The following is a 55001-nucleotide window of genomic DNA, read 5'->3' on the forward strand; positions in this document are numbered from 1 at the left end:
CCACCTTCGGGACCGGTCTCTTCGCCCCCATTACGCAGGGCGGCGAAGTGGTCGCCGAGAGCTTCCCGATGCTTGCCGAACACGCCATCGTCGACGGCGAGACCGAAGGCATCGCGATGCTTGAGACAGTCGGCATGGAGCCACAGCAATGGTTCACCGTGCTCGGCCTGCTCGTGCTGGGCGGCGTCGTCGGCAAGTCCGCGCAGTTCCCGCTGCACACGTGGCTGCCCGACGCCATGGAAGGTCCGACGCCGGTCTCGGCCCTGATTCACGCAGCGACGATGGTCGCAGCTGGTGTGTACCTCGTCGCGCGTATGTACGGCTTCTACGCGCTTTCGCCGACGGCACTGGCCGTCATCGCCCTTATCGGCGGCTTCACCGCGTTGTTCGCGGCGACGATGGGTCTGGTCAAACAGGAGATCAAGCAGGTACTCGCGTACTCCACCATTTCCCAGTACGGGTACATGATGCTCGCGCTGGGCTCGGGTGGCTACATCGCTGCCGTCTTCCACCTGACGACCCACGCCGTGTTCAAGGCGCTCCTGTTCCTCGGCGCGGGGTCGGTCATCATTGCCATGCACCACAACGAGAATATGTGGGACATGGGCGGCCTGAAAGACCGGATGCCGGTGACCTACTGGACGTTCCTTGCCGGCTCGCTCGCGCTCGCTGGTATCGTTCCCTTCGCCGGCTTCTGGTCCAAAGACGAGGTGCTGTACGAGGCGCTTATCCACGGCTTCGGCACTGAGGGTGGTCTCGGAACGGCCTACCTCGTCGCGTACGCGATGGGGCTGCTGGCCGTGTTCTTCACCGGCTTCTACACCTTCCGGATGGTGTACCTGACCTTCCACGGTGACGCCCGCTCGGACACCGCGCGTGACCCCGAGCCCGTCCGCTGGAATGTCAAGGGCCCGCTGACGGTGCTTGGGATTCTCGCGACGACGATCGGGTTTATCAACATGGCTCCGGTCGCGAAGCTCACCGGTGCCCACATCGACTTCCTCCACAAGTGGCTGACCGGGCCGGAGAACGGTGGCTGGCCTGCGGCGCTCAACACTGGACTGCACCACTACGAGGGTCTCCTGCACGATGTTTCACACGTTGTGAAGGGCTACCCGCTTGGAGAGACGCCGACACTGCTCGCTTCTGCAGGCGTCTCGCTCGGGCTGGCACTCGCCGGTGTGTTCGTCGCTCGGAGCCTCTATGCCGGTGCCGACCCGGTCGAGCATACGGACAAGCTTGGCGGTCTGAAGACGCTACTCATGCACAACTACTACCAGGACGAATATCAGGTGTGGCTCGCGACGGGTGTCACCTACCCGCTCGCCCGTGTGATGAACAAGTTTGACCAGGGTGTCGTCGACGGCGTCGTCAACGGCATCTCCAGCGTGAGCCTGTTCGGCGGCAGCCGCATCCGACGCATCCAGTCCGGCGTCGTCAGCAACTACGCGACGCTGCTGACGCTTGGACTCGTGCTCTTGCTTGCTGCCTTCGGCATCATGGGAGGGTGGTTCTAGATGTGGGTCGCTGCACTGCTGCTCGTGACCCTGCTGGGAACCGGCCTCGTGTTCCTCTCGCCTGACCGGTACGCCGGAAAGCTCGCCGCGGCCGTCAGTGCGGTGCCGGCGCTTGGCAGCATCTACATGTATTGGGTGTACCTCACGCAGTACGGCGGGACGGGCAACGCACTGCTGTCGCCCGCCGACATCGCGTTCGGCCAGCAGATCCCGTGGATCACGCTGGGTGAGCTGGAAGTGTCGTACTACGTCGGCCTCGACGGCATCAGCATGCCGCTGCTCGCGCTGACGACGGTGCTGACGACGCTCGCCATCGTGTCCGCGTGGACGCCCATCGACGAGCGCCAGTCCCAGTTCTACGGGCTGATGCTGTTCATGGAAGTGAGCCTCATCGGCGTGTTCTCCGCGCTCGATTTCTTCCTCTGGTTCGTCTTCTGGGAGGGCGTCCTCATCCCGATGTACCTGCTCATCGGTGTCTGGGGCGGCCCGCGCCGGAAGTACGCCGCGATCAAGTTCTTCGTCTACACGAACGTGGCGTCGCTGATCATGTTCGCGGGGCTGTTCGCGCTCGTGTTCAGCACCGACCTCACGTCGCTGTCCCTGCCCGCGATGGCCGAGGCGTTCCGCACCGCGAGCGGGCTGCCGACCATCGCCGGCGTGAACCTGATGACCATCTCGTTTATCCTGATGTTCTTCGGGTTCGCGGTGAAGGTGCCCGTCTTCCCGCTGCACACATGGCTGCCCGACGCACACGTCGAGGCCCCGACGCCGGTGTCGGTCATGCTGGCCGGTGTCCTGCTGAAGATGGGGACCTACGCGCTGCTGCGGTTCAACTTCACGATGCTCGCTGACACGGCGCGCCAGCTCGCCGTTCCGCTGGCTATCATCGGCGTTGTCAGCGTCATCTACGGCGCGATGCTCGCGCTGGCACAGCGTGACCTCAAACGCATCGTCGCCTACTCCTCGATTTCGTCGATGGGCTACGTCATCCTGGGCCTGGTCGCGTTCACGCCCTACGGCATGGGCGGGGCGACCTTCCAGATGATCGCCCACGGCCTCATCTCGGGGCTGATGTTCATGTGTGTCGGCGTTATCTACAACACGACGCACACGCGCATGGTCGGCGACATGTCCGGCCTCGCGGACCGCATGCCCTGGACGGTTGGCATCTTCGTCGCCGCCGCCTTCGGCTACATGGGCCTGCCGCTGATGGCCGGCTTCGCCGGGGAGTACTTCATCTTCCAGGGTTCGTTCAACGCGCCGACACTCGGCGGGGCTGCACCGGTGTTAACCTCGCTGGCGATGTTCGGCATCGTCATCGTGGCCGGCTACCTGCTGTGGGCCATGCAGCGCACGCTGTTCGGGGCCTTCAGTCTGGAGACGGACTACGAGGTCAGCCCGGCCGCGTTCCACGACGTCGCGCCGCTGGCCGTGTTGCTCCTGCTGGTCATCGCACTCGGTGTCGCACCGGACCTCTCCTTTGCCATGATACAGGACTCGATTTCACCGGTTCTCGAAATCGGAGGTGGTGCATAGATGGTCGCACTCCCTGACTGGATGGCGCTCGCCCCGGCACTTTCGCTGGGCCTCGCCTCTCTGGTGTTGCTGCTAGCGGACTCGATCGACCCGGACACGACGAACACGGGGCTTCTGGCCGGCATCTCGGTGCTCGGCTCCCTGCTTTCCTTCGGGTTCGCCGGCTGGTTTATCACCGCCGGCACCGGCATCGCCGATAGCACTGGCGTCGCACTGTTCAACAACCAGCTCGTCGTCGATCAGATGGCCCTGTTTTTCATGGCCATCGTCGGCAGCGTCACGACGCTGGTCGTGCTCGCGAGCTACGACTACGTCGCCGAACACAGCTACCAGGCCGAGTTCTTCGCGCTGGTCCTGCTGTCCGCGACCGGGATGAGCCTCCTGAGCGCGGCCAACAGCCTGGCGACGGCCTTCGTCGCACTCGAACTTGTCTCCCTGCCGTCCTACGCACTCGTCGCCTTCCTCAAGGAGAACAAGGGCAGCGTCGAGGCGGGATTGAAGTACTTCCTCATCGGCGCAGTGTCCTCGGCGGTGCTCGCCTACGGTATCTCGCTTGTGTACGCTGCGACGGGCGTCCTTCGATTCGACGGCGTCGCGACGGCCATTTCCAGTGGCACGGTCCAGACCATCGTCGACGGGTCGGTTCAGGCCCAGTCCGGTGAGCCTGCCGTCCCGATGGCTATCCTCGGCGTCGGTATCCTGATGATTATCGGCGGCGTCGCGTTCAAGACGGCTTCCGTGCCGTTCCACTTCTGGGCACCCGAGGCGTACGAGGGCGCGCCAGCGCCGATCTCGGCGTTCCTCTCCTCGGCGTCGAAGGCCGCCGGCTTCGTGCTGGCGTTCCGCGTCTTCGCCGTCGCCTTCCCGATCGGTGACCTGCTCGCCGCCGGCGGCGCGATCAACTGGGTGATGGCGTTCCAGATCCTCGCCATCGCGACGATGTTCATCGGGAACTTCGCCGCCGCGACCCAGGAGACGGTCAAGCGGATGCTGGCCTACTCCAGTGTCGGCCACGCCGGCTACGTCCTCATCGGACTCGCCGCCGTGTCCGGTTCCGGTGAGGGACTGAGTCTCAGCATGAGTGCGGGGATGTCCCACCTGCTCGTCTACGGCTTCATGAACACGGGAGCGTTCCTGTTCATCGCGCTAGCCGAGTACTGGGGCGTCGGCCGCCGCTTCGAGGACTACAACGGCCTCGGCAAGGAAGCGCCGGTCGCCTGCGCGGCGATGACGGTGTTCCTGTTCAGCCTCGCCGGCCTGCCGATCGGCGGCGGGTTCTTCTCGAAGTTCTACCTGTTCCAGGCGACGCTCAACGTCAGCGCGTGGTCGCTGGCCGCCGCGCTCATCATCAACAGCGCGCTCAGCCTGTTCTACTACTCTCGCGTCGTCAAGGCGATGTGGATCGAGGAACCGACCGGCAGCCGGACCATCGAGTCGTACCCGATGGGGCTGTACACCGCTGTGGTGGGCGCCGCCATCGTGACGGTGCTCCTGCTGCCCGGCTTCAACCGCGTCTCCGAGATCGCGTTCCAGGCAGCGCAGTTGCTGTAGTCTGACGCCTGGCTATTTTCTTTCTCACACGCTTGTTAGCGAGGCTTACGCCGACTCGTAGACGAACACGCCGCCACTCTCGCGCTTCTCGACGCGGTCGGTGACTTCGAGTACGTCCAGGTGGCCGACAGCCTCGCTCATCCCAGCGAAGTACTCCGTAGCGGGCAGGTCCCCGAACAGCGCCGTCATCACGTCACTGGGTGTCGTCGCCCCGCCGGAGACGATGTCGGCGACCTCCGCGGTGCGCTGGTCGTGTTCCGCGAGGATGTCGTCGATGCGTTCCTGCGGTGATGCAACGGGCTCGCGGTGGCCGGTGAGAAAACGGTCGTGGCCCTGCTCGCGGAGCCACCGGAGCGAGTCGTTGAACGCCGGCAGCACCTGCGGGCGCGTCCCGCTCTCGTCGGGCACCTGCAGGAACGGGTTGGGCGTGATGTCGCCCAGCACGTTGTCGCCGACGATCGCCTCACGGCGACCCTGAAAGTCGTACGAGAAGATGATTTCGCCGGCGGAGTGGCCCTGTACGGTGTCGACCGTGAGTTCTGTGTCGTCGACGGTAGCGATATCACCAGCCGCGAGCGCGCGGTCGGTATCGACGCTCTGGGCGTAGGGCAGGAACGCTTCCGGTAGCTGTGTGACCGTCTCGGCAGTCTCGCGTGAGACGCCACACCGCTCGAAGAAATCCGCGAAATAGGACTGTTCAGTGTGTAGCTGCGCCGCGAAATCGCGCATGATATCGGCTGCCGGCTCGCTGGCGAGGACACGCGCCCCCCGCTCGGCGAACCGGTTTGCCATGCCGAAATGGTCCGGATGCGGATGTGTGACCAGTACCTGCTCGATGTCATCCGGCGACAGCTCGCGTGCTTCAAGCGCCTCAGCCAGACGCGACCACGCTTCCTCGCTGTCGGGTCCCGGATCGACGATGGTTCGTCGCGCGATATATGCATTGACTGGCCCGACCTGAAACGGCGTGGGAATCGATACCCGTGTGAACATGTCTCCCCGTTGCAGGTGCCGGCGCAAAACAGTTCGTACCCGCGGGACACGTTTACCATCGTGGCCGCTCGCAGTCCCTCGATCAGCCGTGATTGGGCACTGTGTTCCGGGCACAAGAGATATATTCGTCCTTCGCGTAAGGTCATATATGAACAAGCACTTCGAAGACGCACGATACTACCTGAAGCGCGCCGGCAAGACCGCCACCAAGGGCGTCAAGGAAGAACTCGAACCGGTCGAGGAACGGTTCCGAGAACTTACTGGGAAGGAAGCCGAGCCCGAACCCAGCCGACTGGAGGCCGTCAAGGCTGACCTGAAAGAACTGCAGGGGAAAGCCGAAGGCGAAGCCGAGGAAGCGATCGCTGACGCCCGCAAAAAGATCGGCGAGTACCGCGGGAAGGAAGAGCCGGAAGCGTAGTCGGAAAGCAATTCTTAAGGGATACGCTCGAATAGAGTCGAGTGCATCGGGTTGGTGATCTAGTTCGGTTATGATACCTCCTTCACACGGAGGAAGTCGGCGGTTCGAATCCGCCCCAACCCACTTGCCTTCTTGATGGAGTGAAAGGACAGGACAGCAGTGGTACGCTTATAGGCTCCCTGTCCAAGCGCCCCCTCATTCGGCCAAGTCTCCGATTCGACTCACGCGAGCGTTTCCACTTGGACAACACTCAGGCAGGGGCAAAAAAGTTTGGATGAAACGAACTGAGAGACTGTTAGCGGATTTTTTAAAGGGCGAGAATCTGTCTCAGGCCCATTCGGGGCCACCCAGCGAGAGAGCAAAATCTGACGTGCAACCCAAAATCACCCCTTTTGCTAATTACTGTCTCACTATGGGAGTACAAATATCTGTCAGGGATGGGAAACCGAAGTTATGGCTGGGAATGCACCTACGGAATGGAATAAAGAAGACAGTCGAGTCTATCAGCACAACGAATGGGATGTGAAAGTGAAAATCATCCCCGCCGGGGATGAACCAGAGGAATCGAAGGTGCAGTTTATCGACCAAGGAACTCCGATGAAAATCAACAACCTGCAACCGACAGAAAAGGATGCAGATAATCTTGCGCACGACGTGATGGAAACATTCAATGAAAAATATCTTGAAACATTGCCCGAAGTGGAATCTACAAGCAAATCTATCTCCTTGGCAGTCAGAGAGACGATTGACGCATACGAGAATTAAATCTCATTGTTGAGGAGTGTTAATCTAAAAACACATATCCAATCGCACCGATAACCATTAATATTCCAGATATTTCTAACAATAGTCCAATTATATCCGAGTTACGTTCTTTCCAACTAAGTTTTCCTCCGGGCACAAACTGAGTATGTGTCTTCTGATTTTTCCAACGACCGACACCGTACAGGAACATACCAAATCCAGTTGCAGCCATTATCTCATTAGAAACGACTTGTAAATCTACAGTCAAGGATAGAATCACGATAATTCCGCCAAGATATGTTACAGCTTTAAACCACGTATCAAGATTCAGATTATCGAAATATCCCATTTTGTGGGCTTACTACCTGCCGACTAATCAATTTCCATCCTTTGCTTGGGCTAAGGCCCAAGCGGATAAACACACTCGCCCCTTTCCGAGGAAAGCCTTAGTCCTGAAAGCTCCACTTCGACGTGCCTAACACTGTCACCTGAGCCGGAGCTTCCCGTTCGGAATGAATCGCCATCCCGAATACGACGAATTTGTAGCCCTTCCTGTGGGGAGCGAGTTTCAATCTCGTGTCGCTCTATCCACCTGTACACTTCCACATATGACGTGTCAAACCGTTCAGTAATTTGGGGGATAAACACAGCACCGCCAAAACATCATAAATTTGATATTGGCTGTATCATATTTCTTACTGTATGAACCGATAATACCACCAGCTCATAAAAAGTAACACAAAAAAGTATATGCTTTGGGAAGCTCACTTTACCAAGTTACTCTACAAAGTACCTTATTGTCTGCTGTGGTGTCTACATACTGCTATCTATGTACAGTACAACGTATCTACCCCCAATACTGGTTGCTGCTGTTGCTGTTGCTGTGCCTTTTAGTGGGGCGGAGTGTGTTCAACCCCCATAGGATAGCTCCCTTTAACAAGCTCTCATAGCTCTCACGACAACCACCATACTCTCTGCCGACTGTAACCCCTACTCCCACAACCTACACGCTTCCACAATGAGCCGTCTGCTGTCGCTTGTGAGTGGCTTCGAGGGTAGGGGAAGGAAAGTATCCTGTTGTAATCAGCAATGCTCTCACGACAGCCTGAGAGCCTGCCAGCTTGTGCGCAGCTGTTGGCTTCCGCAATTAGTGGGGACGGTTGGCCTACAGTTTGCTCTCTTAGCTCCGTGAGTGGGGCAAGAATCCGCTAAGATATTTTCCGAGTGGTTTCCACCATATGTAAGCAAAAACTATTCTGGCGGCAATCTGAGCCGGTAATAACCAAATCAAAAAAGTGACGGCTGAATACCTGAGACTGTAGTTTTGCCACTATATCAGCTTTATTAAGTAAAACAAATCAGACTGCTTACCTTCTACCTTCGACAAGCTGGACAGGCTCGCCGGGTTCGGTGGGTTCATTCGACTGCCGTACACGGGTTTTCGCATTATCGGGGCCTACCACGACAATAGAGCCTGTCTGTTCGTCGCAGTGTGCGCGATAGTTTTCAGACTCATAGACTCGAATTTTAGGGTTTAGAAGCCCATTGGTAAAGTATTCGTGGGAATACGTTAGCTCTTCCCGTTATACTCAAATGAAATGTTAAGTGGCTTCATATTTCAATCCTCCTGCGACGTGAAATTACCGTTTGCGTCCCTGTCCCGCACAATCTCAAGCATTCCATCGTCTGACGGCTGTAGCTCTGCCCCGTCTGCCCACCGCTCCGACAGGTTGGATTCATTACCAATGAGTACCTGTAGGATATGCTCACCTACGGGGCCATTGCTGGCAAACGTCCCGTCACTGCTACGTTGTCGGGTAAATTCTCGCTTCCCAATGTCGGAAAGAATTTCATCGCGTAGTTTCTCGAATGTCTCAATCGGAATGTCAACTTGTATAGACTCTCGACGTGCCATTGTGATACCTCAATTAGTTAAAGTGTTTCTCGCGTAGCTCTTCCTGCTTTGCTGCTACGTCGTCGTCTGCGGTGTCTGTGGGGCGGCTGTGTTCACTCGTCTCTGCCACCGAAGTATCCCCGTCTTCAAGCCCAAGTCGCTCTCTGGTACGTTCTTGAGCCTCTGAGACACGGCTGTTGTTCTCTGATACCTCGTCAATATGAGCCTCAAGAGCCTCTGCGAGCAATGTAACAGGATTGTCGGTGTCAGACGCTTTGCGTGCCAATGCTACAATTTCCGCCAACTGTTCGGGATTGTCAACTGTGATTTTCTTCTTTGTCATAGTTATTACTATTACTGATATTCGCTAAGTAGTGCGCTTACACTTTCTCCGTTCGGTACAGAGTCAGTACCGAAATACTGTTCTTGAAATTCTACAAGAGCCTGATACGTTTCAGGCTTCAATGCAATGTGGTGGTACTCAGTCATTATGGGATACCTCCATATCCCTATCCGGTTCGGCAGGTAGCAACCTTCTACCCACCGAATCCGGGGGATACGGAATTGAGGTATGCGAGCGATGAACCGCTCGAATCCTGTCGTATCGGACGACGAATGCCGGTTACAACCCACCGGCAGGGGGCAAACACTATGTCGCAGAGCTTCGAGCGAGCTTGAGGAGCACGTCGAAGAGTTGCGCGAGTCCAACCCCCTGATTGACTCAGGCTCAGGGGTAGCCTGTGATTGATGGAATGAACAGTCGGACGATAGCAGACTGTTCTGCGAGCCGGGGAAATCCCCGACTCATAATGCTTGTAATTACGGTTATGGTTTAAATAGATTAAAAATAGCTTGAATAACTGTCGTTGAATATTTCCGCTAAATCAGTCCTAAACGCTCAAGCTCATCAATACCAGCAGGATTTACTTCATATTCGTAGTTATTATTGCTGTTTTTCTCGTCACTTCTATCAACAAGCCTTCTGCTATACAAATCGGACATAGCAGCATAGACAGTACCTTCTGGAAGGTCAACCGTCTTTAGAACTTCTTTGGTTGCAACCGGCCAATCGTCTGAAAGGCTGTTCAAACCAGCCAATACCTTTGAATGAGAGGTTCCACCTCTAATTCCTTGTAACTCTCTATCATCCGATTTGGAACTATCTGATTTCTCAGAACCGCTATTTGTGGTTTCTTTGGGTTCGCTATCGTGGATTTCGTCTATTTCCACATAGATTCTCTCAGCAGTCCCATCAATACTGTAGCTGCCAAGAATGTCTTGAGCGCGTTCTAAGGACTTTTCTCCGTTGAATTCGAATGTCGTTCGGTTACTATCTGACGACATAGCTTCTGCTTTGGGGGCATAGGGCATAAAGGTCGGGGTTGTATTGCTCTATAGCCAAATTAGGCTCTAACTGGCTCAAATCTCGACAATATGGGGGCAATCCGGGTGAAATTACAGAGATTTTCTGAGCAGACAAAACAAGCCGATGGAAGCCACTCCGTACGGTGGTGGACTTATATATGCTCGAAGGGTCATTGTCGGATAGCGGGTGACACATTCGTCTACTGGTTCTGGGGGAGGAACCTTACGAATCGGAGCGTATCGGAGAATCAGACGAGAATGTGAGTTGGAACAGTCTGCGAGCGAATAAATAATCAGGGAGGGGGTGCGTGTGTTCGCCCTGAAAAGGGTTTAGCTACAGATTATCAAGATACTGTGCCCTGTTCTGTCGCTTCTCTTCGGCTGTGCGAGCGTCGTAATGCTCTTCGAGCGTATCAACACTGACGCTCATTCGCTCCGAAGCGATTTCCTTTGGAATGTCGTTGTTCAGGTGAGCGGTGATAGCTCCCCGTCGCACAGGGTGTGGAGAGAGGCTTGACGGACAGCTTGAGTATCCACTTGCTTGCGTTCCCTCGCAGTCGTCAATCTCCCGATTGTGTGGGCACTCCCCGGCGTAGAAACAGGGCCGAGTAACCTTGTAGACGTGTTGCTGAATGCTGTTCCCCGAGATACGTCCGTTCCGGGTTGTGAACAGTGGCTTACGTCCGTGTTCGTCCGTCACGTCGTGCCTGTTCTCTGCGATATAGTCGTCAAGCGATTGTGCCAGCCTGTCATCCGAGACTGTGACGTGTCGCTCTCCGTCGTCCTTTAGCTTGAGGGGCGTATCAGTCTCGGGGCGGTGACGAAAGGCCAGATAGCGGTCTTGTGGATGCCAGTCGTCCAAGTCAAGCGCGTGTAGTGCCCCGCGCCGACAACCCGTGTGCCACAGCGTATGGAACAGGACTTGCGAGCGGGACGCATACTCGAATCGGTGTAGATAGTCTATGATTGCGTCTGCCTGTTCGTTATCGACGTGTTCCTCTCTGACTTTCTCTCCCTGTGAGACACGGGGAACAATAATCTTGTCTGCCGTCCCCTGTTCGACAGCATCGACACTCTCACACCAACGAACGAACACGCGGAACGTCCGTAGATGCTGTTCAAGGGTAACGCTGTTAATGTCGCGTTCGCTGATTCGCCAATTCTTGAAGCGTTCTGCGAGCCGTCCGGTAAGCTCATTCATATTGTCCAAGCCAGTCTCCTCGGCCCATTGGAGGAACTGACGCAAGCGATAGCGATGATTCCGAACGGTGCTGTCCGTAGCGTCTTGTTCTCTTGATTTTAGGTACTGTTCGACTGCCGTATCCGGTGCGAGCGGTTCCAGTGACATTGGTGGTGACTCACTGCTTATGCGTGTGGAAACGCTCGGAGAATCGTCGGCCAGTCGGCGCGTTCCGAATCCGCCCCAACCCATTCTTGTGACGAACAGGCGTGAGGAGCAGAATGGTCCGGCGGATTCGGACCCTGCGAGACGAACGCAGTGAGTCTCGCTTCGGTGAGAATCTGCCCCAACCCATACGCTCGCTTCACACTTTTGAAGGACAGAATACCACTGTATGAGGCTGTGCTACGGCAGTTTCCATCGAGGCCAGTAGTACACGGAGAGAGGGGTTTGCCCGTCTGCAGGGCTTTGTTCCACCCGCGAGAGCGGATTCGATACCGGTGACGGCAGTGTCACCGAACCAAGGCCAGCGGGTGATTGCAGTTCACTCCCGACAGTTTTTACCGCTCGGTAAACAAGGAGCGGTATGACCGAGAGCGAGTCACAGGCGTCGACTGACGGACCGATTCCTGGAGAGATGGTCCGGCATGGAACGGGCGTGAATTCAAACCGTGCGTTCCCGACGGACAGCTATCCGTACAATCTGGACCCATTTGTCCTGTTTGAACAGTTCTATATCGACCCTGACACGGGGTTTCCGATGCATCCCCACCGCGGCTTCGAAATCGTCTCGTACATGATCGAAGGCGGGATGGAACACGAAGACTCGCTCGGCGTCGCAAACACTGCATACGAGAACGATGCGATGCGAATTACAACCGGAAGCGGGATACGTCACTCCGAATTCCCCGCGGATGGGCAGGCCTGTACCGGACTCCAGCTCTGGGTAAATCTGCCGCAGGCGGTGAAGGACGCTGACCCGGATTACGTCGACGCGACGGCCGACATGCTTCCGACGGAAGAACAGGACGGCGCGACGGTCACGACAGTTGTCGGCGAGGGCTCGCCGATCAGCCTCTATACGCCGATGGAGTATCTGGACGTTTCCGTAACCGACGCGTGGACGTGGTCGGTTCCGGCGGAGTGGTCCGGGTTCCTCTACGGTGTCGCCGGTAGCGGGACGGTCGAGGGGCATTCGTTCACTGACGGTGATGTTCTACCGGTCACTGACGCGCGGTCAGTGACACTCCGGGGCAATGAGTCGCTCCGTGTCGTCGCCGTCTCGGGCCGTCCGCACGGCGAGTCGATCCGACAGCGCGGGCCGTACGTTCTTTGAGTGGGCAGCGTTACGTGGTTGAGAGCCACCTGTGAGCTTCCGGCCGAATTTTACCAGATGGTAAGACTCTTTTATTGGTGGCCCCTGGCTTGAGACATGGCAGATGTAGCAGTTGTCGGCGGCGGCCCCGCCGGACTGAGTGCGGCACAGTACGCTGCGAAGAACGACCTCGAAACGATCACTTTCGACACGGACGAGTCGTGGATGCACAAGGCACACCTGTTCAACTACCCCGGCGTGCGATCCATCAGCGGCGACGAGTTCCTCACCATCGCTCGCGGGCAGACCCGCGACCGTGGCGCGACGCTGCACGAGACGGAAGTCACCGATATCGAACAGACCGACGACGGGTTCGTCCTGTCGACAGCCGACGACGAGTACACCGCGGCGTACGTCGTCCTCGCGACTGGTGGCGACCGCAGCCTCGCCGAGGATCTCGGCTGTGCGTTCACCGATGAGGATGTCGTCGACGTGACCGTCGACATGGAAACGTCGGTCGAGAACGTGTACGCGACCGGTGCAATGGGGCGAGCGGAGAAGTGGCAGGCGGTTATCGCGGCCGGTGACGGTGCTGCCGCTGTCCTCGACATTCTCTCGAAAGAGAAAGGCGAGTACTACCACGACTTCGATATGCCGTCAGACGTGCCGGAACTCTAACGATGCAGCCAGAATCGACTCCCACAATGAATTCCGCTACTATCCCGAATCACACTGCTGGAAACGCCCGCGTGGGCTCGGTGGTGAGTTTGTGATGGCACCCGAACTCAACGTCGTGTTGCTCGTCGCCGGCCGTGTCCTCTTCGGCGGCGTGCTCGCCTTTACGGGCCTGAGCCACTTTACGCAGACCGAACAGATGGCCGGCTACGCCGAGTACAAGGGCCTCCCGGCGCCGAGATTCTCCGTCCTCGCGTCCGGTGGGCTCCTCATCCTTGGCGGGCTCGGTGTGACCGTGGGTGTCTTCCCAGTCGTCGCAGCGGTCGCCCTCGCCGTGTTCCTCATCGTCTCGGCGGTTGCGATGCACGACTTCTGGGCCGTGCCGGACGAGGACCGGCAGGACGAACTGAACAGTTTCCTGAAGAACGTGACGCTTGCAGGCGGGGCGCTCGTCGTCGCGGCGTCGGCAACTGGAACATGGGCGCTCAGCGTCGGTATTAGCCCCCTCTGACGCTGCCTTTTCAGCCCAATCTACTGCGGCGGGTACAGCGAGTCGAGAATAAAGTCGTTGACGGCCCGCTTGGCCTCGTCGGGTGCGTCCTCGTGGCCAAGCGCAATCCGCCGGCCGCGGGCCGCGTGAATCACGTCCGTGACGAGCTGGCCCATCAGTTCGGCGTCGACGTCGCGAAACGTGCCCTGCTCAACCCCGTCTTCGATGACCGTGGCGATGCTTTCGCGAAGGCGGTCGTAGTGCTCGTTGAACAGCGCCCGGTGCTCGTCGTCGTTTTGGGCGTAGGCGTACAGCTCGTGGTACACCTTCATCCGGTCCCAGTGCGAGAAGTCGTCGAACTCCGGGCCGAACAGGCACCGGTCGATGCGCACATCGAGCTCTGTGCGGGGGTCAGTCTCGTCGTCAACCTCGACACTTCCTTCGTACTGATCGATGATGTACTCCAGAAACGAAGAGATGAGGTCGTACTTGCCGTCGAAATGATAGTGAATCACCTGCCGGGACATGTCCATCTCCTCGCCGATGTCCCGGACCCGCAAGTCCTTGTAGCCGTGCTTGCTCAGCGCCCGAAAGGTGGCCTCCATAATGACCTCCCGGGTGTCCTGTGGCGTGCTCTGCCCGTCCGATTCGCTCATGCCCTGTTTTATCGTGGTAGGCACATATCGGTTTCTCCCTCCGTCGGGACTGGCGATCCGTCGTCGAGCGGGACGTGCCTCGCCTCGAGGCTGTAACCGCTCCCCTCGCTCACGCGCGTTCGACGAACCGAGCGTCGGCGGAGGTGTGGCCCCGGTTGAACGACAGCACCTTCGCTCGAATCACATCGCCGGCTGACACCGACGACGGCACGTCTTCGGTGAACAGGACGAATCCCTCGACTTTCCCGACGGCGACGGGGTCGCCGGAGTGGTGGTCGCTGAATTCGGTGACGCCGAACTCGTAGGTCTCGCCGAGTTCGACCGGCGGTTCTCGATCCTGTGCGGCCTCGTGGGCGCGTTTCGACGCACTCTCTCCGGAGCGGCGAGTGATCACAAATGCCAGCGCGAGGCCCACGGCGAGGGCGGCCCCGCCAGCGGCGAGCCAGATCGGTTCCATGCCAGAGGTTGCAGGACGAACGGATTAATACCTTTCAGAGTCCGACGGGCGTGCTCACAATCCGAGGCGGTCCAAGAGGCCGCCACTGGAGTCCGAGCTCCCGTCTTCAGAGTCCCACTCCGTCGGTAGCTCGGCCGCGAGTGACGTGACCTCGTCGTCGCTGTAGCGGGGGTCCGTCGTCGCGTCGTCCAGCCAGTCCGCCCACTCTTCGGCCGTCATCTGACCCTGTGAATCGACTTCCCACTGGTCGACGAGCGCCTCCCGGTCGCGGAACGGGATGTCCATGCCGCTGTCGCCCCAGTACAGCGGCGAAAGCGCGAACTCGTGGGTGTCGCTCTCCAGCCAGACGAGCCGGTAGGGGTAGTCGTTGTAACAGAACACGTCGTCCGGTGAGACGACGTCGCCGTTGGGGAGCTCCAGAGTCTGGGACATTACGTTACTGTAGGGGCTACCCACGTTTCAGGATTATGTGTCGGTAGAAATACCGGAGCCACCGGAGCAGCGCCGCTACACGAGCGGGTCACACAGCGCCCACTCGTCCGTCTCGGGGTCGAGGTTCGATGGCTCCGCACCGCGGTCGGTCACGATACCGGCGTGGTAGAAAATCGCCTTCAGTTGGAAGACGGTGGGTGAGTGGTAGACGCTACCGTCAGTAAGCTCCGAGCGGCGGAGTTCGCCGTCGCCGGTCAACACCCGCTGGCGGACGGTCTCGTCGCCGCGGAGGAACAGTTCGACAGTGAACTCGGGGTGCAGCGCGTGGAGGTACGCCACGAACTCGACGAGCGACGGGGAGCCGTAGCCGTCCCGGTGGCAGGCGTAGAGCCCGTCGACGAGGAGGTCCGTGGCCGGATAGTCGGAGACGACACGGCGGACGAGCTGGCCCCACTGTGGCGCGATGTCGATGAATCGCTTGCGGGACCGCTGCCAGTCCTCGAACCGGCGGAGTGCGGCGTCGATGTCGCCGACTGTCCGGAGCGCGAACCGGACAACCTCCCGACCCAGCGGCGTCAACGTGAGCGACCCCTGGCCGGCGGCGATCAGGTTCAGGAACTCCGCGCCAGCGATAGCGCCGTCGACGGCCCCGACGACGTGGCTGGCAAGCAGGTCCCGCGCGTCGCCGTCATGGTAGACGGCCAGCGGGACTGCGACGTAGTTCTTCGGATGGTTGAGCCCGAAGTTCTGGTCGGCGACGCCCTGGGCGCTGGCCTGGAACCGGATCGCCGAGGCGGCGTCCATCGACCCGTGGCCGACCACGCGGGGCCGTTCCAGCACTGAGACCGAGCCATCGGATTCGACGCCCAGCACGCCAACGTTCAGCTCGCGGGCCATCGTCCGCGCGGCGGTGGAGATGCCGCTCCGCGGGGCGGTCAGGAAGGCGACGTTCGCCTCGTTGAGCCGGTCGTGGGCTTGGACGACCCCGCGCTCGGCGTCGACGGCACCGTCGCCGGTGTACCCTTTCGCCTCGACGGCAATCAGCGGCGGTCGGTCGCCGAGGCGGTCGACGGACAGCAGGTCCGTCGAGAGCGTCTGCACGCCAACGAGATCGGGATAGCCCGTTCCGACCCGGACGTGGTTGAACGGTGCGAGCGTCGCCTGCACGGCCGCCTCGATAGGCGTTTCGTCCAGCCAGCGCTGCTGTGCGAACTGTGTGTCCGCGACGACGTAGGCGTCCTCGCGGTCCGCAAATAGCCGGTCTTTCGTCCGGGCGAGTACCTGTGGCTCAGAGAGCCCCGACGCCGCTGTGGCCATAGACGGCGTTCACACAGGGCGGACATGAGTGTTCTGTCCCCGGAGAATCAGATCGGGGCCGCTGCTCTGGGCCACACCACCCGGCAGCAGTGTTATCCTCTGTCACGGTCGATAGGAAGATATGACAGCACCACTACCGAACAGCGTACGGGACTGGTTCTGGAGCCGCCACTCGAACCCCAAGAGCGGCTGGTCGCGCGTTCCGACCGGCGCTGTCATTGTGTACGCAGTGTATCAGCGTCGCTGGCGACTCTTGACCGCGGCGCTGCTGTGGACAGCTATCAACCCAATCCTGTTCGCGCCGCCGGACACCGAGGACGCTTGGATGACCCGCGCCGTGCTGGCAGAGCGGTGGTGGCTCAGGGAGCAGGATAACGGAACGATGGGCCTCGATTATCCGAACGTGTGTAACACCGGCGGCGCGCTGGCGTCGACCATCGCTCTGTACGCTGCCTGGCGTCGCCGACCGGTCAGCGCCGCGGCCGCCACGCTGGCGATGAGCGGGCTAAAGCTCTGGTGGCTCCGCGAGATCGTACAGCAGTACGACAAACGCGGCCCGGAGTAGGCGGCGCTCGTTTGAATGGGAAACGGGACCGGAAAAGAGGAATGTCTCTGCTGGTCGTCAGTACTGGTGGAGCGGCTGCTGGCGGATTTTCGCCCGCAACTCCCCGATTGAAGGGTCGCCGTCGCCGCCGAACTGCTGTGTCACGGAGTGGACCTCCTCGCGAGAAATTTTGACGTTGCCCTGCTCGATGACGTCGGCGGGTCGTTCGCGGAGTTCACGGATCGTCCCGACGGCAAGCAGGAACGGAATCGCCCATGCGGAGAGCGTGTTACCGCGGGTTTCGGGCATGGCTTCGAGCCACGCCTGCGCGTCGTCGAGGTACCCCTCCGCTCGCTCGGTGACCTGCTCGATGACGGGGACCAGCGAGTCGACGTTGTCGGTGTCGCTCACGTCGCTGTGATCGAGCCCCTGCTCGTGGAGCAGTTCCAGCGGGAGGTAGACGTTGTTCTCCTCTTCCATGTCCGTCGCGGCGTCCTTGGCGACGTTGACGAGCTGGAGCAGGAGGGCAAACGAGCGGGCGTTTTCCTCCATCTGGGCGATCTGCTCGTCTGTGGCTTCGTGGGAGACCAGCCCGGTCACCAGCGTGCCGACGGTGCCGGCGGCGTACCAGCAGTACTCTTCGAGTTCGTCGAGTGTCTTGATTCGAAGTCCGCCGGCGTCGGCGTAGCGGTCGACGAACATCGCCATCCCGTCGACGAGTTCCCGGACCGGCCCGCGAATCGTCTGCGTGGAGTGGTCGTCGAGGGTGTGAAACACGTCGACGATGCGGCCCGCGTTCTCGACGACCTCCCAGTCGGCGTTCGTCGTCGTTGGAATCCACTCCTCGACGGCGTCGTGGAACGACGACACGGTCGTCCCGCTCGACGGTTCGAGCGAGCGGCTGTACGTCTGCAGGAGTTCGGTCTGTACCGCTGGAGGGAGGTGACCGGCGTCCTCGATCGTGTCAGCCACGCGGCAGAGAAGATAGCCCAGACAGATGTCCCGGGCCATCGGTTCGTTGAGTTCCGAAATTGTGAGACTAAACGTCCGCGACACACGATGGACAGCATCGTAGCACCACTCGATGTCTTCCGAAGACGACCGGTCTGTGTGGTTCTGAGACATTCCCGACATCCGGGGTAGGGCATACGATGATAAAAATGGGACGGCTACGGCGTCAGTCTCGTCCCGGTCACGGGTCGGTGTTCCGACAGACTCAGGAGTGTCCGAGCCTAATTTGTGGTATGAACGGCACAGTAACGTGGGGGCTGCGACCGTGAACAATCGGGACACAGCAGTGCTGGTGCTGACGGTTCTCGCTGCGATCATTCTCCCCGGACTCGCGAACTGGGGGTTCAGCACGCTCGGCTACCCGTGGATCGGGAGCGCCGTCTGGGCGCTGGGGTACGGCCTCGGCGTCGTTTTCATCTGGCACGAGTGGGTCCGGCCGCTCGATATCACCGGTCCAGAGGGTGTCAGCGGCAGCGAGGACTCAAGCGAGTAACGTGCTGTTCGGCCCCAGGCTACCAACTGTCTGTTTTCCCTCCAAGTTCTGGCCCGGCAACACACGTATTGAAAAACCTTCATACAACACCCGTAGTACCTACCTGACAACATTTATAGCCGTGGTCGGCACAACGTGAGGTATGACAGACGAGGCGCTCGGCGAGGGTCGTTCCGGAACGAAGGGGCGCGCCGGGTGGACACGCGAGCAGGCGAGTCGGATCGAGCGGACCGACGACACCGTTGCCCCAATCGTCTACCCGCCCGCGACCGAACAGATTCCGGAGGTCCACATCTGGGATACCTGGTTCCTCCGGAAGCGCGACGGCACGCTGGCGACGGTCGACGGCTATCGGGTCTGTTTCTCGCTGACGGCTCCGTCCGACCTGTTGCCCGGCAAGCGCCACGACGTGGCGACCATCCGCTGTTTCTACTCCGATGACGGTCGCAACTGGCACAACGCCGGCCCGGTGTTCGAGGACGCACTGGGCCAGCGCCAGTGGGCCGGGTCCGCGCTGTACGACGACGACGGCAGTGTCTATCTATTTTATACTGCAGCCGGCGAGGAGGGAGCCGACGACCTGACCTACACGCAGCGCATCGTCGGCGCGGGCGGCGGCAGCATCGACACGACCGACGGGTTCGAGCTCTCCGGTCCGTGGACCCACCACGAACTGCTCCACCCCGACGGCGACCGCTACGAGCGGGAGGACCAGTCCAGCGGGATGATATACACCTTCCGCGACCCGTGGTTCTTCGAGGACCCCGAGACGGGCGAGACGTGGCTCCTGTTCGAAGCGAACACGCCGGTTCCGGAGGGGAGCGACGTCTGTGGTGGCGACGCCGCGTTACAGGAGTTCAACGGGAGCGTGGGCGTCGCCCGCTCGCCGACGGGCGACCCGCTGGAGTGGGACCTCGAAGACCCGCTGCTGGACGCCGTCGGCGTCAACCAGGAACTCGAACGGCCCCATATCGTGTATCGAGACGGCCTGTACTACCTGTTCATCTCCAGCCACCTCCACACGTTCGCGCCGGGACTGGAGGGGTTCGACGCGCTGTACGGCTTCGTCGCAGAGGATCTCCGCGGTGACTACGTCCCGCTGAACGAGTCCGGCCTCGTCGCCACGAACCCCGAGAACGCGCCGTTCCAGTCCTACTCGTGGATGGCGTTTCCCCACGACGACGAGGTACTGGTCCAGAGTTTCTTCAACTACTACGACTTCGACGGCGACACGCTGGACGAGATCGCCCATCTGTCCGAATCCGATCAGATGCGCCGGTTCGGCGGCTCGCTCGGCCCGACGCTCCGGCTCGATGTCGAGGGGAGCCGAACGCGTATCATCGGAAATCTCGGGCACTGGCACATCCCGCTGGACGGCGAGACGCTGCCGCTGACGGACAGGGAACTGATCCGGCGCGGGAAGGGTAACGAGACCAGGGCCGGGAGCTACGGGACCCGAACCGAGACTGGCACCGAGTCAAAGTAACGAGCGCGGAATCCGTCTTTTTGCAGGAACCCAGTCGGGCTGGTTACCAGACAGAGTCCAGTTCCCAGACGTCCAGCGACGCGATAGTGGCGCGACCGCCGTCGGCCGACAGCGAGATGCCGGTCGCATCATCGCGGGTCGGATACACGCGGCTGGTCAGGCAGTGGCGTTCGTTGGCGAACACCTCGACGACGCTCCCGTCGACGAAGACGCGCAGCGACAGCGGCGCGTCGTACGGTCGGACCCGCATCGTCTGGGTGTCGCCAGTCGCCTGGGGGTCGGTGCTCGACGCCGACCGGTCCACGGCGATTTCACTCTCGTAGGAGTACCGGATCGGCGTCCGCTCCTCGCCGTCCGGCGATTCGAGGACAGACAGTTCGACGGCTTCAGCGTCCTCCAGCCGGACGGTTGCGCGGAGCTCGAACGACCGGCTCTCGACCGGCAACTGCTCGGTGTCGCCCGCGTCGAGGCGCACCACGTCGTAACTGGTGTTGTCGCCCCGTAGCTCGGTGAGTTCGGGGGCTGGCCGCTGGCACAGGCCGCCGTCGTCGGCCAGGGACAGCTCCCGGGGCAGCGACATCGCGCCGGACCAGCCGGCGTTCCACTGCCCGCTCACGTCACGGGCCTCGGGGAGCCACCCCCAAGTCAGGATGCGGCCGTCGTCGGTCCACATCGACTGCGGGGCGTAGAAGTCGCCGTGGTCGAGCTTGTCGCGGCGGTCGGCGTCGAACTCGCCGTCCTCGTACGTCCCAAGGAAGTACACCACGTCCTCGTAGTTCGAGATGTGGAGGAGCTGTCGGTCCCCGAAATCGAGCAGCTCCGGGCATTCCCAGACGGTCCCGGCGGTGTCGCGGTCGCCGGTGAGAATCGGGCCCTGGTACTCCCAGTTCCGGAGGTCGGAGGACTCATACAGCAGGGCCGCTCCGCCGCCTCCCTCGATGCCCGCTCCGATGAGCTGGTACCAGGTTCCGTCCTCGCGCCAGACACAGTGGTCCCGGAACTCCCCCTCCCAGTCCTCGGTGCGGAGCACCTCCGGTTCCGTCGGCAGTTCCTCGATGATGGGGTTGTCCGGGTCCTTGTCCCAGGCCGTGAGGTCGTCGTCCGCTGCGGTGGCGATGCAGGGAAGCTGGCGTTTGTCCCGGCCGCCCGTGTACAGCACGGTCGGGACGCCGCCGTCGTCGACCGCACAGCCGGACCAGCAGCCGTCCCGGTCCGGGCCGTCCGGCGAGGGCGTAAGCGCGACCGGGCGGTCCTCCCAGTGGACGAGGTCGTCGCTGACGGCGTGGCCCCAGTGAATCGTGTTGTGGAACGGCCCGGCCGGGTTGTACTGGTAGAACAGGTGGTAGCGCCCGTTCCAGTGGATGAGCCCGTTCGGGTCGTTGAGCCAGTTCGCCGGCGGCGTTACGTGGTAAGACGGGCGACTCGGGTCATCGCCGAGCCGCTCGCGCAACTGCCCGAACGTGTCGACGTCCTTCGGACGGCCGGTCAGCGGGTGCCGGTCGGCCGTCGCCAGGAATCCCAGCGCGTTCTCGATGAGCGTCTCGCGGTTGCCCCGGCACACGTCGTGGGTCGGCTGGGCGAACGCTACGGACGACCCGATGCCCAGCACCTGCCCGGCCCCGGGCTCCCAGGAAAGAATCGACATCTGCTTGACCACGTCGGTATCGCCACGGACCGTGCTCGCGAGCACGTCCCCGGACTGGGGTGCGATGGACTCGTATCTGGCGTAGGGGATCGTCACGCCGGCCCCGCGGGTGTGGACGCGAAGGGTGTCGTAGTCCGCGTGGATTGGGTGGTCGGCGTACAGGGCCTGCCAGAGGTGTCCGGTCGGCTCCGGAATCTCCTCCCAGCCGACGGCGTCGGGCGCGACGTCGTCGAACCCGAGCGGTTCGACGGCCGAGAGCGCGCTCAGTGTCAGCAGGAGCGAGCCGCCGTCACGAACGTACGCGGCCAGGGCCGGCGCGTCGGCCAGCGCTCGCTCGTCGAACAGTTCGTCCCGATGCCACCAGAGGACATCGTACTCGGTCGGCTCGACCGACGAGAGCTCGCACCGCTCGGCATCGTCGACTGCCTCCTGACACCAGTCGTACGCCGCCGCCTGCTCGTCCGTACAGGCGTCGGCGTAGAGACAGCCGATGCGTGGCGAATTTCCCATTGCCTCGGTATCCCTTCCTGAAATATAAAAATATTCGGCAATCGTTTCTGAACGAATATGCACGCTCTTGTTGATTATGTCGTCGATGCGGCCAGCGGAGCGTCTGGCGGCCTATCGGCGGCGTCCAGTGTAGCCCCACCCAGTCAGTGACGGTGGAAAGAGATACCGAGGACAGTCAATAGCCAGAGCAGTGGCTGAAAGCGGACTATCGGTGAGAAAGCGGGCGGAACCGGTCAGTGAACGCGGGCGTTGCGGGCCTCGGCCTTCCAGTCGATGACGGTTTCGTGACAACTGGGACAGACGAACTCGGTGAGCTTTGTCGTCTGATCGTTGTATGACATCCGCGTGCCACAGTTGGTACAATCCATTATAATTGTATATATTCTACTGAAGGATATAAATTTTCTCCTGACCATAGTCGGCTCGGGCGGGAGAGGTCCTGACACGGCTGAATTATGCTATGTCATTACATGGTGTTGATCAGAAACCCCCAGTCTGTGGCGATAGCGCCACCGCTACACAGTTTCTCCAGGGTGTGGACGGTCGCAGACAACGGACGGCGAGCCGAGAACGGATGGCTAGCGAGGACTACGACCCACCGTGTCCCGTCGGATCGATTTTCGGGTCGGTGCCGTCGATACCGCTCTCGATATCCGAGAGGTCAGTCGTGTCAGTCAGTGACGGCGAGGGTTCGTCGGCGGTCGTGATGTCCAGGTCCGGCGTTGTCCCAGTCTCGTCGAAGCGGTCGTCCACGTCGACGGGTTCGCCACCGAGTCTGGCCTCCGTCCGCGAGAGTCGCTGTTCAACGGCATCCAGTTCCGCTTCAAGGTGGTCGGTGGCGTCCGGATAACAATCCCTGGCGTCCGCCAGCGCGGTTTCGAACGCCGCCCGGGCCGTCTTGTACTCCTTTAACGCGGCGTCGGGCTGGCTGGCGTCGGCGTACCAGTCCCCTGCCTCCATCGCGTCCGTCGCGACCGTCCGCCGCGCGGCGACGAGGTTCTCCGCGACTGTTCCCAGTCGGTCCCGGACCTTCTCGGGGTCGCCAGCGAACCGCCGCTCGTCCGCGCCCCAGTCAAGTTCGAGAACGTCTCGGTAGGCTTCGAGCGCCTCGGCCCAGTGATCGGCGGCGACAGCGGGGTCTTCCGCCGCGACGGCCTCGTTGTCGGCCGCGACCGCAGTGCGCAACGGCGACTGTTCGAGGTCCTCGATGACGGTGTCGAGTCGGTCCCGCTCGGCACGGATGTCCGGGAGGTCGGTGACGCCCCCCGTCGGGAGCGAAAAGATCTCGTCGTACTCCGCCCGCGCCGCCTCGTAGGCGTCGTACGCCGCCTCGAAATCGTTCCCCCGCCAGTGCTTCTCACCGGTGTCGACCGCCCTTCGGGCACGGCTGCGGCGGACTTCCGCGAGTGTCGCGACGTGGCGCTCCCGTACCGTCGCGACACGCCTTTCGAGCGCATTCGCGTCTCCGGGCGGCCCGAATTCGGTGGCCGTCTCGCCGGCCGCGTCGAGTCGGTCCCCGGCTTCCAGCACCGACTCCAGTGCCTGCTCGTGGTCCCCTCGGTCGCGCTGTTCGGTCGCAGTCACGAGGATCCGCTTGACCTCGTCCAGGATGTTCTCGACGCGGACCCACGCCTGTGACGCGTGCGAGAGATACGCCGTCAGGTCCACGAGTCCCTGCTTGCCACAGTGGACCTGCCACTCCGTGTCGCCACATCGCCGAAACGTGATCCGGCCGTGTCCGAGCGACCGGTCACCCGAAATCTGGTCGATATCGACGTGTGGGATGGCGAACCGCGTGTCGCCGTCGTCGTCGCCCACCAGCAACAGGAACCGCTTGTCAGTCACGATCCCGATCATCCGGTAGTTACTTCCTGGTCGCACCGTCTCACCGGACTCCGACGTGCCGATTTCGATGCCGTGCTTGCGACTGGTGAGGGCGAACTGCGCCGTCTCGTCGTCGTCGACGGCTCCCAGTGCTGGCCCATCGTGGAGATATCCGGCCGAGAGGAGTCCGCCCGAACCGGTGCCGGTGAGAACGTCGGGCGGATCTCCCTCGAAATTATCTAAGTTGATAATTTTTCCCATTACCGGGTAGAATAGGCCTTAGGACTTGATATTCACTTATCTATTCTGATATCGCCGTGGTAAATTAATCTGGTTTGGGTGCATATCGTGCTGCTGTTCCTCGGTCACGGCAGCCCTGTCGACTACGCCGTGACTCCCTACCGTGCGTCAGCCGGCAGACGGCTGTCTGACTTGGCTTTAGGTATCATGTCTCCGTACTTGGCCACATGCCACGTACCCGTCTCAGCGGGGGTTCGTCTCAGGAGCGACAGGGTGGTGGTCTCTCGACCGACGCGACCCGTCTCGGAATCGACACTGACGTATTCGAACTGCTCTCGACCGATCGTGGTCACGAAATGGCACAGTCTGAGCCCAGAATCGAACGGTGGCTGAACTGCTGGCGGAACCCCTAGTTGGTCTCGACGAGACGCGCCGCGATCCGCTGTGCGCCGATGGTCGGCGCGACGTCCGGTTCGTCGGCGGCGATGACTTCGATGTCGCGGTTCAGCTCCGCACTGAGTCGCTCCTCGAACTCGTCGACGATGCCGGGGATACAGGCCATGCCGCCGGTGATGGCGATCGGCCGGTCCAGTGCTAGCTGGTACACCTTCATGTAGTCGTTCGCCAGCTCCGGCAAGAACGTGTTCGCCAGTTCGTCGACAGCATCGTCGAGGTACTCGTTGACCGCGTCCATCACCGAGCGCTCGATGGTGAACTCGTGTGAGCCGCCGCCGGGCTGCTGGATGATGTCCGTGAACGGCTCGAAATCGACGAAGTCGGCGTGTTCCTCCTTATATTCGCGGGCAGTCTGATTGTCAATGTTGACCCGGCCCTGGGTCTCCTCCTCGACGTAGTTGGCGATCATCCGGTCGACCTCGTTCCCGGTCACCGCACCCGTCGTGAACGGAGAGAGCTGTTCACCGCGGCGGTACGCGGAGGCTTCGAGGTTCGTCGACCCCATGTTGACGGCGACGAAGATCTCGTCGATGGCTTCCAGGTCGTCACCGAAGGCCGGAATGGAGCCACACAGCGACTCCGGATAGCTCTCGACGAGTTCCAGCCCGATCGAGGAGTTCTCGATGACGTTCTGCAGGTTCTCCAGCCCGGTCGGGTTGTCGATAGTCGGGATGGCGTACACGACGCCGCTGTTTGCCGGAATGTCATGCTCCTCGATTATCGCCTCGAAGAACGTCTTGGTCATCTCGGCCCGGTCGGCGTCCTCGGGGAGTCCCGACCGAAGCATGTACTCGACGCGGTCCGGATACTCGCGGGCCGCTTCCTCGCCGTAGAGGATCTTCTCCTCGCCGGTCAGGGCGTCCTCGTACGTCGCCATGCACGTCAGTGTCTTGATGATTCGGTTCTCCGTGCCGTGTTCGCCCGGCAGGGCAATGACGGTCCGGGTGCTCCCGAGTTTGACCCCGACCGGAACAGCGGCAGCGCCGTCCGACGACACACCGGCGTCCGATTCGGACCCGGTGCCGTCGTCCGCATCCTCGTCACTCATATACGGTCGTCCTTGTCGACCGCCCGATATATATCCTCTCCCTAGTATTCAGGACTGATAGCTGTCCTCTCAGGTGGCTGATACTGAAACCCCCTCGGTAGCGGGGATTCGAAGGAAAGAGCTGGTGCTGAAAACGAGCGTTACGTCATCGCAGTGAGCTTCGCGACGTAGACGAGACTCAGCATGTGGTCGTCGACGCTCAGTTCGTTGTCGTCGTTCGTCGCCGACTCGTCGATGCCGAGCAGATAGTCCGAGAGGTCGTCCTGTACGTCCTCGGTGATCCAGTCGATAGAGCGGTAGTAATCGAGCGCTTCGTCGGCCCCCTGATACCCGGAGTGCATCAGCAGGAACTCCAGCCACTCGAAGACCACGAACTCCGCGGCGTAGGTCTCGGGCAATGTTTCGAGATAGGGCTTCTCGTTGGCGTCGCCGCCGAGGAACGGCAGCAGTTCACGGTACAGCCCGGAGCGGAACGAACTCCCCGCAAGCACCTCTTCGTCGGAGTCGTCAAGGCCCATGTCGAGGCCCGTCGGGTCCGGGACGTCTTCGTCGCTCATCCCGTTCCCCCGCTGACGAGCCATCTTCCGTAACTCGTCGAGGTCGTAGTCGCGCGGGTTGATAGTCATGATACTGACCCTTCAATCTACACAATCATAAATCTTGCACACCGTCAGACGGCCGTCATGCACACGCTCGCGGGTGTTTCCGTCTCGTCCGCGTTCCGTCCCCCAGTTGCGACGTTGATAATCGGGACCACATTTTTATAGTGACTCGGAGTCGACCTGTGGACACTTGGATGATGAACCGGCAATCAGAAACCGGTCCAGCCCGCTTCTGTGTGACCAACGCGAAAGGCGGGACCGGAAAGACGACAGTTGCTATCAACGTAGCCGGTGCACTGAACGACCGCGGCCGGGACGTCCTCTTTATCGACCTCGATCCCCAGGGCAACGCCACGGAAGGCGTGGGTCTCGTCGAGGCGTACGACGCCGACCCCCCGACGCTGTTCGACGCACTGACCGGCGACCCATCGGCGCTGGGTGAGCTTATCTGCGAAGGCGAGGAGATGGACGTGATCCCCTCCAGCATCGATATGCTCCAGGCCGAGCACGAACTGACCATCGCCGACCTCATCGCCCGGGTCAACACCCAGGGCGGGGATATCGATCAGGCCGCGCTGGCCTCGTTCGCGATCAACATCACGCCGGAGATGGTCACGGGGTCACATGCGCTCGACACGCTCGACCGGGCGCTGTCGACGCTCAACGGGGACTACGACTACGTTATCATCGACTGCCCGCCGTTCTACGGGAAGCTGACCGACACCGGCATGTACGCCGCACAGAACGTCCTCATCCCCGCACTGACAGAAGCCACCTCCGAGCGGGCCATCGAACTGCTGATGGATCAGATGGCCGCGATGGAGCGCCAGACCGACGCGTCGATCAACACGCTCGGCGTCGTCGCCAATCGGGTCGAGACCACGTCCGAGGACGAGACGATGCTCGAATGGTTCAACATGGCGTTCCCGGACAGCCCGGTCTGGGAGGTCCGCAAACGGGTAGCGCTTCAGCGCGCGTTCAGCGCCGGCCAATCGATTTTCGCGACCGAGGAATCGTGTGACATGGCGGCCGTCTTCGAGGACATCGCCGCTGAACTCGACGAGCAGTTCGGCTTTACCGACACAGAGGTACCAGCATGAGTGACGACGAACGCATGGACAGGGCGGAGCGCATCCGGCAGATGCGCGAGGGGAACAAGGCAGAAACCACCGACGACACCGAGGAGACAGACGACGCCTCCGCGGACGGCTCCGGTGAGCAGCCCACCGACGAGGGCGAAACCGAGGAGACAGCAACCGAGGCTGCTGCCACGGACTCAGCGGCCGCCAGCGATGACGCGGCTGACGAAGCGGGTGCTGCCGATGAACAGGCCACCGACGACGGCGGCAGCGACACTGGCGCCGACGGCGCAGCGACTGATCAGAGCGACACTGACGCGATGGCCGCCGCACAGCGAGCGGCTGAGGCCTCCGCCCAGGTGTCCACTGAGAACGACGACACCGGTGTTGCCGACCAGCCGACGGACGACCTTTCGGCGTCGGCCAGCCCGATGCAGGGGCCGACCGGCGTCGAGTTGCCGGACCAGGAACTCATCGAGGAGGCGATGGCGTCGGACAACACCGCCACGACCGAAGGCGGCGCTCGCGCCGCGGCTATCGACGACGACGCGACCCAGACGGAAGAGATGGTCCGGGTACTCGAGTTCGCGCTCGGCGACGAGTACTACTGTCTCGACATCGACTACGTCGAGGAGATCGTCAAGCGCGAAACGGTCACCCGCGTTCCCAACACCGAAGACTACGTCGAGGGCGTCGTCGACCTCCGCGGGCAGATTACGACGATTCTCAACCCCAAGGAGATGATGGACATCGACAGCGATGGGACCGAGAATCTCATCGTCGTCTTCGACGCAGGTGTGTTCGAGGAACAGGGCGCGATGGGCTGGATCGTCGACGAGGTCCGACAGGTCGTCCCCGTCGCCGAATCTGAAGTGAACACCGCCCCAGTCGACGGCGAGTACATCAACGGCGTCGTCGACCGCGACGGCGAAGACGAGTTCGTCATCTGGATCGAACCCGACGACGTGCTCGGGAACGCGACCGCGGACGGCGAGGACTGACGCGCCGATCTACGGTTTTTGCGGTACTTTATTCGGGTTTCGTGTCCCTCGCATCGAGGTCCAACTCCTCGCTGACGAGATCGACCGCGTTCTGGACGGCTCCAACTGTTCCCAGATAGCCCGCGCCGACAGTCGTCTTGAGCGCCAGCGCGGCCCGCCCGGTGAGGATAGAGGGGCCGACCTTCGCCACGGCGTCGTCGCCGACCGAAACGAGCCACCCTGGGACATTGAACTGGTACTGGGTCAGTCGGGGCTGGAAATCGCCGGGGCCACCCTGCTGCTGGTCGACGAGCGTCCCGATGTTGTCCGCGGCCACGCGGGCCTCGCGGATGGCCGCCGCCGCGCTCGCCGGCACGGCCTCGCCGTCGCTGTCGACGACCCGGGCGGCGTCGCCGACGGCGAACGTCGACTCGCCGAGTCGGAGGTCCGCCCGGACGACGGGGCGGTCGGCATCGAGCGCTGGCGACCCCTCGATACCGCCGGTCCAGACGAACTGGTCCATCGCTAGGTCCGTGCCGTCCTCGAGCGCAATCGCGTCGGCATCGGCTCCGGTCACGCCCGTTCCGGTCCTGACTGTCACGCCGGCGTCGACCAGCGCGTCGTGGACGGCCGACTGGAACGACGCCGGGAACGACGGCGCGACGGCGTCTTCCTGTTCGAGCAGCAGCACCTCGATATCGCTGTCCGAGGCCATTTCGGCCAGTTCGCCGGCCACCTGCACGCCAGACAGGCCAGCGCCGCCGACGACCACGCGGTCGCCGTCGCCGAGGTCGAGGAACTGCTCGCGGATCTCGCGGGCGTCGTCGAGGCGCTTCAGCGGCGCCGCGTGCTCGCGCACGCCCGGAAGGTCGTAGAAGGCCGTTCGTGCACCGAGACACACCGCCCCCACGTCGTAGGACAGCGTCTCCGAGCCGTCAAGCGTCGCCGTCCCTTCGTCGGTCGATACGTCCGTGACCGTTGCCTGTCGGACCTCGCAGTCGAGGACAGCGTCGAGGTCGACAGTGATCTCGTCGGCCAGCGACGGCCGGCGGACGACCCGGTGGAGTTCGTGCTGGACGAGGTGTTCGGGCTCCTCGTCGACGACGACCAGCGAGACGCTATCGGGGAGAGTCTGTTCGAGCTTTCTGGCGAGCGTGAGCCCGGCGTATCCGGCTCCGAGAACGGCGACGCGCATTGTGTTCTCCGGTTAGGACGGCGTCGGGTTAACCCTGTGCTCGGGAGCGACGATTCGATCAGTGCCGGTTCAGAACAGCGCCTTGTCCTCGTCGAGAATCTGTGCGGGGCCGCCAACATCCCAGACGCGGGTGTCGACGCCGCAGTCGGCGACCGTCTCTTCGACGCGGCCGACGTACTCCTCAGTCGTATTGATGTAGACGCTCGCGCCGGTGTCGACGGAAAAGTACACCGGCACGTCCTCGGTGTTCCGGAGCTCCCGGACGGCGTTGAAAATCTCGATGGTGCGAGGCTGCCAGTACACCCAGCCGGCGGGACCGGTCATCGTCGCGGCGGCCAGCGACAGCGAGTCCTTCTCGGCGAGGTCGAAGACGGCGTCGAAATCGCCGTCGTACAGCGCGTCGCGCATGTCCGAGATCTGGCCGTGGATGTGGGCCATCCGCGACTCGAACATGTGGCTCTCGGCAGCCTCCTTGTGGGCTTCCTCGGTTTCCTTGTAGGATGGGACCATCCCGGCGACGATCCGCAGGTCGTCTTCGAGGTCCGTCTCAATGCGCTCGCTCCGACAGTCCTTGTCATTCATGCCGGTCCGCAGGTGGGAGAACGCGCCCGTCACCGCGCGAGCGGCCGAGGAGGAGCCGCGCCGGGCGACGGTCGATATTTCCGGTCGTGTCATGTCAAGGCCCGCCGCCTCAACGAGGGCCATTGCCGCGGCGGCAAAGCCCGACGAGGAGGAGCCAAAGCCGATGTTCGTCGGGAAGTTGTTCGCCGACTCGAAGCGGACGCCGTGGTCGATGTCCGCGAGGTCGCGGACGTGGTCCACGACGGCGTCGATACGCTCGGCCCCGCGGCCGGTGACCGTTTCGCCGTCGATGACGTACACGTCCTCCTCGCGGTTCGGGTCGAAGGCGGCCGTCGTCTTCGAGTGGCTCGGTGCGGTACAGACGGAGATGCTGTCGTGGTACGGCAGTCGCAGTTCCTCGTCTCGCATCCCGTGGTACTTGACCAGCCCCTGAATCGGATGTGCCTTCGCGGTCGCTTTCATACCTCACCCTTCCGGGCCGGTCACTTTGCTATTGCGAACCGCCGTCGCCGACGCGGTACTGACGGCGGCCGCGCGGGAGGTGTCGTCTCAGTACTCGGGGTTCTCCTCGCGGATGCCCTCCCGCTTGTTGACGAGGCGGGCGAGCGTGAACAGGGCGTCCGAGAGCCGGTTCAGGTAGATGATAGCCGTCTCGTTGACACCGGCCTCCTCGGCAGCAAAGGAGACGCAGCGGCGCTCTGCGCGCCGACAGACCGCGCGGGCGTGGTGGAGCTTCGCCCCCGGCTCCGATCCGGAGGGAAGGATGAACGATTCGAGCGGGTCAAGCTCCGAATCGGCCTCGTCGATGAGGTCTTCGAGCGTCTCGACGTGGGACTCCTGTATCCGTGGGTCGTCCTCGTCGGGGTCGGGGTTGGCGAAGTCGGCCTGAACGATGTGGAGGTGGTTCTGGATGACGCGGAGCTTTTCGTCGATGTCATCGTGGCCGGTCGGCCTGACGACGCCGACCAGTGCGTTCACTTCGTCGACGGTGCCGTACGCCTCGATGCGGCGGCTGTCCTTCGACACCCGCTCCATGTTCCGGAGATCAGTCTGGCCCTGGTCGCCGCGGCCGGTGTAGATAGTCATAGCTGGATCTGGCACTGCCAGCGTCTTATAGCCGTGGGCGAATCGTTGGGGCGCGCGGGCGGCCGAGCCCCGTGGCGACTGTGAACCGCTAGCTCCGTGTTCAGAGCCGGCGGCGGACCTCTGAGAGCGCAGCCGGTGAGATATCCAGTTCGGCAAACAGCGCCTCGCGCTCGGCGTCGTCCCCGTGGCCAGCGACGAAGCCGTTGAGCCGGGCGGCGACCGTCGAATCGACGAACGCATCGCCGTAGATATCTTCAAGTTCATCGGCGACCACTGGCGTCGAGCGGAGTTCGTACTTCTGGTGGTAGTCTTCCGCCAGGTAGAACTGGTCGAGGGTTTCGATGGCCGTCTCGACTGACCTACCCGTCCGCGATTCGAGTTCCTCGCGCGTCCGCTTGGCGGTTTCACGCTGCTGATCGTTATGAGCCAGCACCACGCCGCGGTACTGGCGTTTCCGAGGGGCGGAAAACGGCGTATGGTTCGCCCAGAACACGGCAAGCAGGTCCTCGTAGCGCACCGCCTCGGGGTCGTACTCGACCTGGACGACCTCGGTGTGGTCGCCCAGCGAGTAGTAACTGGGGTCCAGGTCGGTGCCGCCGGCGTAGCCGACTCGTGTCCTGACCACGCCCGGTGTCGCGCCGAAGCGGGCGTCTGGCCCCCAGAAACAGCCCATGCCGAACGTCGCCGTCTCGGTCGCCGACGGCGGCAGCGATTCAGCGTCGACGGCCAGTTCGGTCGGATGAGTCGGCTCGTACGCACTCGGAATCATACTGGGATACAGGGGTTCGAGCGGTTTGCCCCCTTCGACGCCCCGAGTGGAACCGGGAAATTCAACTGTACCCCCGCGGAAACAACTGGATATGGGCCTCGAACTCGAACACTACTGTCCTGAATGCGAAGAGTACCGCGACTTCTGGAAGGTCGCGAGCACGACGATGCACCTGGGGACCAAGATCAAGTGGCACTGCCCGGAGTGTGACTACGGGTTCGTCCGCATCGACGGCGAAGTCGACACCGGCCAGGCGGCATAGCTCTCCGGAGCGGTATAGAGACCTCTTAGCAGCCGTTTTACACCGTCCCTGAGAGGTATCCATTACCGATGAGTCTCGACCCGGACGGTGCGGGAAACGCGACCGCCGAGCGAACGCAGGCCCCGCACGACCTGTCGATGACCGTGGTTGAGTACACCGGCGAACCGGACCGCTGTACCGTGTCACCGCGGGGGCTCTCCGGCATTGCCAAGCTATCGACGTGGATTACCGTGGACAAGGACATCGTCGTCAACCTGGATGCGATGCGGTGACCGAGAGTTTTTACCGGGGAACCACGGACCTAGAACCGATGAGTATCGAGGTCCTACTGGTAGACGAGGACGTAGACGTTCTGGACATCGTCGGGACGTTTCTGGGACAGGAAGACGAGTTCGAGATCACGACGGAAGCCGACCCAGAGGCGGCACTGGACCTGGCAACTGACGGCGATTTCGACGCCGTCGTCAGTGACTACAAGATGCCCCGGCTCGACGGGATGGAGCTATGTGCCGCGCTCCGGGAGAACGACGTCGACATCCCGTTCCTGCTGTTTACGGCCCGCGAGTACGACGACGTCGCAGATGCTGCCGCGGAACATGGCGTCACTGCCGTGGTTCAGAAGGGGACGGGCACGGAGCAGTACAGCGTGCTCGCCGACCGGATCCGCGACGCCATCTAAGTATCCAACCGAGGCAGTTCTAGCGTGACGACTGTCCCGCCGTCCCGACCGCTAGCGAAGTCGACGGTGCCGCCGTAGGTTTCGGTCACCCAGACGACCAGCCACAGGCCGAGGCCGGTCCCGTGGCGGAGTTGTGTAATCGGTTCGTCGCCGGTCACGACGTCGAGTTCGTGCTGTGGAATCCCCGGGCCGTCGTCGGCGACAGTGATTGAGACGGTTCGCTGGTCGGCCGTCACGTCGACGCTAATCGACGGGTCGTCGCCGGCATGTTCGAGGCTGTTTTCGAGGAGTTCACCGAGAATTCGGTGTAGCCGCCCATCACCCGCCGTAACCGACACATCCGGGAGGTCTGTTTTGATTTCACCGGCATACTCGTCGTGATACGAGGATACGGTATCCGTAACGGTTGCGGGCACGTTGACCGGGGCCGCGCCGTACTGGTCGCGGCGAACGGAACGCTCCATGTCGCGCGCCCGCTCACTCAGCGACGCCATCTCCTCCGCCTTTCGCTGAAGTCTGTGGAGAATGGCTCGCTGGTCCTCGTCGTCGATTCGCTCGTCCAGCGCGTCAGCCATCCCGAGGACGACAGTCAGGTCGTTCCGGAGGTTGTGCCGAAGGACGCGGTTGAGCAGTTTCAGCCGGCGTTCGCGCTCGCGCTGCTCAGTGATGTCGGTGTAGATACCGAACCCGCGGACGCTGTCGCCGTCCCGGCTGTACGGCACGCCCCGGAAGAGGAAGTCACGGAACCCCGTCTCGGTCATCAGTCGGAGTTCGGTCTGGAAGGGGTCGCCGTTCGCCCGTCGGTCGTCGAACTGGGGCAGTTCGTCGTGTGCAGTGTCCGGTGGTCGGAGGAGGTCGGAGAGTGGGCTGTCGACGGCTGTGTCCTCGCCGTACCCGAACACGTCGGAGAACGCGGGGTTGACCGACCTGACGACCGACTCGTCCGCGACCGTCTCCGTTTCGATGACGGCGTCTGGGAGCGTGTTGAACAGGTACGAGAACCGGTCACGCTCGTCTTTCAGCTCTGCCCGCGCCTGCTTGAGTTCGGTCAGGTCCCGGACGACGCCGACAGTGCCGCGGAACTGGTCCGCGTCGAGCAGCGAGACCTCGATTTCGGCCGGACGCGTCCCTCCGCTGGCCGTTTCCAGCGCCGCTTCGAGCTGGACCGCCCCGGTTCCGCCCGCGCGGCAGAGGTCGCCGATACGACAGGCGAACTCGTCGATAGTGTCCTGGTCGAGAACAACGCGCGGATGCTGGCCCAGAAGCGTCGCCCGCTCGTAGCCGAGCCACTCCGCGAGCGGTTCGGTGACCAGCTGGAACCGACCCTCGTCGTCGAGGACGTACATCATGTCACGGACGTTCTCGAACACTGACTCGTACCGTAACAGGCTTCGCTCACGCTCGACGCGGTCGAACGCGGCGGCTGCATTGGACGCGAGAATCTTGCCGACGGAGACGTCCGACTCGGTGAACTCGTGGCCCTGTCGCGCACCGATGCTCACGACTCCGTGGTCCCCCATCGGGAGGTACATCACCGCTGTCAGCACGTCGGAGTCGTAGTTGTCGATCCGCTCGAACTCGTCAACGATCAGCGGCTCGTCGCGCTGGAACGCGTCGCCGGGGAACCCTTCGTCGGCGTCGTACACCGGTCGTTCCGGGACCTTGTCGCTGGCTGCGACCGGTCGGAGTGTGTCCGCCTCCTCGTCGTACAGCCTGACGAGCGAGTGGTCGAACCCGAGATCCGACTCAGTCGCCTCGATGACTGTTTCGGCGACCTCCTGGGGTGTCTTGGCCTGCATGAGCGACCGAGTCGTATCAAGCAGTCCGGACAGCGCCTCGTCGCGCCGTTTCTGTTCCGTGATATCCCGGATGACGCCCGCGGTCCCGGCGAATCGCTCGTCGTCGTCGTACAGCAGCGTCATGTGGTCCTGGGCGGGGAACGAGTTCCCCGACGCCTGCTGGATCTCCAGCTCGAACGATTCCTCGTCGTCGCGGTCCCCGAATATCATCTCCTGAACGATTGATTCGGCGCGCTCGACGACGGCGTCGTTCTTGATGAACCCGGTGTAGGCGCCGAGCAGCTCCGACTCGGAGTAGCCAGTGAGGTCGGTCATTGCTTGGTTGACGAACTCGAAATACCCCTCTGAGTCGAGCGCATAGACGCCGTCGTCGACCGCTTCGATGATGTTCTCGTATCGTTCGAGTTCGTCCTCGCGGCGGCGGCGTTCGAGTTCGCGGTTCATCCATTCGGTCAGCAGTTCGAGAAACGCCTGCTCCGAGTCCGAAAACGGCTCCGGACGCGGGTCGCTGTCGGCGAAACACAGCGTCCCGTAGGTCGTCCCGTTGACGCTGAGTTCGCTCCCGATATAGCAGGACATCCCGGTTTTCTGGGCGATTGGTGGACCGCCCGCCACGTCGGTAGCGTCGGCGACCTCGTACATCTCGCCGGTCTCGATGACCCGATCACAGTAGGTGTCCGCAATCGGGGTCGTGGCCCCGGGCTCGAAGCGGGGGTGATCGCCGACCATTACCGCGATCTCGTGTGTCCCGTCCGCGATCCGGTTCAGAAAGCCAAGTGACACGCCGAGCCGCTGGCATCCGATTTCGAGGACTCGTTCGACCGTTTCGGTCTCCGTGAGCCCGTCTTCCGTTGCGAGCTGTGCTAGCTTCCGAAGCGCCGCGTTGTTCGTCTGTAGCTCGTGCTTGCGCTCGATGGGATCGGCTGGACTGTCGGCGCTCGTGTCGGTCCCTGTCAGGATGTCGCCGACCCGTGTCGCCAGGTCCACATCGCTCCGCGGGACGTACTCAGTAACGGCCAACTGCGTCGCACGGGCGGCGACCTCGCCGTCCGGTTCGGCCGTACAGAGAACGATCGGGAGGGCGTCGTATTGCTCGCGTATCGCCGCCAGCACGTCCAGACCCGTTTCGTCCCCCGGGAGCTCTTGCTCGCAGATGACGGCGGCGTAGTCGCGGTCGGCCAGCTCCGACAGCGCGTCTGCCGCGCTGGTGACTGGCGTAACTGCAACCGATGCGTCAGGTGTGGCTGTGTCCGCGTCGACAAGACCCACGTACAACAGGTGCGGCGTATCGGACATAGCGTTGCGTTGTAACTGCTATACAACGGGGTGGCATATACGCTCGGGCGGGAGTATCAATTGTCGAAACGAGCAGCTACGTGTCGTCAAGCGCTTGCCAGGAGAGCCGCGGGTTTCGGGCCGCAGTCGCCTGGTCGATGCGTTTCGCCGCCGGACGCGACGGCGCGTCGGCCAGTTCGGCGTCGGAGTCGCCGGCCACGGCGTTGAACGCGGCCGCGAGCTGGTCCAGCGAGCGTTTGGTTTCGCTCTCCGTGGGCTCGGTCATCAGCGCCTCGTCGACGATTTCGGGCCACTTCGTCGTCGGCGGGTGGACGCCGTAATCGAGCATCCGCTTGGCCGCGTCAGCAGCGTCCTGCTCGCCCGCGCTGGCGACGAACTCGTGATGGAACGGGCCAAATGGCACCTCGTACTCTATCTGCTCGGCGAGGTAGTTCGCGTTCAGCACGGCCTTCGCGCTGGCGTCCCGGAGTCCCTCGTCGCCAAGTCTGGCGATGTAGGCGAAGGTCTTGAGCAGTACCGGCCAGTTACCGTAGAAGCCGTGGACCTTCCCGATGGAGTTGTCCGGCTCGTAGTGTTCGTAGTTGCCGCCGCGCTCTCTGACGTGTGGGTTCGGGAGGAACTGGGCCAGTTCCTCGCGGACGCCGACCGGGCCGGCCCGGGGCCGCCGCCACCGTGGGGCGTCGCGAACGTCTTGTGGACGTTGTAGTGCATCACGTCGAAGCCCATGTCGCCGGGGCGAGCGCGCCCGAGCAGGGCGTTGAGGTTCGCGCCGTCGTAGTACAGCAGGCCGCCGGCGTCGTGGACGATGTCGGCGATGTGCTCGATGTCGCGCTCGAACAGCCCCAGCGTGTTGGGGTTCGTGAGCATCAGCGCGGCGGTGTCGTCGCCGACAGCCGCCTCCAGCGCTTCGATGTCGACCCGGCCGTCGTCGCCGCTCGGGAGCTCGACGACCTCGTAGCCGGCCATCGCCGCCGTCGCGAAGTTCGTGCCGTGGGCCGAGTCCGGGATGACGACCTCCGTGCGCTCGTCGTCGTTATGCTGGTGGTAGGCTTTCGCTATCTGTATCCCGGTGAACTCGCCAGCCGCGCCGGCCGGGGGCTGTAGCGTCACCGCGTCCATCCCGCCGATGCGGCCGAGGTAATCCTGCAGGCGGTGACACAGCGCCAGCGTCCCCTGCACCGTCGAATCGGGCCGGTCCGGGTGGATGGCGGCGTCCGCCCGTGCAGCCACGTCCTCGGTGAAGGAGGGGTTGTACTTCATCGTACACGAGCCGAGCGGGAACGGCCCGCTCTCGACGCCGTAGTTCATCTGCGAGAGGCGCGTATAGTGCCGGGCCAGTTCAGGCTCGGCCGGGTCCGGCAGGGAGAGCGAGTCCCGCGTCAGGTCGTCGGGCAGCGGCGAGTCTTCGGTGTCGACCGTCTCGCTGGCTTTCTCCGAGAGCAGCGGCTCGTACCGGTCGTCGCTGTCGTCGGTCCAGCGCGCCTGGTCGTATTTCACGCGAGACACCCCCGTGTCGAGCGTGACGCTCGTGGGACGCGGTTTGTCTCACGGTGTTTCGCCGAGTAGCGCGAGGCGAGTGTCACTTCGCCACCTCCCGGAACGCCGCCACGAACTCGTCTGTGGCGTCAGCAGTGGTCTCGGTCGCACACACCTGCACTAAGTGGTCGTCGACCGCGTGGACCGCGAAGCCCTCGCTCGCGAGGTCGGCCACGATTGCGCTGGCCGGCTGGTCCGTGCGGGCGAGGAACTCCCGGAAGTGGTGGCGGCCGTGAATCGGGGCTTTCACGCCGACGATGTCGTCGAGGCGGTCAGATAGGTCACGAGCGCGGGTCACACAGTCCTCGGCGAGGTCGACCAGTCCGTCCGGGCCGAGCCACGCGGCGTGCATCGCAGTCCGAAGCGCGACCCACGCCTGATTCGTACAGATGTTGGAGGTGGCCCGCTCCTTGCGGATGTGTTGCTCCCGCGTCTGGAGCGTCAGCGTGTACGCGCGGCGGTCGGCGGCGTCTTCGCTGGCCCCGACCAGCCGACCGGGGACCTGCCGCAGATACTCCTCGCGGGTGACGAACATTCCGAGGCCGAATCCGTAGGCGGTCCCGGTCCCCAGCGACGCGGCGTCGCCGACGACTACGTCGGCTCCGACATCGGCCGGGCGCTCCAGCAGGGACAGCGCGATGGGGTCCGAGCCGAGACAGAACAGCGCCTCGTGGTCGTGGGCCAGGTCGCCGACAACCCCGAGCCGTTCCTCGATAACGCCCCGGACCGTCGGCGACTCGGCGTACACCATCGCGGTGTCGTCGCCTATCTGGTCGGCCAGCGCCGCCACGTCGACGACGCCGTCGGTCATCGGGTATGACTCGACCGTGAGGGCCGGTCCTTCGGCGTAGTTCGACAGAACGGTGCGTTTGCCCTCCCGGAGGTGCTCGGGAACCAGAATCCGGTCGCCCGAGACCGAACGGACGCGCTGGGAGAGCGTCGCCGCCTCGCCCAGCGCCGTCGCGTCGTCGTACATCGAGCAGTTGGCGACGCCCAGTCCCGTGAGTTCGACCAGCATCGACTGGAACTCGAACAACGCTTGGAGAAAGCCCTGTGCGACCTCTGGCTGGTACTGCGTGTAGGAGGTCAGGAACTCCGAGCGGCCGGCGAGGTCGTCAACGACGCTCGGGACGTAGTGGTCGTAGTGGCCGCGGCCGAGAAACTCGGTGAGGTCGGCGTTGCGGCCCAGGAGGCCGGCGACTTCCCGGCGCGCCGCCCGCTCGCTCCGGGCGTCGATACCGAACTCGCCGTCGAAGGCGACGGACTCGGGAACGTCGAACAGCGATTCGAGGTCGTCGGCCCCGACTGCATCGAGCATCGCCGCGGTCTCTGCGGCCGTCTGCGGTGCGTACGGACTGCCTGTTGCGTGTGAGTCACTATCGCTCATTGGAGAACCACCCAGTAGCGCCGGGGTGACATGATATCGACAGCTAGCGACCGTGCCCACATTAGGTTACTCCTTTCACCCCCGCAGGGACCGCTGCCACCGAGGGTTACTCGATCTGGTCGCGGTACGCGTCGGGTGAAAGCAGGTCGTCGCTCTCGTCGGCTATCTCGACCTCAAGCATCCACCCGTCACCGAACGGGTCCTCGTTCAGCAGTTCCGGCTCGTCGCGGAGCCGGTCGTTGACTGCTGTGACGGTGCCGGAGACGGGGGCGTACACGTCGGACACGGCCTTGATAGACTCCACTACGCCGAAGTCCTCGCCCGCGGTCAGCTCCGCCCCTGCCTCGGGCAGTTCGACGAACACCACGTCGCCGAGTTCGTCCTGTGCGAACGCCGTGATGCCGACCTCAGCGGTGTCGCCGGAGACGCGTACCCATTCGTGTGACTCCAGATATCGCAGGTCGTCGGGAACGTCGAAGCTCATCTATCGAGGAATGGTGTGCTCCTGGTACGTGCTTTCTTCGGTTCGCCGCGGACGACAACGCGGACGGACTCGTCCGGTTGGGCGTACGCCGTCGGGACGTAGGCGAGGGCAATCGGCGCTCCCAGCGTCGGACTCATCGTACCGCTGGTGATGTGACCGATCGGCTCTCCGTCCGGCGTCGTCACGTCGTACCCGTGACGCGGGACGCCGCGGTCGATGAGTTCGATGCCGATGAGCTTCTCTTCGGGACCGTCAGCGGCGACGCCCTCCAGTGCGTCCCGACCGACGAACTCCGTATCTAGTTTGACGGTCCAGCCGATACCGGCCTCGTAAGGCGTCCTGGGCTCGTCGACCGGGTGGAACTCCTGCCCGGAGAGCAGAAAACCCATCTCCAACCGGAGGGTGTCGCGCGCGCCGAGCCCGCAGGGCTGGCACTCAAGCGCGCCCCAGACCGCCTCGGCTTCGTCGGGCGGACAGAGGATTTCGAAGCCGCGTTCGCCCGTGTATCCCGTCCGAGCGATCAACGAGTCGACACCGGCGACAGCCCCGTCAGCCACCTCGAACCGCGACAGGGCAGCGAGCGAGACATCTGTCTCGGCTGCCAGCAGGTCCGGCGCGTCAGGCCCCTGGACGGCGATCATCGCGTACTCCTCGGTCCGGTTCGTCACCGTCGCGTCGATCCCCCGCTCGTCCCGCTCAGAGAGCCACCGTTCGGTCATTTCCCCGTCGTGCCCGGCGTTCGGGATGAACAGGAACTCGTCGGCCGCGCCTTCGGGCAATCGGTAGACGACGGTGTCGTCCAGCATAATTCCGTCCTCGTCTGTGATGGCCCCGTACTGGGCCTCGCCCGGGTCCAGCACGGTCACGTCGTTGGTGGTCAGCCGCTGTGTCAGCGTCGCCGCGTCCGGCCCGGACACGGTTATCTGTCCCATGTGTGAAACGTCGAACTTCCCGGCTTCGCTCCGGACAGCCTCATGTTCCGTGCGGATCGACTCGAACTCGACCGGCATCTCCCACCCGCCGAAATCGGTGAACGAAGCGTCGGATCGCTGGTGAACCGCAGAGAGCGGTGGTGCCCGCAGTGTCATACGCGGACCTCTCGTACCGCGTGGTCTTACCGTTTGGCCCTTGACCGCCTGTGGCCTCGCGATAAACCATATGTGGCGATATCAAATCCCGGATTGCGGTATAGTAGCCATTGAAAATCAATGCACACCTGATCGCACGACGGCAGTGCGATCAGTGTTAAATCGTTTCAATTGTTACTATAGATGGAGCGACAGAACCGGGACGGAAAATAAGCAGTCGTCTTCCTTACTCGCTTCGCGCCTGCGGAAACACGATCTTGACTGGTGTTCCGCCGTCGTCGTGGTCCTCGTCCATCGTCACGGACCCGCCGAGTCGTCGGGCAAGCCACATGACTGCCCACAGTCCGAGCCCACGGCTGTGTGCCACTGGCCCTTCCGTCTCCGAAGCCAGGACATTGCGCTCCATCTCGGGTATCGCGGAGCCATCGGTATCGACGCTGACTGTCACCTGTCCCGACGGTGTCTCTTCGGCCGTAAGTTCGACAGTTGGGTCGGCCAGGTCACTGTATTCCAGAGCGTTCTCGAGGAGAATCTCCAGTACCAGGTCGATAGCCATCCTGTCACCCGAAACCTCCGCATCAGTGGGTGCGATTTCAATGGTGACTCTGGGGTGCTGTTCTGTGAGGTCATCTTGGACATCATTGAAGACCTGCCGGAGGTGGACTGTCCCGCTTCGGAGGTCTCGATCAATGACACGGTCGAACGACCGTGCCCGCTCGGCCAGTGAGTCGAGTTCTTTCGAGGCGTTTTCGATTCTATCGATATGTCCCTTAGTGGCATCAACGGGGAGCTCAGACGAGGTGAGTTCTTCCTTGAGGAGCCTCGAATTGCCCCGTATCACGGTCAGCTTGTTTCGGATATTGTGTCGGAGGATCCGACTCATGACCATTAGCCGCTGCTCTCGCTCCTTGTCCTTCGTGATGTCGCGGACGATGCCTCGCAGTTTCGGTGTCCCGTCCCGGACAGTTTTTTCCGCACGGAGTCGGAACCAGCGCTCGGTTTCGTCCGCGGTCTGGCGGCGTGCCTCTATCTCCATCGGTTCGCCGGTTTCACAACAGGTCTTGATCGCGTCGCGAACGACCGCTCTATCGTCGGGGTGGTACTGCTCGATAGCCTCCTCAAGCGTCGGATTGTACTCTGGCGTCCCGTAGAGGCGTTTCATCCCGGTAGTTCCCTCTATCATACCCGTCTCCAGATCGAGTTCCCACCCGCCAACGTCGGCCAGGGTTTCGGTCCCGACCAGCCACTCTAGTTGCTCCCCCCTCTGTTTTAATCCCGTTACGTCGTCCAGACCAACGACGACGCGCTCAACAGTCCCGTCCTCACCCAGTATCGGCGCGGCATTGCTCGAAAGCCACCGCTCGCTCCCGTCGGCAAGTTCTATCCAGTGCTCGAACCCGAACACCGGTTCACCCGAGTCAAGCACCTGCGTGACTGGGTGTTCCGAATTGGGGATCGGTGTCCCGTCTTCGTAGTATATGTTCCACTCCGGTTGGGTGTATCGTCTCTGAGTGATTTTCTCGCGTTCGAGACCGAGCAGTTCCTCGGCGCGCTCGTTAGCTAGCGAGATTCTGCCAGATCGTTCTACGGCGACGATGCCAACCGGACTGACCTCAAACACACGCTCAATGAGGGCTTGCTTTTCTTCCCGCCGCTTACGCTGTGTGATATCTTCTGCCAGCCATAGCACGCGCCCCACGTTATCACCGCCGACCGGCGTGACACGAGCCTCGAAATATCGCTCTCCGTGGTCAAGCGATAGCTGGTACTCGATATCCTGCTGTTCACCCGTTTGTAAAACGTCCTCGATAATCGCGTGGAACTGGTCGGCCTGTGCTGTAGAGAAAATATCCCAGAGATCCGCTCCTAGCAGTGTTTCCGGATCTTTGAAAAACAATGCCCCGTTGTGGGCGTTGTGAATGACATCGACAAAGGTGCCGTCGGCGTCTATGACCAGAGCCGGATCGGAAATTATCTCACAGAGCCCGTTTAGTACGTCTTGGTCGTGAAGATGTCCTTCACTCATAGTCAAGTCCCACGCATTGTTGCTGGCTGACTGTGGACGGTGGTGCGTCCATAGTGTGAGGGGGGAATCATCCTAAGCTTTGTGTCGCACCATTCTATATAGCGGAAAAAGGTTTACCGACCGAAGCGGCACGCATAAGCGGACCGGGCAGGGAAAAGGGCGCATGGAGCTGTTTCGTCGGATATTCGGGGAGAAAGACTCGCAACAGCGCGTTGGACTGTTCGTCGACGGGCCGAACGTACTCAGGTCTGAGTTCGATGTCGACCTCGACGAGGTCCGGGACATTGCAGTCGAATACGGCCCGCTGGCGTTGACTCGCCTCTACGTCGACCAGAACGCCTCGCCGGGGCTGATTCAGGCCGCCGAGGCCCGCGGCTTCGAGGTCCGAACCACCAGCGGTGACGTCGATGTGCGACTCGCCGTTGACGCGACAGACGCCGTCGCCTCGGGACAGATCGACATCTTGGTCGTCGCCTCGCGGGACACGGATTTCAAGCCGGCGCTGGAAGTGGCCGCACGGGAAGGGGTCAAAACGGTCGCCATCGCGCCGGGAGAGTATGGCCGCTCCGACGCGTTACGCAACGCGGCCGAAGACGCAGTGACGCTCTGAGGGCCGAACTCCGTGACGCCAACTGTTTTTTCCGCCAGTGCCATTGGCCACGTATGGACATCGACGACACGCCGGTACTGGACAACCACCTCCATCTCGATCCGGTCAACGGCCGGAACGTCGCGGCAGCCGAGGAATTCGCCTCACAGGGTGGCACACACCTGCTAGTGCTCAACAAGCCGTCCTGGCACCTCGTCGAGAAGGCGACAGCGGCGGAGACGTTCCGCGAGGTGTTCGACCTCACCGTCGAGGCCGCTGCCGCCGCGACCGAGGTACTGGACGGCCGCGCCTGGCCTGTCCTCGGGGTCCACCCGGCGCTGATTTCGAAACTCGTTGATGACGGCTACACGCCGCCGGAAGCACGGGACATCATGCAGACCGGCCTCGACGTGGCGGCGGAGTACGTCGATAACGGTGACGCGCTCGCGATGAAGTCCGGGCGACCGCACTACGACGTTGACGACGCCGTCTGGGAGGCCTCCAATGCGGTGATGTGTCACGGGTTCGAACGGGCCGCCGACGTAGGTTGTGCGATACAGCTCCATACCGAAGGCGGCGAAGACTTTGAAGCAGTGGCTGGCTGGGCCGAAGACCGTGGCCTCGACCGTATGCAGGTCGTCAAACACTACTCCGGCGGGCGGCTCCGTGGCCCAGTCAAATCAGTGCTTGCGGATAAGGACGAACTGAAGATTGCGGTTGAGACGGACGAGCCGTTCCTGATGGAGACCGATTATATCGACGACCCGGACCGCCCGGGAGCGGTGCTGGGGCCGAAAACGGTGCCACGGCGTGTCCGCTGGCTGCTGGAGAACGGACACGAGGACGCAGTCAGAACGGCACACGTCGAGACGCCGAAGGCGGTGTACGGCATCGACACCGAAGCGACGTTACAGCGATAGTACAGGCTACCCGAACTTGCCAGTAATGTAGTCCTCGACGCGCTGGCTATCGGGATTCTCGAAGATTTTGTCCGTGTCGTCGAACTCGACCAGCTCGCCACCGGTGAGGAAGACGGCGGTCTTGTCCGAGATACGGGCCGCCTGCTGCATGTTGTGAGTGACGATGACAACGGTGAACTCCTCGGCCAGTTCCTCGATGAGGTCCTCGATCTTCGAGGTGGCAATCGGGTCAAGCGCCGACGCCGGCTCGTCCATCAGAATGACATCCGGGTCGACGGCAATAGCGCGGGCGATGCAGAGCCGCTGTTGCTGGCCGCCCGAGAGGTCGAGCGCGCTCTTGTCTAGCTGGTCTTTGACCTCATCCCACAGTGCGGCGCGCTTGAGTGCCGTCTCGACTTTCTCGTCTATGTCCTCCGTCTGGTCCTGAATCCGGAGGCCGTAAGCGACGTTGTCGTAGATGCTCTTCGGGAAGGGGTTGGGGTGCTGGAACACCATTCCGATGCGTCGCCGCAGCGCCACCGGGTCCACGTCGGCATCGTAGACGTTTTTCCCCTCGAAGTAGAGGTCTCCCTCGACTCGCGCCGCGTCGATGAGATCGTTCATGCGGTTGATACACCGCAGGAACGTGGACTTGCCACAGCCGGAGGGTCCGATCATGGCCGTCACCTGTTTTTCCGGGATGGCCAAGTCGATACCCTGTAGCGCCTGCGTCTCGCCGTAGAACACGTTCAGGTCGCGGGACTCGATGACTGGCTTCCCCGTCTCGCCCGCGTTCGCGTCCGTTCCCTCCACGTCGATCGACTGGTCGACGAGGGGGTCGCCGGACGGGTCCGGCGACGACGCGGCTGTTTCAGTGGTCGGTGTGGGCTCGGTACTCTCGTTGCTCGTCATCTCGTTCTCTGTCATGAATTATCCTGTTCGCTGATACCGGTTCCGGATGACAATCGCTGTCGCGTTCATCACCAGCAACACTGCAAGCAGTGTAATCACGCCGGCCGCCAGCACGCCGTGGCGGAACGACGGGTCCAGTTCCGACGACCATGAGAAAATCTGGCGTGGCATCATGCTCGCCACGTCGAAGAAGCTATTCGGCGCGAGCCGGACCGACGCCGCCGCCCCGATCATCAGCAGCGGGGCCGTTTCGCCGATGGCCCGACCCAGCGCCAGTATCGTCCCGGTCAGAATGCCCGGAAGTGCTTCAGGGAGGACGACCTGCCGGATCGTCTGCCAGCGGGTCGCCCCCATTCCGTAGGAGGCCTGTCGGAACGAGTCGGGGACGGATCGAATCGCCTCCTGTGCGGAGATGATCACAATCGGGAGGATCAACAGGCCGACCGCGAGGCCGGCGACGATGACGGAGCCCTGGGGCCACTGGAGAACTCGGATGAAAAGCGCCAGTCCGAGCAGGCCGTACACGACCGACGGCACACCGGCGAGGTTCCCGATGTTGATTTCGATGAGTGTGACGAACTTGCCCATCAGCCCCTGGGAGGGTGCGTACTCCTCAAGGTAGATCGCCGCCCCGACGCCGACCGGGAACGTGGTGAGCACGATCACGATAATCATCATCACCGAGCCGACCATCGAAGGGTAGATACCGGCATCGGCGGCGGTCCGTGAGGTCGCGCTCGTCAGGAACCCCCAGTCGAGCCAGGGGTCCGGTCCGGCAAACCCGAGCGCGCCGGTGACGACGCTGCCGACGACCACGCCAAGCACGGCGGCGACCGGGAAGGCGAGGCCGCGGACGCCTTCGCCACGACGGAGCACGCCTTCCACGTAGACACCCAGCGGGAGTACGGCGAATGTGACTATGAGCAGCCACACGTCGGTCCCAATTCCCAGCAGTGGTCCGGCGACGACGCCCAGCACCGCAACTGCCGCCGTCAGCCCGACGACGGCTAGGCCGTCACGCCGCGACTCGCGTCGCTGTTCGACGAACCAGCCTGCGGCACCGGCGACTGGGAGCACGAGCGTCAGGAGTAACATGACCCAGTCCGTGGGCACGAACGGGAGCATCATGATGGCTTCTCGGAGGCTTATTACGCGATAGTACAGCCCGAAGTCGAGGCCGAGCGCCGCGGCGGCGTCGGTGACGAACCAGTTGAACCTGGTGGGTGGCAGCCCGAATACCGTGATAATCGGAGCGAGGAGCACCACGGCGAGGCGTTCGAGCGCGGCCTTCGGCCGCAGTCGGCCGTGTGCAACGATCAGGCCGCCGGACACGACCAGCGAGATGAGGAGCGCGAACCACTCGAGTACGGAGAGCAGTTCGATGAACAGCACCGCAAACCCGCCCGTGAGCAGGAGTCCCACGACCGGGAGTCCGCTGGTGACGTAGGCGACCTCGCCGGCCGGCTCGTCGAGTCGATAGTAGTAGACGGCTAGTGCGGCCAGCGGCACCAGCACCGTCGCGGCGTAGGTCGCCAGCCACCCTGCGTCGGCCGAGAAGGGTCGGAACGCGTCGTTGGCGACGAACAGCAGGAGGAGCAGGACGGAGACGAGTCCGAACGCGGTCGCCGCGAGACAGGTCGCCTCGAAGGCACGCCCCCGAAGATGGTTGACATCGCTGTTCTCCCCGTGCCAGCCCGTTTCAGGTTCTCGTGTTGCCATCAGTTCAGTCCCCCAGTGTTCATTCGTACTCCTCCCGGTATCGCGCCGCGATTCGGTTGCTCAGCAGGTTCAACAGGAACGTGATGACGAACAGCGTCAGGCCGATAGCGAAGAGACTGGTAAAGCCCAGTTGACTGACGCTGTCGGCGCTGTTGATCTGGACCATCGCCGCCGTCATCGGCTGGTACCCCTGAAAGAGGTTCGCAAGCGGGTCCGAGAGGTTCAGCATCCGGGGCCGGCTGCCGGCCGCGACGACGACGATCATCGTCTCGCCGATGGCCCGCGACAGGGCGAGAATGAACGAGGAGAAGATGCCCGAGGCTGCCGCGGGGACGACGACGCCGGTGGTCACCTCGAACTTCGTCGCGCCCATCCCGTAGCCGGCCTGTCGCAGCGAGTCCGGGACGGAACTCATCGCGTCCTCGCTCAGGCTGGAGACCATCGGGATGATCATGATACCGACCATGATGGAAGCGCTGAGGATGTTGAACGTGTTCACCGGGAGCCCGATGGTCTGGAGGAACGGTGTCACGTACACGAGCGCGAAGATACCGTAGACGACTGTCGGGATACCAGCCAGAATTTCCAGCCCCGGTTTCAGCACCGAGCGCATCTGGTCGCTAGCGTACTCGCTGAGATAGACCGCGGCCGCGACACCCGTCGGGAGTGCGATGACGGCGGAGATCACCGTGACCAACAGCGTGCCGCTCAACAGCGGGAGTAACCCGTAGACGTTCCGACTGATGAGGAACTCCGTTCCGGTGAAGAAGTCGACCGGGTTCACCAGCGTAAAGAACGTAATCGCGTCGCGTGCGAGCAACACGACGATGCTGACGGTGACGAGAATCGACGCGGCAGCACACAGGAGCAAGACGTATCGGTACATACGCTCGCGTGCTGCACGCCCACTCGGTCTGGACGTAATATTCGGCCCGGGCGTCTCGGTACTCATTGTGTTGTCTCTCATAATGTACTCATGTGAGTAAGCCGGCTCTCGACCGTGTTAGCCGGCGATCTCGTCCAGCTTTTCGAGGTTCTCGTCGCGCTGCTCGGCGCTCGACGGCACGTACCCGATATCCTGCACTAGGTCGGTTTCGGCCTGTTCGAGGTAGAACTGAATGAACTCGTACACTTCCTCTCGCTGAAGCGCTGACTCGGCCGCGTAGATGAACAGCGGTCGGGCCAGCGGATAGGAACCGTCCTTGGCGTTTGCCAGGCTCGGAGGGGTACATTCGTCGCCCTCTTCGGCCTTGACTTCGACGGCTTTCACCGCCTCGGAGTTGGAGTTGTAGTAGGCGAAGCCGAAATACCCTATCCCACCCTCGTTGTCACGGATCCCTTTGACGATAGTCTCGTCCTCTTCGGTCGGCTGGTACTCGGTTGTGTGTTCGGTGTCCTCGCCGACAACGTTCTCGTTGAAGTAGTCGAACGTCCCGGATGTCGACGCCGGGCCGTAGCGTTCGATCTCCATATCGGGCCACTCGTCGCGCACGTCCGACCAGTTCGTGACGCCCGCTTCGTCGCTCCAGATCTGGCGAAGTTCGTCGAAGGTTATGCAGTCGACCCAGTCAGCGTCGTTGTTGACCGCGACAGTCAACGCGTCACCCGCGATCTCGAACTCGACAGGCTCGACGTCGTTGCCCGAACACTGCTCTATCTCGGCGTCGCTGATAGGGCGGGAAGCCCCGTTGATATCGGAGTCGCCGGGACAGAACCAGTTCTCGAAGCCGCCGCCGCTCCCCGTGGAGTCGACGGTGACGTTGACGTTCCCGTGTTCTTCCATGAACTCCTCGGCCATCGCGTCGGAGATGGGGAACACGGTACTGCTGCCCTTGATAATGACCTGCCCCGAGAGGCCGTCAGAACCGCTGTCAGTGGAGCCGCCGTCGTTGCCACGGCTCGTGTTCTGCGTACAACCGGCCAGTGCCAGCGCCCCAATCGCACCAGAACTTGTTAAAAATCGGCGACGTGAGAGACCACTGCTCGGTGAATCTGTCATCACCTGATGGAAGTTAGAGAGCGGATAAGTACCCTACTATTAGCCCTATATCTGGATATAAACACTATATACTACTATATATTTTGATGGCGTTGCTATCTCGTGCGCCTAAAGCGGGGTAACGGGCGTCTAAGCCCGATAGCGGCCCAGTTAGAGAACAACTCGTTGATCCTGATATTGACACCATACTACACGGGGTAGCGCCCGCAGCGTGTGTCGTTATTTCATGACAGCACAGGTCAGAGTTTCGATCAGTAATATATAGTCACAGCATATTTTATAAATCTGCAGCGCGTATTCGTAGTACTATGGAGACGCGCAAAGTACAGCTGACGGGCGGGTCCACGTACACTGTCTCACTACCGAAGGAGTGGGCGACTGAGAATGGTGTCGAGAGCGGCAGTATCGTCGAGTTTTACGCCGAAGACGACCTGCTACTGGTCTCGCCACAGCACGGCGACGACCACGTCGAGGGAACGCTAGACGTGACCGGCCTCGAAAACAGGCACGAACTCACGCGGGCAGTGATGACGATGTACGTCAGCGGCTTCGACATCATCCGACTGGAGGCCGCTCGCATAACGGCCGAGCAGCGACGCATCATCCGCGATGCGACACAGGGACTGGTCGGCCTCGAGATGATAGAGGAGACGGCTGACCGAGTCGTCCTGCAGGACCTGCTGGATTCGTCGGAGCTCTCCGTTCTCAACGCCATCACGCGTATGCGGCTGGTTTCGTTGACGATGCTCTCAGACGCCGTCAAGGCGCTCATCGAGGACGACAACGACCTCGCCGAAGACGTTATACAACGCGATGACGACGTGGACCGCCTCTGGTACATGGTCTCGCGCGTGTTCCGAACCGTCCTTCGCAATCCGACGGCTGCCAACGAAATCGGCTTCCCGCGTGAGACAGTGTTCGACTATCAGTCCAGCGCCCGTCAGCTAGAGCGCATTGCTGACCACGCGACCAAAATCGCCAGCCTCTCCCAGGAAATCGGTGAAATCACCGGCGAAACTGCCGACCTTCTCGATCAGTTGGAAACCGAGGCCATCGCCGTCCCCGAAACCGCGATGGATGCGCTGTTGGCTGACGACAACGACGAGGCTGTCGAGTTGGCAAACGAGGCCCGTGCTCGCATCCCCGAAGTCGACGAAACCGCCCGCGAGGTAGACGGGAAAGTCAGGGAGCTAGACCCACAGAGCGCACAGCTACTTGGCCGCGTGGTCGACTCGCTGTCCCGAACCGCCGACTACGGCGGCAACATCGCCGAAAGCGCGCTCCAGAAGGCCGCTCCCCGGCCATAGCTGACGCTGTCGCTCCGAGTCCGTGAACAGCCGAAAAAGCTGATTGCGTGCCGGATTACTCGACCAGCACGGCGTTGACCTGACCGTGCTGTCCCGGGCGGGAGGTCACGCGGGCCTGTCCCTCGGAGGTGTCGAGGATTGCGCCTTTCGTGATGATGTTTCGCCGGGCGTAGTTCGGGTTCGACGGGTTCTCGACGACGTTCTCGATGGTCGCTTCGATGGTTTCCGCGCCGTCGGCGATGCTCGCAACGTCGGTCTTGACCGCACGGACCTTCTGGGTGTTACCGCGGGAGTCGACGGTCTTCAGTCGCTGCTCGCCGACCTGCGTCTCGACGGTGTCCTTGCCGAGCTCGTGTTTCTTCTTCTTGTGGTTCGGTCGTCGGCGGCCGCCTGTCCGCTTGCGAGGGGAGCGTCCCTGGTCTTTCATACGGGAAGGAAGACCCAGCGGCTACTTGAACCGTTCGATGCCGACTCGCCATCGTAATCGTTACCCCCGCGCCGACCGGTTGCTCTGACGATGAGTCTGAAGACGGCCGTCGCCGCACCGTTCCGCCAGCGTGGAACCGACCGGATGGCGGAAAGCGAGTTCGTCGTCGCGCTCTCGCTGGACCGGAACTGGTTCTCGCCCGACCAGGCCAAGACGCTGGTCGACGTGGCCGCGAGCGAGGGGCTGGTCGAACGGGACGAGGACGACCTCGTCGTCGCTTTCGACGCGACACACACCGCGATTCCGGACGGGTTCACGCCGGGTGAGGAAATCCTGCAGTCGCGGTCGACGTTCGAGCGGGTGCTCGATGCGGTCGTCGAGGCCGGCATCGAGAAACAGACCGCTGTCGCCGGTATCAACGCGCTCCAGTCCGACATCGGTGTCACGCTCGAGGCCGCGGCCGTGGTGTACGCGCGGAGTGAGGGTGTCGACGTCGAAGCCATCGCTGCCGACGTTCGGGAGGAGCTCTAATGGTCAAAGACAGGATTGCTGACGGCCGACGGATCGGACAGTTGCTCGCCTCGGAACTGACCGGCCTCCAGCGCGGGCCGCTTGCCGACGTGTCCGTCGTCGATGCCGATAGGGACGTGGACCCGACGCCGGACGGGGCCTTCGCCTACCGCGTGACGGCCGACGACGACGAAGTGGCAATCGTCGAGGTAACGCCGGCGACGGCCCGATTGCTCCTGAAGCAGGAGCCCGGGGCCGTTCCGGAGCGTGATGATCTCACCGTCGACGGGACAACCATCGTCGTTCACAGCGGCGCGGCGGTGAAAGCCGCGGTCGACGTGCTGGAGCAGTCCCTCTCGGGGTAGGAGGGTTTTCCGGAGAAAGAAACGGTTGGCTGCGACTCCGACTGAAATAGCTGTACTCATACTGTCGGCTGTACGTCTGTAAAGAATTTCGCCACCCGGGGTGGCGAATATCTTAAAATAGTTACAGCCAACAGTATCAGTGACGACTCGGCTCGGCAATAGCCGCGGACGTCCACGCGACGAAGCCAGTGAGGACGAGCACGGAACCGAGCACCGCTGTCGCGGCAGCGATAGCAAGCACCAGCGTCGGGAGGCCGAGCGGCGTTCCGACGGCGATGACAATCGGTGTCGCGGTGATACAGAGCGACCCCAGCGCGACGGCCCGGCGCTGTGTCGTCGTTAGTTCGATGCCGAGATGGAACAGCGACCCGGGCTCCGGGTCGGGAGCGGCGAGGCCGAGACACAACAGCGGAACGCCGATAAACACCAGCGTTGCCGCGACAGCGTACGACCAGAACAGCCACTGTCCGGACGCGGGCGCGAGCGACAACAGCGCGCCGACGGCCACGAGCAGGACACCACCGACGAGTCCGAACTGCCGCAGCCGCGGGTCGTCCAGAGCTTCGCTCAGGTCTGGGAGGGTCTCGGCCACATGGCCGACATCCATGAAACGGTCCATGAGCGGGCTTCTACCTGCGTTGTGAAATAGACACGGGGAAGAATATCAAATCTGATTCCATCGAAGCGGGCACGACGCGAGAAGGAAACGCTTGTATCGCTGCCAGCCGCCGCGGTATCTATGCACTTCTTCGACCGTCTCGCGGACCGAATCGCGACCGCCGACAGCGTGGTGTCGGTCGGCCTCGACCCGGACCCCGACCGCCTCCCCGACAGCGTGCTGGACGCCGACCTCCCGCGCTGGCAGTTCAACCGCCGCATCATCGATGCGACCCACGAACACGCCGCCTGCTACAAGCCGAACGCCGCCTTCTACGAGGACCCCGACGGCTGGCGCGCCCTCGAAGAGACCATCGCCTACGCACACGGGAAGGACGTGCCCGTGCTGCTCGACGCAAAGCGGGGCGATATCGGCAACACGGCGCGGCAGTACGCCCGGATTCTCGACGACGAGGAAGGGCCTGCGGCCGACGCCATCACGGTCAACCCGTTCCTCGGCCGGGACTCGTTGGAGCCGTTTCTCCAGCGCGCGGACAAGGGCGTGTTCGTGCTGGGGCGCACGTCCAACCCCGGCGGCGAGGACCTCCAGGACCTCGAACTGGCCTCCGGCGAGAAGCTCTACGAGCGCGTGGTCCACCTCGCGGACCTCTGGAACGGGAACGGGAACGTCGGACTCGTCGTCGGCGCGACCAACCCCGACGAACTCGAAGAAATCCGCGAATTAGTTCCGGACATTCCGTTCCTCGTCCCCGGCGTCGGCGCGCAGGGTGGCGACGCCGAAGCGGCCGTCGAGCACGGTCTCGCCGACGGCGTCGGCCTCGTCAACTCCTCGCGGGGCATCATCTTCGCCGGCGAGGACGCCGACACGCGGCGCGACGACTCCGGTGACGCGTTCTTCAAGGCCGCCGGACAGTCCGCGAAACAGCTCAAACAGCGACTGAATCAGTTCCGATAGCTTAGAACCGGTACGTGTCCACGCCGTCGGGCATGTTCTCCGGTGATTTCCGGTCGCTCGGCTGGCCGACCTCCGCACCGCACTCGACACACATCCCGGTGTCCTCGTCCCAGTGGCGGTCACAGACGAGTCGCCCGCATCTATCGCAGGTGTGGTCCACGTCGGGGCGCTCACAGAGTTCACACAGTCCGGCTACGCTCATGTCAGGATGTAGCATACCTGATGGTTTGAATCTTTGGCGGCGTGACTGCGGTAGTTAGTCCGCCAGAACGAACACAGAGAACCGGAGAGCCACAAGAGAGCCACGAAGTATTTCCCCGTGGGCATTCCTCTCTATAATATGTTACCACTCCTCCAGCTTGGATCGCTTCCGTCACTGCCAGCAATACTCGTCGGCTTGCTGGCTATCGCCGTGGTGCTACTGGTCGGTCGGCTCGTGATGAAGGTGGCGTGGCGGCTCATCATCATCGCGATCATCGCCGTCGCCGTCCTCTGGATACTCGGAATGCTGGGCTTTCAGGTCATCTAGAGCCCAGCAAGGAAGTTCCGGATCACGTCGTGACCGACCGCAGTCAGGACAGATTCCGGATGGAACTGGACGGCTTCGATGGGGTGCTCGCGGTGGCGGACGCCCATCACCAGTTCCGTGCCGTCCTCGGTCTCCGTCGTCGCGCTGACGACGAACTCCTCGGGAACGTCCTCTGCAATGAGCGAGTGATAGCGCCCGCCCTGGAACCCCTGTTCCAGTCCCGCGAAGACGCCCTGCTCGTCGTGGTCGATGGGGAACGCCTTGCCGTGAATCGGCTCCGGCGCGCGGCCGATGGTGCCGCCGTAGGCGTACACCGCCGATTCGAGGCCGAGGCAGACGCCCAGCGTCGGCACGTCGGGGCTGACTTCCCGGAGGACCTCCAGCGTGACGCCGACGTCCCGTTCGTTCTTCGGGTGGCCCGGGCCCGGCGAAAGGATGATCGCGTCGGGGTCGAACACCTCGACATCGTCGAGTGATGCCGTGTTCCGGACGACTTCAGTCTCGGCGTGTTCGGAGACGTACTCGACGAGGTTGTACGTAAATGAGTCGAAGTTGTCCACGAACAGCACGCGGAGGTCGTCCCTGACGGCCTCCTCGCCGGCGGGCTGTGACGCGCTCATCGGGTCACCTCCTCGGGGCTGTCGGCTGACGACTGATCTCCAGTCTCTTCGATTCCTTCCAGCGCCGTCAGCACGCCGTCCATCTTCTGCTCGGTCTCGATGTACTCGCTTTCGGGGTCCGAATCCGCGACGATGCCGGCCCCGGCCTGGACGGTGATGCGGTCCCGGTCGCCCTCGTCCTCGACCGTCGCCGAGCGGATGACGATGGCGAAGTCGGTGTCGCCGTCCCAGTCGAAGTAGCCGACGCCGCCGCCGTAGGGGCCACGTGGCGAGCGTTCGAGTTCGTCGATGATCTCCATGGCGCGGATCTTCGGCGCGCCCGAGAGCGTTCCCGCTGGGAACGTCGCGCGGGCGGCGTCGAAGGCGTCCTTGTCTTCGGCGAGCCGGCCCGTCACCGTCGACTCGATATGCTGGACGTGGCTGTACTTGAGGACGTTCATGAACTCCGGGACGCGGACGCTGCCGGCCTCGGAGACCCGGCGCACGTCGTTGCGCGCGAGGTCGACGAGCATGGTGTGTTCGGCCCGCTCCTTGCCGTCAGCGAGCATCTCGCCGGCGAGGCGGCGGTCCTCGACGGGGGAGTTCCCGCGCGGGCACGTCCCCGCGATAGGGTTCGAGACGACGTGGTCGCCAGCGACGGAGACGAGCGTCTCCGGGCTCGCGCCGACGATAGTCAGGTCGTCGTAACCCAGCAGGTACATATACGGCGACGGGTTCACCGCACGGAGCGCCTCGTAGAAGCCCAGCGGGTCGACCTCGCCGTACAGCTCCCGCGTTCGGGAGATGACGCCCTGGTAGATGTCCCCGGAGAGGACGTACTCCTTGGCGCACTCGACGGCGTCCTCGTACTCGTCTCTGGGGCCGGCGACTTCGTCCTCGCGGCGGAAGCCACCGGTCTCCAGCGG

Annotated in this window: 57 protein-coding genes, 1 tRNA gene and 1 pseudogene (2 of these 59 only partly in view); 25 read left to right on the forward strand and 34 right to left on the reverse strand. The window is 62.5% G+C overall.

The window, feature by feature from the left end; all coding sequences use genetic code 11:
- The 3 genes in view from nuoL to SG26_RS02660 are tightly spaced (each overlapping or abutting the next) and all read left to right on the forward strand, a layout consistent with a single transcriptional unit that may run on beyond the window.
- Window positions 1-1517, forward strand: the 3' portion of a protein-coding gene (gene nuoL / locus SG26_RS02650) for an NADH-quinone oxidoreductase subunit L (protein WP_050036766.1). Its footprint begins 577 nt before the window's first position; only the last 1517 of its 2094 coding nucleotides appear in the window; the start codon falls outside the window, past its left edge; it ends in the stop codon at window positions 1515-1517.
- Window positions 1518-3053, forward strand: coding sequence for a NuoM family protein (locus tag SG26_RS02655; RefSeq protein ID WP_014040790.1), 1536 nt, complete (start codon window positions 1518-1520; stop codon window positions 3051-3053).
- The gene (locus SG26_RS02660; protein ID WP_014040791.1) at window positions 3054-4604 is read left to right on the forward strand and encodes an NADH-quinone oxidoreductase subunit N; all 1551 of its coding nucleotides are present in this window, start codon (window positions 3054-3056) and stop codon (window positions 4602-4604) included.
- 45 nt (window positions 4605-4649) lie between these two features.
- Here the strand turns inward: SG26_RS02660 and SG26_RS02665 are convergent, their stop codons facing one another.
- Window positions 4650-5597 (reverse strand): MBL fold metallo-hydrolase, encoded by a 948-nt coding sequence (locus tag SG26_RS02665; RefSeq protein WP_050036767.1) that lies wholly within the window; start codon window positions 5595-5597, stop codon window positions 4650-4652.
- 148 nt (window positions 5598-5745) lie between these two features.
- On the opposite strand from SG26_RS02665, the gene SG26_RS02670 reads away from it, so the two are divergent.
- From SG26_RS02670 to SG26_RS02680, 3 genes are all read left to right on the forward strand, one after another.
- Window positions 5746-6015, forward strand: coding sequence for a hypothetical protein (locus SG26_RS02670; protein WP_008313024.1), 270 nt, complete (start codon window positions 5746-5748; stop codon window positions 6013-6015).
- 48 nt (window positions 6016-6063) lie between these two features.
- Window positions 6064-6138 (forward strand) — tRNA-Val (locus tag SG26_RS02675).
- A 330-nt stretch (window positions 6139-6468) separates the two neighbouring features.
- Entirely contained in the window at window positions 6469-6780 is a 312-nt protein-coding gene (locus SG26_RS02680; protein ID WP_050036768.1) for a hypothetical protein, read from the forward strand.
- Window positions 6781-6799: 19 nt separating this feature from the next.
- Here SG26_RS02680 and SG26_RS21065 read toward each other — a convergent pair whose 3' ends face one another.
- The 4 genes from SG26_RS21065 to SG26_RS02695 all read right to left on the reverse strand — a co-directional run bounded on the left by SG26_RS21065 (window position 6800) and on the right by SG26_RS02695 (window position 11450).
- A complete protein-coding gene (locus SG26_RS21065; RefSeq protein ID WP_154020785.1) occupies window positions 6800-7108 on the reverse strand; it encodes a hypothetical protein in 309 nt (102 codons plus the stop codon).
- A 1579-nt stretch (window positions 7109-8687) separates the two neighbouring features.
- Entirely contained in the window at window positions 8688-8996 is a 309-nt protein-coding gene (locus tag SG26_RS02690; protein ID WP_050036770.1) for a hypothetical protein, read from the reverse strand.
- Window positions 8997-9532: 536 nt separating this feature from the next.
- The gene (locus SG26_RS21070; protein ID WP_154020786.1) at window positions 9533-9997 is read right to left on the reverse strand and encodes a hypothetical protein; all 465 of its coding nucleotides are present in this window, start codon (window positions 9995-9997) and stop codon (window positions 9533-9535) included.
- A 355-nt stretch (window positions 9998-10352) separates the two neighbouring features.
- Complete coding sequence (locus tag SG26_RS02695; protein ID WP_079980794.1) at window positions 10353-11450, reverse strand: site-specific integrase; 1098 nt, start codon at window positions 11448-11450, stop codon at window positions 10353-10355.
- Between the two features lie 334 nt (window positions 11451-11784).
- Between SG26_RS02695 and SG26_RS02700 the strand changes: the two genes are divergently transcribed.
- The 3 genes from SG26_RS02700 to SG26_RS02710 all read left to right on the forward strand — a co-directional run bounded on the left by SG26_RS02700 (window position 11785) and on the right by SG26_RS02710 (window position 13699).
- The gene (locus tag SG26_RS02700) at window positions 11785-12534 is read left to right on the forward strand and encodes a pirin family protein (RefSeq protein WP_050036771.1); all 750 of its coding nucleotides are present in this window, start codon (window positions 11785-11787) and stop codon (window positions 12532-12534) included.
- A 96-nt stretch (window positions 12535-12630) separates the two neighbouring features.
- The gene (locus SG26_RS02705) at window positions 12631-13191 is read left to right on the forward strand and encodes an NAD(P)/FAD-dependent oxidoreductase (RefSeq protein ID WP_050036772.1); all 561 of its coding nucleotides are present in this window, start codon (window positions 12631-12633) and stop codon (window positions 13189-13191) included.
- A 94-nt stretch (window positions 13192-13285) separates the two neighbouring features.
- Window positions 13286-13699 (forward strand): DoxX family membrane protein, encoded by a 414-nt coding sequence (locus SG26_RS02710; RefSeq protein ID WP_007190793.1) that lies wholly within the window; start codon window positions 13286-13288, stop codon window positions 13697-13699.
- A gap of 20 nt (window positions 13700-13719) precedes the next feature.
- Here the strand turns inward: SG26_RS02710 and SG26_RS02715 are convergent, their stop codons facing one another.
- The 4 genes from SG26_RS02715 to SG26_RS02730 all read right to left on the reverse strand — a co-directional run bounded on the left by SG26_RS02715 (window position 13720) and on the right by SG26_RS02730 (window position 16540).
- Entirely contained in the window at window positions 13720-14334 is a 615-nt protein-coding gene (locus SG26_RS02715; RefSeq protein WP_050036773.1) for a TetR/AcrR family transcriptional regulator, read from the reverse strand.
- A 109-nt stretch (window positions 14335-14443) separates the two neighbouring features.
- Window positions 14444-14791, reverse strand: coding sequence for a TRAM domain-containing protein (locus tag SG26_RS02720; RefSeq protein WP_050036774.1), 348 nt, complete (start codon window positions 14789-14791; stop codon window positions 14444-14446).
- Window positions 14792-14845: 54 nt separating this feature from the next.
- Window positions 14846-15223 carry a hypothetical protein gene (locus SG26_RS02725; protein ID WP_050036775.1) on the reverse strand — a complete coding sequence of 126 codons (378 nt, stop codon included), beginning with the start codon at window positions 15221-15223 and terminating at the stop codon, window positions 14846-14848.
- Window positions 15224-15298: 75 nt separating this feature from the next.
- The gene (locus SG26_RS02730) at window positions 15299-16540 is read right to left on the reverse strand and encodes a hypothetical protein (RefSeq protein ID WP_050036776.1); all 1242 of its coding nucleotides are present in this window, start codon (window positions 16538-16540) and stop codon (window positions 15299-15301) included.
- A 121-nt stretch (window positions 16541-16661) separates the two neighbouring features.
- Between SG26_RS02730 and SG26_RS02735 the strand changes: the two genes are divergently transcribed.
- The gene (locus tag SG26_RS02735) at window positions 16662-17105 is read left to right on the forward strand and encodes a DUF6653 family protein (protein ID WP_050007157.1); all 444 of its coding nucleotides are present in this window, start codon (window positions 16662-16664) and stop codon (window positions 17103-17105) included.
- A 57-nt stretch (window positions 17106-17162) separates the two neighbouring features.
- Here the strand turns inward: SG26_RS02735 and SG26_RS02740 are convergent, their stop codons facing one another.
- Window positions 17163-18209, reverse strand: coding sequence for a phytoene/squalene synthase family protein (locus SG26_RS02740; RefSeq protein ID WP_050038237.1), 1047 nt, complete (start codon window positions 18207-18209; stop codon window positions 17163-17165).
- Window positions 18210-18345: 136 nt separating this feature from the next.
- Between SG26_RS02740 and SG26_RS02745 the strand changes: the two genes are divergently transcribed.
- The gene (locus SG26_RS02745) at window positions 18346-18588 is read left to right on the forward strand and encodes a hypothetical protein (protein ID WP_014040801.1); all 243 of its coding nucleotides are present in this window, start codon (window positions 18346-18348) and stop codon (window positions 18586-18588) included.
- 142 nt (window positions 18589-18730) lie between these two features.
- The gene (locus SG26_RS02750; protein WP_050036777.1) at window positions 18731-20074 is read left to right on the forward strand and encodes a glycoside hydrolase family 68 protein; all 1344 of its coding nucleotides are present in this window, start codon (window positions 18731-18733) and stop codon (window positions 20072-20074) included.
- Window positions 20075-20117: 43 nt separating this feature from the next.
- Here the strand turns inward: SG26_RS02750 and SG26_RS02755 are convergent, their stop codons facing one another.
- The 3 genes from SG26_RS02755 to SG26_RS02760 all read right to left on the reverse strand — a co-directional run bounded on the left by SG26_RS02755 (window position 20118) and on the right by SG26_RS02760 (window position 24314).
- A complete protein-coding gene (locus SG26_RS02755) occupies window positions 20118-22229 on the reverse strand; it encodes a GH32 C-terminal domain-containing protein (protein WP_050036778.1) in 2112 nt (703 codons plus the stop codon).
- Between the two features lie 233 nt (window positions 22230-22462).
- Entirely contained in the window at window positions 22463-22597 is a 135-nt protein-coding gene (locus tag SG26_RS21855) for a hypothetical protein (protein WP_023843340.1), read from the reverse strand.
- 220 nt (window positions 22598-22817) lie between these two features.
- Window positions 22818-24314, reverse strand: coding sequence for a hypothetical protein (locus SG26_RS02760; protein WP_050036779.1), 1497 nt, complete (start codon window positions 24312-24314; stop codon window positions 22818-22820).
- Window positions 24315-24520: 206 nt separating this feature from the next.
- On the opposite strand from SG26_RS02760, the gene SG26_RS02765 reads away from it, so the two are divergent.
- Complete coding sequence (locus SG26_RS02765; RefSeq protein WP_008311620.1) at window positions 24521-24706, forward strand: hypothetical protein; 186 nt, start codon at window positions 24521-24523, stop codon at window positions 24704-24706.
- Here the strand turns inward: SG26_RS02765 and SG26_RS02770 are convergent.
- Window positions 24703-25797 (reverse strand): rod shape-determining protein, encoded by a 1095-nt coding sequence (locus tag SG26_RS02770; protein WP_008311619.1) that lies wholly within the window; start codon window positions 25795-25797, stop codon window positions 24703-24705. The two genes, SG26_RS02765 and SG26_RS02770, sit on opposite strands and share 4 nt — an antisense overlap.
- Before the next feature lie 140 nt (window positions 25798-25937).
- A complete protein-coding gene (locus tag SG26_RS02775) occupies window positions 25938-26423 on the reverse strand; it encodes a FlaD/FlaE family flagellar protein (RefSeq protein ID WP_014040806.1) in 486 nt (161 codons plus the stop codon).
- Between the two features lie 170 nt (window positions 26424-26593).
- Here SG26_RS02775 and SG26_RS02780 point away from each other — a divergent pair, with 170 nt between their 5' ends.
- Window positions 26594-27499 carry a ParA family protein gene (locus SG26_RS02780; protein ID WP_008311616.1) on the forward strand — a complete coding sequence of 302 codons (906 nt, stop codon included), beginning with the start codon at window positions 26594-26596 and terminating at the stop codon, window positions 27497-27499.
- Window positions 27496-28479, forward strand: a complete 984-nt coding sequence (locus tag SG26_RS02785) for a chemotaxis protein CheW (RefSeq protein ID WP_050036780.1) — start codon at window positions 27496-27498, stop codon at window positions 28477-28479. Before SG26_RS02780 ends, SG26_RS02785 begins: the two co-directional genes overlap by 4 nt.
- Before the next feature lie 28 nt (window positions 28480-28507).
- Here the strand turns inward: SG26_RS02785 and SG26_RS02790 are convergent, their stop codons facing one another.
- The 4 genes from SG26_RS02790 to msrA form a co-directional block, all read right to left on the reverse strand.
- Window positions 28508-29653, reverse strand: a complete 1146-nt coding sequence (locus SG26_RS02790) for an NAD(P)/FAD-dependent oxidoreductase (protein ID WP_050036781.1) — start codon at window positions 29651-29653, stop codon at window positions 28508-28510.
- A gap of 69 nt (window positions 29654-29722) precedes the next feature.
- Complete coding sequence (gene mvaD, locus SG26_RS02795; RefSeq protein ID WP_014040810.1) at window positions 29723-30697, reverse strand: phosphomevalonate decarboxylase MvaD; 975 nt, start codon at window positions 30695-30697, stop codon at window positions 29723-29725.
- Between the two features lie 87 nt (window positions 30698-30784).
- Window positions 30785-31321, reverse strand: coding sequence for a cob(I)yrinic acid a,c-diamide adenosyltransferase (locus SG26_RS02800; protein ID WP_014040811.1), 537 nt, complete (start codon window positions 31319-31321; stop codon window positions 30785-30787).
- A 100-nt stretch (window positions 31322-31421) separates the two neighbouring features.
- The gene (gene msrA / locus SG26_RS02805; protein ID WP_014040812.1) at window positions 31422-32090 is read right to left on the reverse strand and encodes a peptide-methionine (S)-S-oxide reductase MsrA; all 669 of its coding nucleotides are present in this window, start codon (window positions 32088-32090) and stop codon (window positions 31422-31424) included.
- 91 nt (window positions 32091-32181) lie between these two features.
- Between msrA and SG26_RS21490 the strand changes: the two genes are divergently transcribed.
- From SG26_RS21490 to SG26_RS02815, 3 genes are all read left to right on the forward strand, one after another.
- A complete protein-coding gene (locus SG26_RS21490) occupies window positions 32182-32352 on the forward strand; it encodes a hypothetical protein (protein WP_004591646.1) in 171 nt (56 codons plus the stop codon).
- A 68-nt stretch (window positions 32353-32420) separates the two neighbouring features.
- A complete protein-coding gene (locus tag SG26_RS02810; protein ID WP_014040813.1) occupies window positions 32421-32624 on the forward strand; it encodes a hypothetical protein in 204 nt (67 codons plus the stop codon).
- 38 nt (window positions 32625-32662) lie between these two features.
- Entirely contained in the window at window positions 32663-33031 is a 369-nt protein-coding gene (locus tag SG26_RS02815) for a response regulator (protein WP_014040814.1), read from the forward strand.
- Here SG26_RS02815 and SG26_RS02820 read toward each other — a convergent pair.
- From SG26_RS02820 to SG26_RS02845, 6 genes and pseudogenes are all read right to left on the reverse strand, one after another.
- Window positions 33028-36126 (reverse strand): PAS domain S-box protein, encoded by a 3099-nt coding sequence (locus tag SG26_RS02820; RefSeq protein ID WP_050036782.1) that lies wholly within the window; start codon window positions 36124-36126, stop codon window positions 33028-33030. The two genes, SG26_RS02815 and SG26_RS02820, sit on opposite strands and share 4 nt — an antisense overlap.
- 76 nt (window positions 36127-36202) lie before the next feature.
- Window positions 36203-37623 (reverse strand): annotated as a pseudogene (gcvPB, locus tag SG26_RS02825) (aminomethyl-transferring glycine dehydrogenase subunit GcvPB).
- An 82-nt stretch (window positions 37624-37705) separates the two neighbouring features.
- Window positions 37706-39049 carry an aminomethyl-transferring glycine dehydrogenase subunit GcvPA gene (gcvPA, locus tag SG26_RS02830; RefSeq protein ID WP_050036783.1) on the reverse strand — a complete coding sequence of 448 codons (1344 nt, stop codon included), beginning with the start codon at window positions 39047-39049 and terminating at the stop codon, window positions 37706-37708.
- A gap of 106 nt (window positions 39050-39155) precedes the next feature.
- Complete coding sequence (gcvH, locus tag SG26_RS02835) at window positions 39156-39533, reverse strand: glycine cleavage system protein GcvH (RefSeq protein ID WP_014040818.1); 378 nt, start codon at window positions 39531-39533, stop codon at window positions 39156-39158.
- Window positions 39530-40621: a glycine cleavage system aminomethyltransferase GcvT gene (gene gcvT / locus SG26_RS02840; RefSeq protein ID WP_014040819.1), complete on the reverse strand. Its 1092-nt coding sequence runs from the start codon at window positions 40619-40621 to the stop codon at window positions 39530-39532. Before gcvT ends, gcvH begins: the two co-directional genes overlap by 4 nt.
- Before the next feature lie 226 nt (window positions 40622-40847).
- Window positions 40848-42647, reverse strand: a complete 1800-nt coding sequence (locus SG26_RS02845) for a PAS domain-containing sensor histidine kinase (RefSeq protein ID WP_050036784.1) — start codon at window positions 42645-42647, stop codon at window positions 40848-40850.
- 163 nt (window positions 42648-42810) lie between these two features.
- On the opposite strand from SG26_RS02845, the gene SG26_RS02850 reads away from it, so the two are divergent.
- Window positions 42811-43257 carry an NYN domain-containing protein gene (locus SG26_RS02850; RefSeq protein WP_050036785.1) on the forward strand — a complete coding sequence of 149 codons (447 nt, stop codon included), beginning with the start codon at window positions 42811-42813 and terminating at the stop codon, window positions 43255-43257.
- A 53-nt stretch (window positions 43258-43310) separates the two neighbouring features.
- The gene (locus SG26_RS02855; RefSeq protein ID WP_050036786.1) at window positions 43311-44156 is read left to right on the forward strand and encodes a TatD family hydrolase; all 846 of its coding nucleotides are present in this window, start codon (window positions 43311-43313) and stop codon (window positions 44154-44156) included.
- A gap of 6 nt (window positions 44157-44162) precedes the next feature.
- On the opposite strand, the gene pstB is transcribed toward SG26_RS02855, so the two are convergent.
- From pstB to SG26_RS02875, 4 genes are read right to left on the reverse strand one after another with little or no spacing between them, the layout of a single operon-like run.
- A complete protein-coding gene (gene pstB, locus SG26_RS02860; protein ID WP_050036787.1) occupies window positions 44163-45062 on the reverse strand; it encodes a phosphate ABC transporter ATP-binding protein PstB in 900 nt (299 codons plus the stop codon).
- Between the two features lie 3 nt (window positions 45063-45065).
- On the reverse strand, window positions 45066-46766 hold the full coding sequence (gene pstA / locus SG26_RS02865; RefSeq protein ID WP_050036788.1) for a phosphate ABC transporter permease PstA: 1701 nt from the start codon (window positions 46764-46766) through the stop codon (window positions 45066-45068).
- A gap of 19 nt (window positions 46767-46785) precedes the next feature.
- On the reverse strand, window positions 46786-47718 hold the full coding sequence (gene pstC, locus SG26_RS02870) for a phosphate ABC transporter permease subunit PstC (RefSeq protein ID WP_044951933.1): 933 nt from the start codon (window positions 47716-47718) through the stop codon (window positions 46786-46788).
- A gap of 51 nt (window positions 47719-47769) precedes the next feature.
- Window positions 47770-48765, reverse strand: a complete 996-nt coding sequence (locus SG26_RS02875; RefSeq protein WP_050036789.1) for a PstS family phosphate ABC transporter substrate-binding protein — start codon at window positions 48763-48765, stop codon at window positions 47770-47772.
- 308 nt (window positions 48766-49073) lie between these two features.
- On the opposite strand from SG26_RS02875, the gene SG26_RS02880 reads away from it, so the two are divergent.
- Window positions 49074-50072, forward strand: a complete 999-nt coding sequence (locus SG26_RS02880; RefSeq protein ID WP_014040827.1) for a phosphate uptake regulator PhoU — start codon at window positions 49074-49076, stop codon at window positions 50070-50072.
- Window positions 50073-50127: 55 nt separating this feature from the next.
- Here the strand turns inward: SG26_RS02880 and SG26_RS02885 are convergent, their stop codons facing one another.
- Entirely contained in the window at window positions 50128-50499 is a 372-nt protein-coding gene (locus tag SG26_RS02885) for a 30S ribosomal protein S8e (RefSeq protein ID WP_008311571.1), read from the reverse strand.
- A gap of 90 nt (window positions 50500-50589) precedes the next feature.
- Between SG26_RS02885 and SG26_RS02890 the strand changes: the two genes are divergently transcribed.
- Both SG26_RS02890 and SG26_RS02895 read left to right on the forward strand, forming a co-directional pair.
- A complete protein-coding gene (locus SG26_RS02890; RefSeq protein ID WP_008311569.1) occupies window positions 50590-51030 on the forward strand; it encodes a DUF2240 family protein in 441 nt (146 codons plus the stop codon).
- Window positions 51030-51374, forward strand: a complete 345-nt coding sequence (locus tag SG26_RS02895; protein WP_050036790.1) for a hypothetical protein — start codon at window positions 51030-51032, stop codon at window positions 51372-51374. The genes SG26_RS02890 and SG26_RS02895 overlap by 1 nt, the downstream gene beginning before the upstream one ends.
- 136 nt (window positions 51375-51510) lie before the next feature.
- Here SG26_RS02895 and SG26_RS02900 read toward each other — a convergent pair whose 3' ends face one another.
- On the reverse strand, window positions 51511-51993 hold the full coding sequence (locus SG26_RS02900; protein WP_049943000.1) for a hypothetical protein: 483 nt from the start codon (window positions 51991-51993) through the stop codon (window positions 51511-51513).
- A 120-nt stretch (window positions 51994-52113) separates the two neighbouring features.
- Here SG26_RS02900 and pyrF point away from each other — a divergent pair, with 120 nt between their 5' ends.
- Window positions 52114-52947 (forward strand): orotidine-5'-phosphate decarboxylase, encoded by an 834-nt coding sequence (pyrF, locus tag SG26_RS02905; RefSeq protein ID WP_014040831.1) that lies wholly within the window; start codon window positions 52114-52116, stop codon window positions 52945-52947.
- A 1-nt stretch (window position 52948) separates the two neighbouring features.
- Here the strand turns inward: pyrF and SG26_RS02910 are convergent, their stop codons facing one another.
- Entirely contained in the window at window positions 52949-53149 is a 201-nt protein-coding gene (locus SG26_RS02910; protein ID WP_050036791.1) for a hypothetical protein, read from the reverse strand.
- Window positions 53150-53287: 138 nt separating this feature from the next.
- Between SG26_RS02910 and SG26_RS02915 the strand changes: the two genes are divergently transcribed.
- Window positions 53288-53476: a hypothetical protein gene (locus SG26_RS02915; RefSeq protein WP_014040833.1), complete on the forward strand. Its 189-nt coding sequence runs from the start codon at window positions 53288-53290 to the stop codon at window positions 53474-53476.
- Here the strand turns inward: SG26_RS02915 and trpG are convergent.
- Both trpG and trpE read right to left on the reverse strand, forming a co-directional pair.
- Complete coding sequence (gene trpG / locus SG26_RS02920) at window positions 53473-54096, reverse strand: anthranilate synthase component II (RefSeq protein WP_050036792.1); 624 nt, start codon at window positions 54094-54096, stop codon at window positions 53473-53475. The two genes, SG26_RS02915 and trpG, sit on opposite strands and share 4 nt — an antisense overlap.
- On the reverse strand, window positions 54093-55001 hold the 3' portion of the coding sequence (gene trpE / locus SG26_RS02925; protein ID WP_050036793.1) for an anthranilate synthase component I. Its footprint extends 696 nt past the window's final position; only the last 909 of its 1605 coding nucleotides appear in the window; its start codon lies off the right edge, out of view; it ends in the stop codon at window positions 54093-54095. Before trpE ends, trpG begins: the two co-directional genes overlap by 4 nt.

Source organism: Haloarcula sp. CBA1115 (assembly GCF_000827835.1).
Lineage (GTDB): Archaea > Halobacteriota > Halobacteria > Halobacteriales > Haloarculaceae > Haloarcula > Haloarcula hispanica.

Coding starts and splice junctions, on each gene's coding strand:
- SG26_RS02655 (WP_014040790.1), top strand. CDS start 1,518: ATGTGGGTCGCTGCACTGCTGCTCGTGACCCTGCTGGGAACCGGCCTC.
- SG26_RS02660 (WP_014040791.1), top strand. CDS start 3,054: ATGGTCGCACTCCCTGACTGGATGGCGCTCGCCCCGGCACTTTCGCTG.
- SG26_RS02665 (WP_050036767.1), bottom strand. CDS start 5,597: ATGTTCACACGGGTATCGATTCCCACGCCGTTTCAGGTCGGGCCAGTC.
- SG26_RS02670 (WP_008313024.1), top strand. CDS start 5,746: ATGAACAAGCACTTCGAAGACGCACGATACTACCTGAAGCGCGCCGGC.
- SG26_RS02680 (WP_050036768.1), top strand. CDS start 6,469: ATGGCTGGGAATGCACCTACGGAATGGAATAAAGAAGACAGTCGAGTC.
- SG26_RS21065 (WP_154020785.1), bottom strand. CDS start 7,108: ATGGGATATTTCGATAATCTGAATCTTGATACGTGGTTTAAAGCTGTA.
- SG26_RS02690 (WP_050036770.1), bottom strand. CDS start 8,996: ATGACAAAGAAGAAAATCACAGTTGACAATCCCGAACAGTTGGCGGAA.
- SG26_RS21070 (WP_154020786.1), bottom strand. CDS start 9,997: ATGTCGTCAGATAGTAACCGAACGACATTCGAATTCAACGGAGAAAAG.
- SG26_RS02695 (WP_079980794.1), bottom strand. CDS start 11,450: ATGGGTTGGGGCGGATTCGGAACGCGCCGACTGGCCGACGATTCTCCG.
- SG26_RS02700 (WP_050036771.1), top strand. CDS start 11,785: ATGACCGAGAGCGAGTCACAGGCGTCGACTGACGGACCGATTCCTGGA.
- SG26_RS02705 (WP_050036772.1), top strand. CDS start 12,631: ATGGCAGATGTAGCAGTTGTCGGCGGCGGCCCCGCCGGACTGAGTGCG.
- SG26_RS02710 (WP_007190793.1), top strand. CDS start 13,286: ATGGCACCCGAACTCAACGTCGTGTTGCTCGTCGCCGGCCGTGTCCTC.
- SG26_RS02715 (WP_050036773.1), bottom strand. CDS start 14,334: ATGAGCGAATCGGACGGGCAGAGCACGCCACAGGACACCCGGGAGGTC.
- SG26_RS02720 (WP_050036774.1), bottom strand. CDS start 14,791: ATGGAACCGATCTGGCTCGCCGCTGGCGGGGCCGCCCTCGCCGTGGGC.
- SG26_RS02725 (WP_050036775.1), bottom strand. CDS start 15,223: ATGTCCCAGACTCTGGAGCTCCCCAACGGCGACGTCGTCTCACCGGAC.
- SG26_RS02730 (WP_050036776.1), bottom strand. CDS start 16,540: ATGGCCACAGCGGCGTCGGGGCTCTCTGAGCCACAGGTACTCGCCCGG.
- SG26_RS02735 (WP_050007157.1), top strand. CDS start 16,662: ATGACAGCACCACTACCGAACAGCGTACGGGACTGGTTCTGGAGCCGC.
- SG26_RS02740 (WP_050038237.1), bottom strand. CDS start 18,209: ATGTCTCAGAACCACACAGACCGGTCGTCTTCGGAAGACATCGAGTGG.
- SG26_RS02750 (WP_050036777.1), top strand. CDS start 18,731: ATGACAGACGAGGCGCTCGGCGAGGGTCGTTCCGGAACGAAGGGGCGC.
- SG26_RS02755 (WP_050036778.1), bottom strand. CDS start 22,229: ATGGGAAATTCGCCACGCATCGGCTGTCTCTACGCCGACGCCTGTACG.
- SG26_RS21855 (WP_023843340.1), bottom strand. CDS start 22,597: ATGGATTGTACCAACTGTGGCACGCGGATGTCATACAACGATCAGACG.
- SG26_RS02760 (WP_050036779.1), bottom strand. CDS start 24,314: ATGGGAAAAATTATCAACTTAGATAATTTCGAGGGAGATCCGCCCGAC.
- SG26_RS02765 (WP_008311620.1), top strand. CDS start 24,521: ATGCCACGTACCCGTCTCAGCGGGGGTTCGTCTCAGGAGCGACAGGGT.
- SG26_RS02770 (WP_008311619.1), bottom strand. CDS start 25,797: ATGAGTGACGAGGATGCGGACGACGGCACCGGGTCCGAATCGGACGCC.
- SG26_RS02775 (WP_014040806.1), bottom strand. CDS start 26,423: ATGACTATCAACCCGCGCGACTACGACCTCGACGAGTTACGGAAGATG.
- SG26_RS02780 (WP_008311616.1), top strand. CDS start 26,594: ATGATGAACCGGCAATCAGAAACCGGTCCAGCCCGCTTCTGTGTGACC.
- SG26_RS02785 (WP_050036780.1), top strand. CDS start 27,496: ATGAGTGACGACGAACGCATGGACAGGGCGGAGCGCATCCGGCAGATG.
- SG26_RS02790 (WP_050036781.1), bottom strand. CDS start 29,653: ATGCGCGTCGCCGTTCTCGGAGCCGGATACGCCGGGCTCACGCTCGCC.
- mvaD (WP_014040810.1), bottom strand. CDS start 30,697: ATGAAAGCGACCGCGAAGGCACATCCGATTCAGGGGCTGGTCAAGTAC.
- SG26_RS02800 (WP_014040811.1), bottom strand. CDS start 31,321: ATGACTATCTACACCGGCCGCGGCGACCAGGGCCAGACTGATCTCCGG.
- msrA (WP_014040812.1), bottom strand. CDS start 32,090: ATGATTCCGAGTGCGTACGAGCCGACTCATCCGACCGAACTGGCCGTC.
- SG26_RS21490 (WP_004591646.1), top strand. CDS start 32,182: ATGGGCCTCGAACTCGAACACTACTGTCCTGAATGCGAAGAGTACCGC.
- SG26_RS02810 (WP_014040813.1), top strand. CDS start 32,421: ATGAGTCTCGACCCGGACGGTGCGGGAAACGCGACCGCCGAGCGAACG.
- SG26_RS02815 (WP_014040814.1), top strand. CDS start 32,663: ATGAGTATCGAGGTCCTACTGGTAGACGAGGACGTAGACGTTCTGGAC.
- SG26_RS02820 (WP_050036782.1), bottom strand. CDS start 36,126: ATGTCCGATACGCCGCACCTGTTGTACGTGGGTCTTGTCGACGCGGAC.
- gcvPA (WP_050036783.1), bottom strand. CDS start 39,049: ATGAGCGATAGTGACTCACACGCAACAGGCAGTCCGTACGCACCGCAG.
- gcvH (WP_014040818.1), bottom strand. CDS start 39,533: ATGAGCTTCGACGTTCCCGACGACCTGCGATATCTGGAGTCACACGAA.
- gcvT (WP_014040819.1), bottom strand. CDS start 40,621: ATGACACTGCGGGCACCACCGCTCTCTGCGGTTCACCAGCGATCCGAC.
- SG26_RS02845 (WP_050036784.1), bottom strand. CDS start 42,647: ATGAGTGAAGGACATCTTCACGACCAAGACGTACTAAACGGGCTCTGT.
- SG26_RS02850 (WP_050036785.1), top strand. CDS start 42,811: ATGGAGCTGTTTCGTCGGATATTCGGGGAGAAAGACTCGCAACAGCGC.
- SG26_RS02855 (WP_050036786.1), top strand. CDS start 43,311: ATGGACATCGACGACACGCCGGTACTGGACAACCACCTCCATCTCGAT.
- pstB (WP_050036787.1), bottom strand. CDS start 45,062: ATGACAGAGAACGAGATGACGAGCAACGAGAGTACCGAGCCCACACCG.
- pstA (WP_050036788.1), bottom strand. CDS start 46,766: ATGGCAACACGAGAACCTGAAACGGGCTGGCACGGGGAGAACAGCGAT.
- pstC (WP_044951933.1), bottom strand. CDS start 47,718: ATGAGTACCGAGACGCCCGGGCCGAATATTACGTCCAGACCGAGTGGG.
- SG26_RS02875 (WP_050036789.1), bottom strand. CDS start 48,765: ATGACAGATTCACCGAGCAGTGGTCTCTCACGTCGCCGATTTTTAACA.
- SG26_RS02880 (WP_014040827.1), top strand. CDS start 49,074: ATGGAGACGCGCAAAGTACAGCTGACGGGCGGGTCCACGTACACTGTC.
- SG26_RS02885 (WP_008311571.1), bottom strand. CDS start 50,499: ATGAAAGACCAGGGACGCTCCCCTCGCAAGCGGACAGGCGGCCGCCGA.
- SG26_RS02890 (WP_008311569.1), top strand. CDS start 50,590: ATGAGTCTGAAGACGGCCGTCGCCGCACCGTTCCGCCAGCGTGGAACC.
- SG26_RS02895 (WP_050036790.1), top strand. CDS start 51,030: ATGGTCAAAGACAGGATTGCTGACGGCCGACGGATCGGACAGTTGCTC.
- SG26_RS02900 (WP_049943000.1), bottom strand. CDS start 51,993: ATGGACCGTTTCATGGATGTCGGCCATGTGGCCGAGACCCTCCCAGAC.
- pyrF (WP_014040831.1), top strand. CDS start 52,114: ATGCACTTCTTCGACCGTCTCGCGGACCGAATCGCGACCGCCGACAGC.
- SG26_RS02910 (WP_050036791.1), bottom strand. CDS start 53,149: ATGAGCGTAGCCGGACTGTGTGAACTCTGTGAGCGCCCCGACGTGGAC.
- SG26_RS02915 (WP_014040833.1), top strand. CDS start 53,288: ATGTTACCACTCCTCCAGCTTGGATCGCTTCCGTCACTGCCAGCAATA.
- trpG (WP_050036792.1), bottom strand. CDS start 54,096: ATGAGCGCGTCACAGCCCGCCGGCGAGGAGGCCGTCAGGGACGACCTC.